The sequence below is a fragment of the Pseudomonas viridiflava genome (assembly GCF_001642795.1).
Taxonomy (GTDB): Bacteria; Pseudomonadota; Gammaproteobacteria; order Pseudomonadales; family Pseudomonadaceae; genus Aquipseudomonas; species Aquipseudomonas viridiflava.
The window spans coordinates 512,238-569,908 of record NZ_LKEH01000017.1 but is presented as its reverse complement, the minus strand read 5'-3'; the positions used below and the strand labels follow the sequence as shown (position 1 = coordinate 569,908).

The following is a 57,671-nucleotide window of genomic DNA, read 5'->3' as shown; positions in this document are numbered from 1 at the left end:
TTTCATCAAAAAAAGGCGGTTTTTTCGGAGACCGCCTTTTTTATGCGCCTCACGGCGCACCCACACGCAGTTTCATACAGTCTGTCAGAGGCGACCCGATGCCTTTGAATTTCCGAAAAAGAGCAATATGCAAAGCAGCAGCCACCTATTTCCCGTTGCCTTGATCAGTGCCGAGCGTCGTGGTGATCTGGTCGAGGATGTCTACCGCCTCAAACCTGCCAACAGTCCTGACCCGAGCGTCGAACTGGCCGTGACCCGCCTGGGTCTGGTCGATCAGGCTCATGGACGCGGTATCCCGGTCATTCTGGTACACGGCAGTTTTTCCAATCGCAGGTTCTGGTATTCGCCCAAGGGTATTGGTCTGGGACCGTTTCTGGCGCGTGCCGGTTATGACGTCTGGATTCCTGAAATGCGCGGACACGGGCTGTCGGCGCGCAATCAGAACTATCGCGGCAATTGCGTGGCCGATTACGCCCGCTATGACGTGCCAGCAATCGCTGCCTTCGTGGGCGAGCAAAGCGGACAAGTGCCACACTGGATCGGCCATTCGCTGGGCGGTACCACGCTGGCTGCAGCACTGGGTGGCGAATACCTTGGTGTCGAGAGCGCGGCGTCGGTGGCACTGTTCGGCAGCCAGATCAGTCGCAGCTACTGGCCGCTGAAGATTCCGCCGCTGCAATGGTCCAGTCGTCTTCTGCTCAAGCGTTTCGAGCATGTATCGGGTCCGCGTTTCAAGCGCGGCCCGGAAGACGAGCCTATGGGCATATTGCTTGAAAGCATGCGCTGGCATGGTCTGTTCGGGCGTTTCGGTGATCGTCACGGTGACTGGTGGGCAGGCTTGAAAGCCGTTCAGGTTCCGTTGTTGGCAGTGGCGGCAGTGGGCGATCACCAGGATCCGGTATGGGCCTGTCGAATGCTGTTCGATCAGGTGGGCAGCGAACTCAAGCAGTTTCTCTGCCTGGGCCGCGAGCATGGCTTCAACGAAGATTTCGGTCATGTGCAGATGCTGGTCAGCAAGGGCGCGCAGCAACAGGTATGGCCCCGAGTGATCGATTGGCTGCGCGAGCGGTCTGCTGAACAGACAGCTGAGCTTCAGGTGGCAGTAGGCAGTTAGCGGTTAAAGTCGCTATAAAGACACTGCACTGCGCAGCACGCTGATCTGCACCATTCTTGAGTCCATGCCTCAATGACAGGAGTTGACCTCATGCACTACCTCACCCCCGATCTGTGTGACGCTTATCCGGACCTGATACAGGTTGTCGAGCCGATGTTCAGCAATTTCGGTGGACGCGACTCGTTTGGCGGCCAGATCATCACCCTCAAGTGTTTCGAAGACAACTCACTGGTCAAGGAGCAGATTGCTCTGGACGGCAAGGGCAAGGTCCTGGTGGTTGACGGCGGCGGTTCGCTGCGTTGCGCAATGCTGGGCGATATGGTCGCCGAGCAGGCCTCGAAAAATGGCTGGGAAGGTCTGCTGATCTACGGCTGCGTGCGCGACGTGGACATGCTGGCCCAGACCGACCTGGGCGTGCAGGCGCTGGCCAGCCATCCGAAGAAAAGCGAGAAGCGCGGCATCGGTGAGCTGAACGTGCCGGTGACCTTCGGCGGTGTGACCTTCAAGCCGGGCGATTACCTGTACGCCGACAACAACGGCGTGATCATTTCTCCTTCCCCCCTGACCATGCCGGAATAAGCGACGACTCAATGTTCGATGAAGCAAATGCGCAGTGGGGGCTGGTTCATGCCCTCGTATTGGATGGTAAGGGTGGGGCGCGCTTCATCGCTCGGACCGAGCTTCAGGACCTTCAGATGCAGCCGCAGGAAAGCCTGTGGCTGCATTGGGATCGCAGTCATCCGCAGACCCAGACATGGTTGCGCACCGCCAGCGGCCTGAGCGAGTTCGCCTGCGATCTGCTGCTTGAAGAAAATACCCGGCCGCGTCTGCTGGCGTTGCCGGACGAGGAATTGCTGCTGTTTCTGCGCGGCGTGAACCTCAATCCCGGCGCCGAGCCGGAAGACATGGTTTCGGTGCGGATTTTCGCAGCGGCGCAGCGGGTCATCTCGTTGCGCCTGCGGCCCTTGCGCGCCACCGAAGAACTGATCGAGCTGCTTGGCCAGTCCAAAGGCCCCAAAACGGCGTCGGAACTGATTCTCTATCTGGCCCAGTACCTGACCGACAAGGTTCAGGATCTGGTGGGCGAGCTGACTGAGTCGGTCGATGAGGAAGAAGAAAAGACCGACGCCGACGAACGGTACAATCCCGAGCATGGCAAGTTGCTGCACATCCGCCGCCGTGCGGCAGGTCTCAGACGTTTTCTGGGGCCGCAGCGCGATATCTACGGCCAGCTTTCACGTATCAAACTGACCTGGTTCGACAATGAAGACGCCGACTACTGGAACGAGTTGAACAACAGCCTGACCCGTTACCTTGAAGAGCTTGAACTGACCCGAGAGCGAGTCGGGCTGCTGCTTGAGTCCGAAGACCGGCGTCTGCGCGAGCACATGAATCGCACCCTGTACCGCTTCGGCATCATCACCGGTATCTTCCTGCCCATGAGTTTTCTGACCGGCCTGCTGGGTATCAATGTCGGTGGCATTCCGGGGGCGGAAAATCCCTATGGTTTTCTGGTCGCGTGCGGCCTGATCGTCGCGCTGGCGGCAGGGCAGTGGTGGCTGTTCAGACGGTTGCGTTGGGTATAAGGCTTATACTTATATGTTTTTTCATGAAGCGTTTGTGACTCACCCGCAAAGCGTCACGTCTTTGACTTACATTGCGTGAGGTGCCTGATGCACGATCCGTTTGAAGAATCTTTACGTGACATGCTTAACTCGTCATCCTCCAGCCGGGACGACGATGCATGTCTGGGGCGAGTCCTGAAAACCGCCAACCGCCAGGTCGGTGCCGGTGTGTTGTTCGGGCTGCTGGGCCGTTGGTCCGAGGCGATGATGATCGCGCTCAACAATGGTTCTGCCCATGTCGCTCCCGTTTCCCGTCGCACCGGATCTGGTGCCCGTTCTACCGATAAGGCTGATTGAGCATGGAATTGAACCTCTGGACGCAGAGCCTTCTTGCTGCAATGACTGCATTGTGGACCAAAGTTGCAAACTTCATCCCCAACCTGTTTGGCGCGCTCGTCGTGGTGGTGCTCGGCTTTGCCGTAGCCAAGCTGCTTGATGCGCTGCTGTCCAAACTGCTTGCCAAGCTGGGGCTGGATCGTCTGGTCGGCGGCACAGGGCTGACCAAGATCATGGGGCGCGCCGGCGTCAAGGTGCCGATCTCTACACTGATCGGCAGGATCGTCTACTGGTTCGTGTTGCTGATTTTCCTGGTATCCGCTGCAGAGTCTCTGGGTCTGCAGCGCGTATCGGCCACGCTCGACATGCTGGCGCTGTATCTGCCTAAGGTGTTCGGCGCGGCACTGGTGTTGCTGGTCGGTGTACTGCTCGCACAACTGGTCAATGGGCTGGTGCGCGGTGCGGCTGAAGGCGTTGGCATCGATTACTCCGCCGGACTTGGGCGAATAGCCCAGGGGCTGGTCATTATCATCAGCATTTCTGTCGCGATCAGCCAGCTGGAGGTCAAAACCGACCTTCTGAACCATGTGATCGTGATTGCCTTGCTGACCGTTGGTCTGGCGGTCGCCCTGGCATTGGGCCTGGGAAGTCGCGAAATTGCAGGTCAGATCATCGCCGGAATTTATGTGCGTGAACTCTATCAGGTAGGCCAGCAGGTGCAGATAGGCGACACCGAGGGGCAGATAGAGGAAATCGGTACGGTCAAGACGACCCTGCTGACAGACGAAGGGGAGCTGGTTTCTTTTTCCAACCGCATCCTCCTCGATCAGAGAGTAAGCAGCCGTTAAGCGGCTAACCTGCTAATCTATGCCGCCAAGTTGCCGGAAAGGGCTGTGGCGGACATTGACCTGACTGTCGGCAAGATTCGTTTTGAATAAACCTCAACCGCTTTCAACGCGCTACGATCCACACGAGCTCTCGGATGAGGAGCTGGTGGCACGCGCCCACGTCGAGCTCTTTAACGTGACGCGGGCGTATGAAGAATTGATGCGTCGCTATCAGCGGACACTTTTTAACGTCTGTGCACGTTATTTAGGGAACGATCGCGATGCTGACGATGTCTGTCAGGAGGTGATGCTTAAGGTGTTGTATGGCTTGAAGAATTTCGAGGGTAAATCGAAATTCAAGACCTGGCTCTACAGCATCACGTACAACGAGTGCATCACTCAATACAGGAAGGAACGGCGTAAGCGTCGCTTGATGGACGCTTTGAGTCTGGATCCGCTTGAGGAAGCGTCGGAAGAAAAGACGCCCAAACCTGAAGAGCGGGGCGGTCTCGATCGCTGGCTTGTGCATGTGAACCCGATCGATCGGGAGATTCTGGTGCTGCGATTTGTCGCAGAACTGGAGTTCCAGGAGATCGCAGACATCATGCACATGGGCTTGAGCGCAACGAAAATGCGTTACAAGCGGGCGCTTGATAAACTACGTGAGAAATTTGCAGGTATCGTCGAAACTTAACGGCGAGCAAATATCTCTAACGAACTGGCAAGGTCTGGTAGACTTGCCGACGAGTTGTCCCCAGTTATGCGGGACTGCTTTACAATCATCAGATGGGGATTTAACGGATGAAACTGAAAAACACCTTGGGCTTGGCCATTGGTACTATTGTTGCCGCAACTTCTTTCGGCGCTCTGGCACAAGGCCAAGGCGCGGTCGAAATCGAAGGCTTCGCCAAGAAAGAATATTACGATAGCGATCGTAACTTCAAAAACGACGGCAACCTGTTCGGCGGCTCCGTTGGCTACTTCCTGACCGATGACGTTGAACTGCGTCTGGGCTACGACGAAGTTCACAACGTCCGTAGCGACAGCGGCAAGAACATCAAGGGCGCCAACACCGCTCTGGACGCTCTGTACCACTTCAACAACCCGGGCGACATGCTGCGTCCATACCTGTCTGCCGGTTTCTCTGACCAGAGCATTGGCCAGGACGCTCGTGGCGGCCGTGACGGCTCCACCTTCGCCAACATCGGCGGCGGCGCGAAGCTGTACTTCACTGACAACTTCTATGCCCGTGCAGGCGTTGAAGCTCAGTACAACATCGACCAAGGCAACACCGAGTGGGCGCCAAGCGTCGGTATCGGCGTTAACTTCGGTGGCGGCAGCAAGAAAGTTGAAGCAGCACCAGCTCCAGTAGCTGAAGTGTGCTCCGACAGCGACAACGATGGCGTTTGCGACAACGTTGACAAGTGCCCAGACACCCCAGCAAACGTAACCGTTGACGCTGATGGCTGCCCAGCCGTTGCTGAAGTGGTTCGTGTTGAGCTGGACGTGAAGTTCGATTTCGACAAATCCGTAGTCAAGCCTAGCAGCTACGGCGACATCAAGAACCTCGCTGACTTCATGCAGCAGTACCCACAGACTTCCACCACTGTTGAAGGTCACACTGACTCCGTCGGTCCTGACGCTTACAACCAGAAGCTGTCCGAGCGTCGTGCAAACGCCGTTAAGCAGGTCCTGGTCAACCAGTATGGCGTTGGTGCTAGCCGCGTAAACTCGGTTGGTTACGGCGAATCCCGTCCAGTTGCTGACAACGCAACTGAGTCTGGCCGCGCAGTTAACCGTCGCGTAGAAGCAGAAGTAGAAGCCCAAGCTAAGTAATTAGCCGCTTGTACTGAAAAGCCCGGCTCAGGCCGGGCTTTTCTTTGTCTGCGATTTGAGCGTGCAGCGCATGCTGGCGGGTAGGCAATAAAGCTGGAACTCAGCCAGCCTGCTGCTGAAGATCATTCAGCAATGTCTGATTCAAGACTTCTTGGTTGCCTGCGGCGACTGCGCCGATCACCAGAATGGCAGGGCTCTTCAATTCGAACGCAACGGCATCACGCTGCATGTCCGCAAGGGTGCTGCGGCATTCACGTTGCGATGGCAGGGACGCGTTCTCGATCATCGCCACCGGCATGTCCGGGCTCATTCCTCCCGCCAGCAGGTTCTCATGAATCTGTGGCAGCTTCGCCACGCCCATGTACACCACCATTGTCGTGCCGCTTTGCGCCAGAGCCTGCCAATTGAGGCTGCTGTCGTCCTGAGTATGGGCGGTGACCAGCGTCACACCACGGCTGATTCCACGTAGCGTCAGCGAGATACCGCATTGCGTTGCGCCCGCCAGGCCTGCGGTAATGCCGTTGACCAGCTCCACCGTCACGCCACGCTCCTGCAACCAATCCGCCTCCTCACCGCCACGGCCGAAGATGCACGGGTCACCGCCCTTGAGGCGCACCACGCATTTACCCTGTCGCACGTAGCGCAGCATCAGGCGATGGATGAAAGCCTGTGGCGTCGAGCGACAACCGCCGCGCTTGCCGACCGGGATAACCCGTGCAGCAGGACAATGCTCAAGCACAGCGGGGTTGACCAGATCATCGATCAACACCACATCCGCCTCATGCAAGGCCCGCACGGCCTTGAGCGTCAGCAATTCGGGATCACCCGGGCCTGCGCCCACCAGCCAGACTTTTGCGCTCATGCTGTGTTCCTCATTCAGTGACCATCACGGTGTTGATCAGTCTTTTTATTTCAGGGACGCAGGAACCGCACATCGTCCCGCAGCCCAATTGTTTCTTCAGTTGATTCAAGTCCAGGCCAGCTTCGATGCCTTTCAGCACGGCGCTCTGTTTGACGTTCATGCAGTTGCACAGGGTCTTGTCGCGTGGCCCGGAGCTGTCTTTGCCGGGTTCGCTGCTCAGTGGTGCGAGCAGCCAGCGGCGCAGCGGTGGATCGACGCGCTCCTCGAGCCACAGCGTCTGCAACCAATGCTGCGCCAGGGTTTCGCCGGCCAGGCGGATGGCGGTAATACGACCGTTGTCGATCCGCACCCGCTTGCCGATGGCGCGCTTGGGGTCGTCGTAGGCCAGTACCGGACCTTCATCGACGCTCAGCAACACATCGATCTGGTGCAGCAGGCTCGCGTCCGGCGCGACAGCGTTTGCAGCTCGAATCACCAAGGCAGGGCGTTCGCGACCGACGAGGCCGAGACTCAGGTAGGTGAACGATCCACACAATGAGCGCAAACGCTCCCATTGCTGCTGCACATCGCCTTCCACCAGCGCAAAGAACTGCCAGGGCAGATCGGCTTTTTCAATCCTGACGCCAGAATGTTTGAGTTCCGGCTGTTTTGAAATCGGGTCATATGCCGGCTGGGTCAGGACATTCACGCCACCCTTGAGGAAGCGATCGCCCCAGTGCATGGGCAGGAATGCCTGGCCGGGACGTACGCTGTCATCGCTGCTCACCGGCACATACAGTTCACCGCGACGGCTGACCAGTTTGATCAGATCGCCGGTCTGCAACGCATGCAGTTGCAAATCTTGCGGGTGCAGACCCAGGACCGCTTCGCTGACGTGGCCGAACAGGCGGGCGGCGGTCCCGGTGCGGCTCATGCCGTGCCATTGGTCACGCAGGCGACCGGTGTTGAGGGTCAGCGGGAATTGAGCATCGCGTAGTTCGCTGGCAGCCACGTACGCCTCGCTCAAGAACTGCGCACGGCCCGATGGAGACGGAAAAATGCCATCCGCATACAGGCGCGGCGTACCGACGCTGGCGCCCAACGGGAATGGCCATTGCTGCGGACCCTGCCGGTCGATTAGTGCGCGATCAATGCCGGACATGTCCAGGTCGCGCCCGGTGGTCAGGCCTTTGAATTCATCGAACAGGGCGGCCGGATTCCTGAAGTCGAACAGGGCGGGCGCTTCGGGCTGCAGCCGATGTTGCAGGCGCTGGGCGAAGTCCACGGTGATCGCCCAATCCGGACGTGCCTGGCCGGGAGCCTGAATCGCCTTTCGCACATTGGAAATCCGTCGCTCCGAGTTGGTTACCGTGCCTTCCTTTTCACCCCAACTGGCGGCGGGCAGCAACAGGTCGGCGAAGCGTGCCGTTTCAGTGGTCTTGAACGCTTCCTGAAGCACCACGAACGGGCAGGTCTGCAGCGCCTCTCTGATTCTGTTCTGGTCCGGCAGTGACTGCGCAGGGTTGGTACAGGCAATCCACAGCGCCTTGATCTTGCCGCTCTGCACCTGTTCGAACAGCTCTATGGCGGACAGACCGGGGTTGGCGGGCAACTGGTCGACGCCCCAGTATTCGGCCACTTCGGCGCGATGTTCCGGGTTGGCGGCTTCGCGATGGCCCGGCAGCAGGTTGGACAGGCTGCCGGTTTCACGGCCACCCATGGCATTTGGCTGGCCGGTGAGCGAGAAGGGGCCGGCGCCAACGCGGCCGATCTGGCCCGTTGCGAGGTGAAGATTGATCAGCGCGCTGTTCTTGGCGCTACCCGCCGTGGACTGGTTCAGCCCCATGCACCACAGTGACAGGAAGCTGGGTGTTTCGCCGATCCAGCGGGCGCAGGTCAGCAGTTGCTCGAGCGCAATGCCGCACAGCTGTGCAACATGCTCCGGCGGGTAATCGCGGACCAGCGTTTCGAGGTCTTCGTAGCCTTGGGTGTGTGCAGCGATGAACGCCTGATCGATCTGGCCTTCGCTCATCAGCACATGCAGGATGCCGTGAAACAGCGCCACGTCGGTGCCGGGCTGAATCGCCAAGTGCAGATCGGCCAGTTCGCACGTGTCGGTACGCCGAGGATCGATGACGATGAGTTTCATCGTGGGTCTGCGGCTCTTCGCTTCTTCCAGACGACGGAACAGAATCGGATGGGCGTAGGCCATGTTGCTGCCGACGATCATCACGCAATCGCTCAGCTCGATGTCTTCGTAGCTGCAGGGAGGGGCGTCGGCGCCGAGGCTGCGTTTATAGCCCGCCACGGCCGATGACATGCACAGCCGCGAGTTGCTGTCGATGTTGTTGGTGCCGATCAGGGCGCGGGCCAGTTTGTTGAACGCGTAGTAATCCTCGGTCAGCAACTGGCCGGAAATGTAGAACGCCACGCTGTCCGGGCCGTGCTCGCGGATGCTGTCGGCGAATACATTGGCAGCGTGGTCCAGCGCCGTATCCCAATCGGTGACGCTGCGGGCCAGATCCTTGCCCAGGCGCAGTTCCGGGAAAAGTGCGCGCGCGTCGATGTCGCCGGTCAGGTGCAGGCTTGAGCCTTTGCTGCACAATTTGCCGAAGTTGGCCGGGTGCTGCGGATCGCCACTGACGCCCAGAATGTTCTGTCCGTCGTGCTCGATCAGCACCCCGCAACCCACGCCGCAGTAGCAGCAGGTGGATGCCGTGATTTGAGTGGTCGGGATCGCCAGGCGGGTCATGCGCACGCCGCCTCGGTTGGAGCGGGTTCGCCGAACATCAGGTGGTTGCGAATGGCATCAATGCCCTGGCCGTCGCGAATCTGTTTCAAGTACCAACTGCCATCGGCGGTGTCGCCGTACAGGCACGCACCCACCAGCACGTCATTCTTGATGACCAGTTTTTTATAGATCCCGCTGATGGGGTCGGACAGGGTGATGCTTTCCGTGCCTTCGCCACCCAGAAAATCACCAGCGGAGAACAGGTCGATTCCCGTCACTTTCAGCTTGGTCGACGTCACTGAGCCCTGATAACGGGCGAAACCCAGCTGCGCAAGGTGATTCGCGCAGACCCTGGCCTGTTCGAACAGTGGTGCGACCAGGCCGTAGGCGATGCCTCGATGGCTGACGCATTCGCCGATGGCGTAGATACGCGGGTCGTAGGTCTGCAGCGTGTCGTTGACCAGAATGCCGCGGCTGCACGGCAGGCCAGCCTGTTCGGCCAGTTCGGTATTGGGACGAATTCCGGCTGCCATCACCACCAGATCAGCGGCGATGACATCGCCGTTCCTGAAGCGAACTGCTTGTACGCGACCGTGATCGTCGCCCAGCAAGGCCTCGGTCTGCTCGTTGAGACGAAAGCTCAGGCCACGCTGTTCAAGCGCGGCCTGAAGCATCAGTCCGCTGGTCTTGTCCAGTTGACGCTCCAGCAGAGTTTGTCCGTTATGGACCACCGTGACCTGCATACCGCGCATGCTCAAACCGTTGGCCGCTTCCAGACCCAACAGCCCGCCACCAATGACCACTGCGCGTTTGTGCGTGGCGGCAGTGTCGATCATTTCCCGGGTGTGGCCGATGTCGCGATAGCCGATCACGCCCTCCAGCGTGTTGCCGGGAATCGGCAGAATGAACGGGCTCGAACCGGTAGCGATCAGCAGGCGGTCGTAATGGGCCTGCGTGCCGTCGTCAGCGATCACCAGACGCTTGATGCGATCGATCCGAACCACGCGCCGGTTCAGCAGCAACTGGATGCCGTTGTTTTCGTACCAGGTCAGGTCGTTGAGCACGATCTCTTCGAACGTCTGTTCGCCTGCCAGCACTGGCGAGAGCAGAATCCGGTTGTAGTTGGGGTGTGGCTCGGCACCGAAGACTGTAATGTCGTACAAGTCTTCGCTCAATTTGAGCAACTCTTCGAGTGTGCGCACGCCGGCCATGCCGTTGCCAATCATCACCAGTTTGAGTTTTTTCATTGTGCCTCCGAGTCACCGTCAGGGTGTGCTCGACAAATTGCGCGCAAACAAAAAAGGCGTCCCGTCAGTTGCCTGACGAGGACGCCTTTGTCCGGTCCCGTTCTCTCGGGAAGCGCTGCCTTCATCGTTGAGGGCGGCGCGTTATGAAACTTCTGAGGGAGATCATGCAGCGGTTGTGCCAACTCTGATCAGACCGCGAATGCGAGGGTTCGGGTCAATGGCGGGCGAGTTGCCTGCACTGCGTTGAGGCGCGTTGCACAGAAGCGGGGCGATGTATGGCGGCTCAGCGCTTAATGGCGGCTCATCAGCCAGATCAGGCCGACCAGATTGATCAGCAGAGAAACCAGTGCCAGCGTACGCCATACCTTCAGCGGCTCGCGCTCCAGTAATGGCCTGGGTCGCGCGACCACTGGGCGTTGTTCGGCCTGTTCCAGTTCAAGCTGCCACTGCTCGGCGGTTTCATAACGCTGGGCGGGATTGGCCTGCACGGCCTTGTCCAGACTCTGGCTCAGCCAGAGCGGCAGGTCGGGGCGGTAGCGACTGGCCGGAATCGGTGTGCCGAAGCGGCGGTGCTGAAAAGCCTCGATTTCGCCATACGGATACTGACCGGTCAGCAAGTAATAAAGCGTGACGCCGACTGCGTACAGGTCCTGTTGCGGATTGGGTTCGGCACCGCTGAAGGCCTCAGGTGCAATGTAGCTCGGCGTACCTGGCAAATCATCTGTATTGGCGGCCGACAGACCGGGACAGAACGCCAGCCCGAAATCCAGCAGGCGCAGCTCGCCGTCGTCACCCAGCAGCAGGTTCTCCGGCTTGATGTCGCGATGGATGATGTTGCGTCGATGCAGAAGACCCGTGGCCCGCAGCAGTCGAGTGGCCAGATCCTGCCATTGCGCCAGCGGCAGGGGGCCGGACAGAGAGAAAAGATGGGCGAGCGTGCGCCCGGAGTATTCGCGCATGGCGTAATACAAATGCTGCCGCTCGGGCAGCGGATGGATTTCCGGAAAGAAGCGCCCGGCAACGCGGCGCAGGAACCATTCCTCCAACAGCAGGCCCTGACCGGCACCCGGTTCGTCATGCCGGGCAGACGGCAGCGTCTTGATCAGCCAGGGCAGCCCATGAGCATCGTGGGCGCGGTACAGAATGGATTGCCGCGACTGGGCGAGCACATTGCCGACGCTCCAGCCTTCGAACACCTGGCCGGGTTTGAGTGCTGGCGGTAACGGCCATTGCTGTAACTGCAACAGTGCATCCCCGAGATCATCCTCGCCCAGGCTGTCGACCTGAATGAGCAGGGCGCTGGCGTTGTCCTGACTGCCCGCCAGATGCGCCGCGCTGACCAGGGTTCTGACCGCTGCATCCAGATCGTCCTGTTCGGTCAGGATCGAGCGGATGCTGGCATCGCCCAGCGTCGCCCAGATGCCGTCGCTGACCAGTAGCAGGCGCTCGCCCTCACAGAGTTCGCCCTCCAGATAGTCCATGACCACGTACTGATCCAGCCCCAGCGCACGCTTGAGCACGTGCTGCATGTCGGCCTGTTCCCAGACATGGTCTTCACTGATGCGTTTGAGCTTGCCGCCTTGCCAGCGATAGGCACGGCAATCGCCGACATGGGCGAGGGTGAAGCGTCTGCCGCGCAGGACCAGCGCGCTGAGGGTGGTCAGCAGACCGTTGGCCAGCAGCCAGCGGTTCTGGGCCAGCAACAGACGATCCAGAGACTGGGCCACGCCCCAGGTCTCTGGTGTCGAGTAGTAGTCCAGCGCCAGCGCCTGCAGTGTTGACTGCGCAGCCAGCGCACCATCGGCACACTGACTGACCCCGTCGGCCAAGGCAAACAGATAACCCTTGCTGGCCGCCAATGCTGCGACCGGGGTCACCAGACGCAGGGCGTCCTGATTCTCCGGTCGCGGGCCGCTGGCGCTGAACTCGGCAAAGCGCAGTTGCAGCGTCATGGACCGGTCAGACCCGTGCTGCGGTTACTGCTGCCGAACCCCAGGTGGTTCTCCAGCGGCGCTTGACGTTCATCAGGCCGAACCAGGCGAGCACGGCCAGGCTTGCGAACAGCCACAGGCCCAGCTGATAGTCGCCGGTGTTCTGCTTGATACTGCCGAGGCCTGCGGCCAGCAGGAAGCCACCGATGCCGCCCGCCATGCCGATCAGGCCGGTCATGACGCCGATTTCCTTGCGGAAACGCTGCGGCACCAGTTGGAACACCGCGCCGTTACCAGCGCCCAGGCCCAGCATGGCGGCGACAAACAGCGCCAGTGCAGCCCACGAGCTTGGCAGGTTGAAACCCACTGCAGCGATGCCGATGGCTGCCACTGCATACATGGCGGTCAGCGTGCGGATGCCACCGAAGCGGTCGGCCAGCGCGCCACCCAGTGGACGCATCAGACTGCCGCCGAACACGCAGGCTGCGGTGTAGTAACCCGCGGTAATCGGGCTCAGGCCGTACTGGTCGTTGAAGTAGCCGGGCAGGGCGCTGGCCAGGCCGATGAAGCCGCCGAAGGTCACGCTGTAGAAAAACATGAACCACCAGCTGTCCCGGTCGCCGAGGGCCTTGAGGTAGTCGGCAGTGGATTTGGGCTTGCTGCGCTCAGGTGCGTTGCGCGCCATCAGCGTAAAAGCGATCAGGGTCAGCACCAGTGGGATCAGTGCCAGGCCGAACACATTGCCCCAACCGAAACTGGCGGCGAGAACCGGCGCGATCAGCGCGGCGAGCACGGTGCCCGAGTTGCCTGCCCCGGCGATGCCCATGGCCTTGCCCTGATGCTGTGGCGGATACCATTGTGACGCCAGCGGCAGCGCGACCGCGAACGACGCGCCTGCCATGCCGAGGAACACGCCCAGCAGCAGGACCTGTTCATAGCTGTGGATGCCCACTTGCCAGGCGGTCAGCAGGGCACCGATCACAATAACCTGACCGATGATGCCTGCGGTCTTGGGCGACAGCTGATCGGCCAGCAGGCCCATGAAGAAGCGCAGTATCGCCCCCGCCAGAATCGGCGTGGCGACCATCAGGCCGCGTTGTTGGGTGGTCAGCTGCAGGTCGGTGGCGATCTGTACCGCCATCGGGCCCAGCAGATACCAGACCATGAAACTCAGGTCGAAGTAGAGAAAGGCAGCGAACAGGGTCGGTCTGTGACCGGCCTTCCAGAAGCTTGTATCCATGGGCACACCTCATCATCTGCTAGTGGGTCAGTCGGGGTTCGTGCCCTCGACGTGGAGAATTTCAGACGTTTTGGCGGAGTGTTCCGAATGCCGGCGACTCCACCGGCCCCATCGCCGGGGCCAAACGCAAAAAACGTCGCCTCTCTGTCCGCGTGAGCGAAAGAGATGAGCGACGTCTTTGTCGTGAGTGGTGGCAACCGCCGTTGGCTACCTGAGGGTGCTAAAGCAAGAGGCGGGCCATATGCAGTTTTCTTCCTGGGCGATTGGCAGAGGCAGCATGGCAGCACGCTGTGACCTGAAACGCCGGGTGAGCAGGTGTGATGGCAGCCGAGTCCCGATGACCTTGAACCGGGCACCGATGGCATCGGCCGCCGCAAAAAAGTGCGAGGGGCCTCTCCCGACACAAGTCCGCCTCAACACTGATTGTGCCCATCGCTCTGCGCTCATCGTTCTACACAAGTCATCTGGCTATTCAGAGATACAACGCCACTGATGCGCTTTTGTACCGCGACGTCATGAACACCGCAGATCGCGACGTGGGTGAAGGCTGAGTCCTGGCGCTGATTCGGGGTGCAATCGGCATGGATGCCGATTGAGCTGCACTGGGCCATGTNAGCGCTCGGCTCACTGAATCCGCAATCTGTGCCATCTGTGACGCGGAGCGTCACGGGAGGCATGCCCACGCAGAGCGATGGGCACGATCATTTCTCCATAAGGACTTGTGTGTAACGATGAGCGCAGCGCACGGCTTTTGCAATAATAGCGTTGTGAAATATAAGCGTTGATCCAATAACAAACGCCACTATCAATACACTTTGATTAAAGCAGAATGACATTGTTTTGATGCCTTTGTATGACGAGGTCAATACTGAACGAAACCGAATATTAATATTGGTTCATGTTTTTTTTGAAAAACAGGCGGTTGCTTAACGGTAGGGAATATTTAATTTACTTTCGCATCGGTCTCTGAGAGGATCCTTTTCGTCGTGCAGAACACGACGCCTCTCGAGAGGGTGATTCATGTGCAATAGGCCAGCTTGCAATAAAGTGGCTTATTGAAATCAACCGGTGAGTGCCCAAGCGCCTCCCATCATTTTCTCTGTTATTTCGGCCTTCCATTAATTAATGAGTGCCGTGATTACAGGGTTTCAAAACGCACTTCAGCGATGTAATAAGTTTGCATGCTGCCTTGTCTTCATCTATGCGCCGGACGTGTCTGGCGTCAATAAAGGACATCAACATGAGTAACGTCACTTACAAGCCTACCGTGTGGACCCGGGCCGATGCGCTCAAGGTCAACGAAAACGACCCTACCACCACCCAGCCGCTGGTCAGTCCCGACTTTCCGGTGATGAGTGATACGGTCTTCATCTGGGACACCATGCCACTGCGCGAACTCGATGGCACGGTGGTGTCCGTCAACGGCTGGTCAGTGATCCTGACACTCACGGCTGACCGGCATCCGAACGATCCCCAGTATCTGGGACCCAACGGCCGCTATGACATCAAGCGTGATTGGGAAGATCGCCATGGTCGTGCCCGCATGTGCTACTGGTATTCCCGGACCGGCAAGGACTGGATCTTCGGTGGCCGCGTCATGGCCGAAGGCGTATCGCCGACGACCCGCGAATGGGCCGGTACGCCGATCCTGCTCAACGACAAGGGCGACATTGATCTGTATTACACCTGTGTGACGCCGGGCGCTGCCATTGCCAAAGTACGTGGCCGTGTCGTGACGTCTGACAGCGGTGTAATATTGACCGACTTTACTGAAGTCAAAACATTGTTCGAAGCCGACGGCACTTATTATCAAACCGAAGCCCAGAACGCTACGTGGAACTTTCGTGACCCCAGTCCGTTTATTGATCCCCATGATGGCAAGTTGTACATGGTGTTCGAAGGTAATGTGGCCGGCGAGCGCGGTTCACATACAGTAGGGCCGACAGAACTGGGGCATGTACCGCCGGGTCACGAGGATGTGGGCGGTGCCAGATTTCAGGTGGGCTGTATTGGCCTGGCGGTTGCAAAGGATCTCAATGGCGACGAGTGGGAAATCCTTCCGCCGCTTGTTACTGCGGTTGGTGTAAATGATCAAACCGAACGTCCGCACTATGTATTTCAGGATAATAAGTATTACTTGTTCACCATCAGTCATAAGTTTACCTATGCCGACGGCATAACCGGCCCTGATGGCGTTTACGGTTTTGTCAGTGAACAGCTGTTCGGCCCATACCGGCCCATGAATGCTTCAGGCCTGGTGCTGGGGAATCCGCCTTCGCAGCCTTTCCAGACCTATTCGCACTGCGTGATGCCCAACGGCCTGGTGACGTCGTTCATCGACAGCGTGCCGACCACCGGACAGGATTTCCGCATCGGCGGCACCGAGGCGCCTACCGTGAAGATCCTGTTGCAGGGCGACCGCTCGTTCGTGCAGGAATCGTATGACTATGGCTACATACCGCCGATGAAGAATGTAGTGCTGACTCAATAGTCAGACTCACGGCTGCTTTGGCGGCCTGCCACAGTCCCGGTCATAAACAGGACTGTGGGAGGCGCCACCACGTCGAAGACCTGGTGGCGCCTCCCACACGTGGTGTTTCGTCATTAACTCTCTCGATCTACCTGTTCAACCCAGCATTTCACTCATCGAGATGATCTGCTCGGCCACCTGAATCAGCTTCTGCTGGCGGCTCATTGCCTGACGCCGCATCAGGGTGTAGGCCTCTTCCTCGTTACAGTCCTTCATTTTCATCAACAGTCCTTTCGCCAGTTCGATGCGTTTGCGTTCGGCCAGTTGCTGGTCGCGGGCGTGGAGTTGCGCGCGCAGGGCCTGGTCGCTCTCGAAACGGGCCATGGCCACATCGAGAATGGGCTGCAGGCGTTGGGCCTGAATACCTTCGACGATGTAGGCGCTGACGCCGGACTTGATCGCCTGACGCATGACGCCAGGGTCGTGCTCATCGGTGAACATCACGATCGGGCGGGGCTGGTCGCGGCTGACCAGGACCACTTGCTCCATGACGTCACGACCTGGCGATTCGGTGTCGATGAGGATCACGTCGGGACGCACCGCGTCTACGCGTGCGGGCAGGTCGATGATGAAACCGGATTCGTCGATCACCTCGAAGCCTGCCTCGATCAGGGCGGTTCTCAGGCGACCGACTTTCTTTGGCGTGTCATTGATCAGCAGGATACGCAGCATGGTCACGTTCTCCTTCAACGACGGGCGGCGACGGGCACGTTATCGGCCCAGGCGTTGATCTTGAAACCGCGCGCATAGGCCGCCGGATCATTGCCGTCCCAGACCCTGCCATCGATCAACTGACTGCTGCGCAACGTAGCGCTCGGCACCTCAATGCCCAGTGCCTCGGCGGCCTGTCGATACAGTTCCAGGCGCTGGACACGCTCGGCAACGGCCAGATAATCCAGGTCTTCACGCAACAGCCCCCAGCGGCGGAACTGGGTCATGAACCACATCCCGTCCGACAGCCATGGGTAATTGACTTGTCCCTGACCATGGAAACTGACGGCGTGGTGGTCTTCCCAGTGATTGCCGAGGCCGTCGCTGTACTGGCCCAGCAGGCGCGGCTCAATGCAGTCCAGCGGTGTGTCCAGATACTCGGCACCGCTTAGCAGTTGTGCGGTGCTGCGTCGATTGTGCTCGCTCTCCTCGATGAAACGACTCGCTTCCAGCACGGCCATGACCAGCGCTCTGGCGGTGTTGGGGTTCTGCTCGGCGAATTCGCGGGTGCAACCCAAGACCTTGCCCGGATGGTCGGGCCAGATGGTCTGGCTGGTGGCCATGCTGAAGCCCAGTTGTTGACTGACTGCACTGGCGGCCCAGGGCTCTCCGACGCAGAAACCGTCGATACGGCCGGCCTGCAGATGCTGAACCATCTGCGGCGGCGGCACGACCACACTGTTCACGTCGTCCAGCGGATGAATGCCCTGGCTGGCGAGCCAGTAATAAAGCCACATGGCATGGTTGCCGGTGGGAAAGGTCTGGGCAAACGTCAGTTTCGGACCGCTTTGGTGCACGCGTTTGTCCAGTGCCTCAGGAGTGATCACGCCACTCTCCTGCAGGCCGCGCGACAGGTTGATGCACTGGCCGTTCTGGTTCAGCCCCATCAGAATTGCCATGTCCCTGGCCGGACCGCCGCTGATGCCCAGTTCGACGGCGTAGATCATCCCGTAGAGACTGTGTGCCGCCTGCAACTGGCCACTGACCAGCTTGTCTCGCAGGCCGGCCCAGGAGGTCTGGCGCTTGAGGTTGAGGGTCAGGCCGTAAGGCTGGGCAAAGCCCTGGGTCGCTGCAACCACCAGCGAGGCGCAGTCGGTCAGGGCCATGAAACCCACATCCAGGCTGTTCATCTCGGGCGCATCGCTGCCGTTGACCCAGTCCAGCGCATTGCTTGTTCGTACGTTCATGGCACTTGCTTCATAAAGGACATCCAGAAAAAAGGCGCCGCCCGGCACTTGCAAGGTGCAAGTGCCGGAGCGACGCCGTTGTCCGGGCAGCGCTCCGTCGTTGGAGCGCTTGCCGATAACGGTTTCAAGCAAGGCATATGCCAGCGCTCGGCGGTTCAAGGTAACAAGTTTTTTGCATGCCTCGCGTGCAGGGCCTTCACGCGGCTATAATCGCGCCCCTGAATTCAGCTTCTCACGAGCCTCGCCCGCCCATGTATAACCTGGCCCGCCAGTTACTGTTCAAGCTTTCCCCGGAAACCTCCCATGACCTGTCGCTGGACCTGATCGGTGCCGGTGGGCGTCTGGGTCTCAACGGCCTGTTGAGCAAGGCCCCGGCCAGAGTGCCGGTCACCGTCATGGGGCTGGAGTTTCCCAATCCTGTGGGTCTGGCGGCCGGTCTGGACAAGAACGGCGCGGCCATCGACGGCTTCGCGCAACTGGGCTTTGGCTTCGTCGAGATCGGTACCGTCACGCCGCGTCCGCAGCCGGGCAACCCCAAGCCACGGATTTTCCGTCTGCCCCACGCCGAAGCCATCATCAACCGCATGGGTTTCAACAACCTTGGGGTCGATAATCTGGTCAGCCGTGTGCAGGCCGCGAAGTACAAAGGCATTCTGGGCATCAACATCGGCAAGAATTTCGACACGCCGGTCGAGCGCGCCGTGGACGACTACCTGATCTGTCTGGACAAGGTCTACGCCCACGCCAGCTATGTGACCGTCAACGTCAGCTCGCCCAATACACCGGGACTGCGCAGCCTGCAATTCGGTGATTCGCTCAAGCAACTGCTCGAGGCCCTGAGTCTGCGACAGCAGGAACTCACGCAGCGTGATGGCAAGCGTGTGCCGCTGGCCATCAAGATCGCCCCGGACATGACCGACGAAGAAACCGTACTGGTCGCCGCCGCGCTGATCGAATCCGGAATGGACGCGGTCATCGCCACCAACACCACCCTCAGCCGCGAAGGCGTCGAAGGTCTGCCACATGCGGACGAGGCGGGTGGATTGTCGGGCGCACCGGTTCGCGAGAAGAGCACTCACACGGTGAAGATACTGGCAGGCGAGTTGGCGGGGCGCATGCCGATCATCGCTGCCGGTGGCATCACCGAAGGGCGTCACGCGGCCGAAAAAATGGCGGCAGGTGCGAGTCTGGTGCAGATCTACTCGGGCTTCATCTACAAGGGGCCGGCACTGATTCGCGAATCGGTGGATGCAATCGCGGCAATGCCGCGTCAGCAGGTCTGAATCGCAGGCAAAAAAAGGGGCTCTTGAAGAGCCCCTGGGCTTTTGGCCCGCCGCCCGGATAGGACGTGCATGGTATGGGTGTAGATGATCAGTCAATAAAGCTTTGATGGACTGGTCGGGGCCTGTGTCTCCAAAGGCGCGTTATCCGACCGCGTGAAGTTCGTTGAGTCTGTGGATTCCCGCAGTGCCGGTCATACCGTCCCAATTGTCGCCGCGTCCTTCTCGCCATCCATTGATCCATGCCTGGCGTACTGACGGTAGAGTAAAAGGGCAAAGCTCACGGGATTTACCATGAACGCCGTACTGATATCCGCGTAAAAATGCTCTTTCCAACGGATCACGCTTAAGTCTTCTCATAGGGTATTGCCCTCGTCTGTTGACTGTTATATCCCTGAGACCTCATGGTGAGGTCGGGCAGAAAGGTCTGCCGTTGGTGCCCGCTGCCGGCGTCGCGGGCCTTGGTGTCAGAACCGTTGCGGTAATGACCTGAGGTGATTTCTAACCAAAGCGCCGGACGCTGTGAATGACCGTTTTGTCATAAGCACGTCACATTTAGATCTGTCGGGCGATAAGGAAGGTCGGGTTTCAGCACCGTTTTTTGGCGCAAGCCTTTTGACGCGGGCGTTTCAGACCGGATTGAGAGCGCGTCTCAGACGCGGATGATGGCTGAATGCTTTAAGCGTCTATTCGACGAAGGGTCGAGATGTGACTTTTTGTTGCCCACTTCGTCGGGTTGAATAGCCGCTCTTCATATAGCAAAGCTATGTTGAGAGCGTGATTGATTGAAAACTGCCGCATTTACGCTGCCCTCATCTCAAGGCAGGTTTCATGCGGCGGATCGGCACATTCAACGTGCCACGCAGGCGTTCTCCAAGAAAGGCGCCTGTTTAAAATCTGGTCGGGCAATGCGTTGCCCACCGCTGACGGCTCAGGCCCTGGAATACACATGTCGGATCGCTACGAACTTTTCCTCACTTGCCCAAAAGGCCTCGAAGGACTGCTGGCCGAGGAGGCCACGGCCCTCGGTCTCGAGGATACCCGCGAACACACCTCGGCCATTCGCGGTTCGGCCGACATGGAAACCGCCTACCGGCTGTGCCTGTGGTCCCGTCTCGCTAACCGCGTGCTGCTGGTGCTCAAGCGCTTCCCGATGAAGGACGCCGAAGACCTGTATCACGGCGTGCTCGACGTTGAATGGCACGACCATCTCGAATCGGATGGCACCATCGCCGTTGAATTCAGCGGTCACGGGTCAGGCATCGACAACACCCACTTCGGCGCGCTTAAGGTCAAGGATGCAATCGTCGACAAATTGCGCACGCCGGACGGCGAGCGTCCTTCGGTAGACAAGATCAACCCCGACCTGCGCGTGCATCTGCGTCTGGATCGTGGCGAGGCGATTCTGTCCCTGGACCTGTCCGGTCACAGTCTGCACCAGCGTGGCTATCGCCTGCAGCAGGGTGCTGCGCCCCTGAAGGAAAACCTCGCCGCCGCCATCCTGGTGCGTGCCGGCTGGCCGCGTATCGCTGCCGAAGGTGGTGCGCTGGCTGACCCGATGTGCGGTGTGGGTACCTTCCTGGTCGAAGCCGGTCTGATTGCTGCCGACATTGCACCGAACATCAAGCGTGAGCGCTGGGGCTTTTCCGCCTGGCTGGGTCACGTGCCAGCCCTGTGGCGCAAGCTGCACGACGAGGCGCTGGCACGTGCCGAGGCAGGCCTTGCCAAACCGCCGCTGTGGATCCGCGGCTATGAAGCCGACCCACGTCTGATCCAGCCCGCGCGCAACAACATCGAGCGCGCAGGACTGAGCGACTGGATCAAGGTCTACCAGGGCGAAGTCGCCACGTTCGAGCCGCGTCCGGACCAGAACCAGAAAGGTCTGGTCATCTGCAACCCGCCGTACGGCGAGCGTCTGGGTGACGAAGCCAGCCTGCTGTATCTCTACCAGAACCTGGGTGAGCGCCTGCGCCAGTCGTGCCTGAACTGGGAAGCGGCGGTATTCACTGGCGCGCCTGATCTGGGCAAGCGCATGGGCATTCGCAGTCACAAGCAGTATTCGTTCTGGAACGGCGCGCTGCCCTGCAAGCTGTTGCTGATCAAGGTGTTGCCGGACCAGTTCGTCACCGGCGAGCGTCGTACCCCCGAACAACGTCAGATCGAGCGCGAAACGCCCGTCGAGACCGAAGTCGAAGTTGAAAGAAAATTCAACAAGAACGGCAATCCGATCAAGCCCGCTCCTGTGGTGGTCGAACAGCCACGCTTGAGCGAAGGCGGGCAGATGTTCGCCAACCGCCTGCAAAAGAACCTCAAGCTGATGGGCAAGTGGGTACGCCGTGAAGGCATCGATTGCTATCGCGTGTACGACGCCGACATGCCCGAGTATTCGATGGCCATCGACCTGTACCACGACTGGGTCCATGTGCAGGAATACGCCGCGCCCAAATCCATCGACCCGGAGAAGGCTTCGGCACGTCTGTTCGATGCGCTGGCGGCCATTCCGCAGGCGCTGAACATCGACAAGAGCCGCGTGGTGATCAAGCGTCGCGAGCGTCAGAGCGGCACCCGCCAGTACGAGCGTCAGAGTGCGCAGGGTCAGTTCCTGGAAGTGAACGAAGGTGGCGTCAAGCTGCTGGTCAACCTGACTGATTACCTGGACACCGGTCTGTTCCTCGATCATCGCCCGATGCGCATGCGTATCCAGCGTGAGGCGGCCGGCAAGCGCTTCCTCAACCTGTTTGCCTACACCGCAACCGCCAGCGTTCATGCGGCCAAGGGCGGTGCGCGCAGCACCACCAGCGTCGACCTGTCACGTACCTATCTGGACTGGGCACGCCGCAACCTGTCGCTGAACGGTTTCTCGGACAAGAACCGTCTGGAGCAGAGCGATGTCACGGTCTGGCTGCAGGCCTGCCGCGAAGAGTACGACCTGATCTTCATCGATCCGCCGACCTTCTCCAACTCCAAGCGCATGGAAGGGATATTCGACGTGCAGCGCGATCAGGTCGAGCTGATCGATCTGGCCATGGCGCGTCTGGCACCGGGCGGCGTGCTGTATTTCTCCAACAACTTCCGCAAGTTCGTGCTCGATGAAAACCTCGGTCAGCGCTATGCCGTCGAGGAAATTACCCAGCAGACCATCGACCAGGATTTTGCCCGCAACAGCAAGATTCACCGGGCCTGGAAGATCACCGCGCGCGCCTGAGGCCGGGGCTGATGAGCGAATCTGTGCGCGACTTGCGCAGGTTCGTTCATCATCCACTAGGCAAATTACTGGCGAATAGCTATAACCAATGCACAGCCAGCGTGGCGCAACACCCTGTTGGCGTCATGAGTTGTGTCTATGGCGGCGAAACGGTACAGGCTCAGAGTACTGGGCTTCATCAGTGAGCAGGTTTCAGCGTGGCTGGTGGCGATACTGACGTTTTTGGTCGGTGCCGCGCTGACGGTCATGCTGGCGCTGGCTGACCACGATGCCTATCAACATCAGTTGCGCCAGCGTTTCGATATTCTGGCCAGCGAGCGTTTCAGTCGCATTCAGGAACGTCTGGACCGTCAGGTCAGCAGGCTGGATACGGTTCGCCGCTTCTTTCTTTTTTCCCATGACATTACCCGCGAAGAATACGAAGGCTTCGTAGGTCCGTTGCTGATCGGCACCCAGGCTTATGGCTGGAACCCGAGAGTGACCCGGGCCGGGCGGGCTGCATTCGAGGCGGAGGTGCGCAAGGGTGGGCTCAAGGATTTTGCGATCCGCCAACTCGATGAGCACGGCAAACTGAGCGTGGCCGGCGTGCGCGACGAATATTTTCCTGTCCTCTATCTGAATTCGATCAGTGCGTTGCCGGTGCCTTTGGGCTTCGATATCTACTCTGAACCGATCCGTCATTTGGCCCTGGACAAGGCGCGGCTGCTGGACCGCATCACGGCGACGCCCCGGATACAGCTGTTGGGCCTGGACCCTGCCAACACACGTGGCGTGTTGTTGATGGCGCCCGTGTTCTCAAGCGCCACTGCGCCGGGTGAAACGCCCGAGTTGAGAGGTGTGCTCACGGCAGTCATCGGTCTCTCGCAACTGATGAGTGTGGGGGCGACAGAACGCGACACCCTGGCGGTCACACTCACTGATCTGAACGCGCAACCCGAACCTGATCCCGTGTATCTGTCTCCAGCTAAAGCGGCCACGAATGAGCTGTACCAAAGCACACTGCTGGGACTGGGGGATCGCGATTATCTGCTCGAGGTTCGTCCCACCGAGCTGTTTCAGTCAAATAATCGGGAAACGTCCAGTAATGTTCTTTGGTTTGGCGGGCTGTTGAGTCTGATGCTCAGTGCCTTGCTTTACAGCCTCATCAGCCAGCGCCAGCGTGCGCTTGCACGTGTCGAGCAGCGCACCCGAGAGTTGCGGGTGCGCGAGAAGCAATTGAACGTGGCCAACGGTCAGTTGCGCAACATTCTGAATGCGGCGACCGAAGTCGCAATTATTGCGACCGACCTCAATGGTGTGATCAACACGTTCAACGTCGGTGCGCAGCGCATGCTTGGTTATTCCGACGAGGAAGTTCTGGGGCGGTTCGGGCTCAAGGATTTCCAGCACTCTGAGCCATCAGATCCCAGTGACGTCAGCGAAGTCCGCATGTTGCAGGACATGCTTGGCGCTGCCATTCAGGAAGGCAGTCATCCGGCCCGCGAGTTGACCTTTCAGCGACGCGACGGCAGCACGCTAGTCGTCAACATGCTTGTCACGGCCGTGCGCGACGATCAGGGGCAGTGGATCGGCTGTCTGGCGGTGTGCACCGACATGACCGAACATCGGCGCGTGCATGATGCGCTGGAGGCTCAGGGGCAATTGCTCGAAAAGCTCGGCTCGCAGGTACCGGGAGGGATCTATCAGTACCAGCTGGATGCTGATGGCAGCTCACGGTTCAGGTATGTCAGCGTCGGCATGTGCGAGTTGTTCGAGCTCGATGAGGTGCACGTGCTGATCGATGCGGAGGTGCTGCTGCAACGCATTCATCCCATGGACCTGGCCCGAATCAGAAACTCGATCATTCCCAGTGCGCAGCAACTGACGCCGTGGCGTGAAGAGTACCGGGTTCAATTACCGAACAAGGGGCTGCGCTGGTTGCGCGCGGCTTCTACACCCGAACAGCTCGAGGACGGTGCGGTGTTATGGCATGGGTTCGTTTCGGACATCTCCGATCTGAAGCGGGTCGAGCAGGAGCTGCGTGAACTGTCGGTCACCGATGTGCTGACCGGTGCTTTCAACCGTCGCTACTTTCAGGATCGGCTGCAGGCCGAGCTCAAGCGTATCGACCGGCATGGCGGCCATCTGTCGATCATCATGCTCGACATCGACCACTTCAAGCGCATCAACGACCGGTTCGGCCACGGCGTCGGGGATCAGGTGCTCAAAGCCATCTCGCAACGCATCACGCATCGGCTGCGCACGGATGACGTGTTCTGTCGGCTGGGGGGGGAGGAATTCATGGTGCTGTGTCCCGGCACTCAGGGTGCCCAGGCTTATCAGTTGGCGCTTGGCCTTCGCGAAGAGCTGAACAGGGCGGGCATCGAAGGCGTGGGCCGGGTGACGGCCAGTTTCGGAATCGCCAGTTGGCGGGAAGGCGAGGGCGTCGACGCGATGCTGCTGCGCGCCGACTCGGGGGTTTATGCCGCCAAGCAGGCGGGGCGGGACAAGGTGGAGCCGGAGCAGGCCTGATCGGTTTCAGGGCCTGCTCGCTGTGGTGTGGCGCGGGATCAGGGCTGCTGGATGGATACCGTGGTATTGCTCAGCTTGGGCTGACGGTAAAGATCGACCAGTACTTCGTCGAGTACCGACGAGGCACCAAACGGACGCGGGTCATTCAGGATTGCCACGACCGCCCAGGTGTTGCCATTGCTGTCACGGCTGAAACCTGCAATGGCGCGTACGGTATTGAGGGTGCCGGTCTTGATGTGTGCTTCGCCCAACAGAGGCGTGCGTTTCAGGCGTTTGCGCATGGTGCCATCCATGCCCGCAAGTGGCATGGAGCTCATGAATTCGGCGGCATACGGGCTGCGCCAGGCGGCCTGAAGGATCACCGCCATTTCACGGGCGCTGACTCGTTCGGCGCGCGACAGGCCTGAACCGTTTTCCATCACCAGATGCGGTGCGGTGATGCCTTTTTTGGCCAGCCAGCCGCGAATCACCCGTTGTGCGGCCTTGGCGTCGTCGCCGTCGGCGTCACTGCGAAACTCCTCGCCAAGGCTGAGAAACAATTGCTGGGCCATGGTGTTGTTGCTGTATTTGTTGATGTCGCGAATCACTTCGACCAGATCCGGGGAAAACGCCTTGGCCAGCAGCTTGGCGCTGGAAGGCACGACGTCGACGCGGTTCTTGCCCAGAATGGTGCCGCCCAGTTCCTGCCAGATGGCGCGCACGGCACCGGCAGCGTAGGTCGGGTGGTCGAGCAGCGACAGGTAGGTCTGGGAGTTGCAGCCATTGCCCAGTTGCCCGGTCACCGTCACGTTGACGCTGCCATCGGGCTGGGTTACCGGGTTGTAGCGGACATCGCCCGTGCATTGTTTCGAGGCGACCGCCTTGACCTGATTGTCGATCCTGATGGTCGCGATGGGCGGCTCTACCGAGACCAGGATGCGGCCATCATCGTTGCGGGTGACAAAGCGCAACGCCTTCAGGTTGACCATCAGCGAATCAGGCTTGACCAGAAAGGGCTTGTTGTCGTCGTTGCCATCGTCGTTGAAAACCGGCAACTGCGGCTGCACGAAGTGGCTGCGGTCCAGCACCAGATCACCGGTGACCTGCTGGACGCCATTGGCGCGCAGGTCGCGCATCAGCAGCCAGAGCTTTTCCATGTTCAGCTTGGGGTCGCCGCCGCCCTTGAGGTACAGGTTGCCGCGCAGCAAGCCATTACTCAGGGTGCCGTCGGTGAAGAACTCGGTTTTCCATTGGTGGGTAGGGCCGAGAATTTCGAGTGCCGCATAGGTTGTGATCAGCTTCATGGTCGAGGCCGGGTTCACCGATACATCGGCATTGAATACAGTCGGTGTGCCGGGGCCGTTGAGCGGCAACATGACAAGCGATAATGCGTCATCGCCAAGTTTGCTGGCCTTGAGTGCCTGTTGGACCTTGGGAGAAAGTGTGGTGTTGATGACGGCCGCGTTTGCGGAGAGGGCCAGTGGCAAGAGCAATGAAGCGATCAGAAAAGGGCGAAACGACTTGATCATGAAGAAACCCTACTGCAGGAGGGGAAACAAAAAAGAGGGCATGGATGAATTCCCTCGGTCATTCTGAATATTTGAATAACAGCGGCTAACTGCGAACAACTATAGCGAACAGGTGAAGATTGACGCTTGAATGTGCAGGGTTTTCGTAATACTGAAGGTCCACGCCTGCAACCGGCGGCATTATGCCCCAAGCAGGGGTGCATGTGATGGGGCAGTGACCCTGAACCGCTATTTTTTTTCCAGCACGCCCCATCTGTCAGTCAACGCATCGAACATTGCTCCCAGCCTTCATTTGTCGGGCTTTTACCTGCCCGAACTGGTAAAGTGCCGCCCGATATTTACTGATGAGGATTGTCCCATGGCTACGAACCGTTCCCGCCGTCTACGCAAAAAACTCTGCGTTGATGAATTTCAGGAGCTGGGTTTTGAGCTGAACCTGGACTTCAAGCAAGAGCTGGATGACCAGGCAATCGACGCCTTCCTCGACGCTTTCCTGAAAGAAGCAATGGAAGCCAACGGTCTTGGCTATGTCGGCGGCGATGACTTCGGTCTGGTTTGCCTGAGCAAGCGTGGCTCGGTCAGCGAAGAGCAGCGCGCTGCCGTTGAAGCCTGGCTCAAGGGCCGCAGCGAACTGACAGAAGTGACTGTCAGCCCGCTGATCGACGTCTGGTACCCGGAAAACGAAATCAACCCGGTCGCCTGATGTATCAGGAAGCAGGCTCAGGCCTGCTTCCTTGTTTCATCCCCCGCTTCAATCGCTTCATCCCCCTTTCTGTGTCGCGCTTTCCCGTCCATTCTGCTTGTCGTCAGCTGTCTGCTTTTCCTGTCGTGCCGGGTTTCTCCTGCTGCGCGGACAATGCCCTTTCAAGTTCCAGCATGGCGCTGTCTACCACCTGATGACAGGCGCGAAGCCGGGCTTTACTCGTCCCGGGCTCGCATGCCTGTTCAAGTGCATTGCAGGCGTCCACCACGTGTGAAGCGCTGATGATGCGTGCGGCGCCCTTGATCCGGTGGGCCATGTCACGAATCTCGTCCGGGTGTCCTTCGAGCATATGGGTGGCGAGCAACTGGCGATCCTCCCGGTTGCTGCGCAGCAATTCGCTCAGCAGGCGCTTGACCATTTCAGGGCGATCACCCGTAAGTCGGCTGACGCTGCCCGGATTGAACGCAGGTGTCGAACACGTCAGCGGTGAAAGCAGGGCCAGCCTGTCGCTGAGCAGGCTGAGGCTGATGGGTTTGAACAGGCAGTCATCCATGCCCGCGTCCCGGCAGCGCTGGACTTCTTCCTGCTGGGCGTTGGCCGTGAATCCCCAGACCGTGCAGGGCTGGCTATCGCGAGACTGCTCCTGGGCCCTGATGGCCCGCGTCAGGTCGTAACCGTTCATGACCGGCATGTTGCAGTCCGCAACCACCAGATCAAAGCGATTCTGCAACCAGCACTCGAGCCCCAGCGCACCGTTTTCGGCGACTTCGCAGTGATGCCCCAGAAACCCGAGCTGCTCACAGAGCAGCAGCCGGTTGGCCGGATGATCATCGACAATCAGGATATGCAGGATGTGGTTGGGCGTCGGTGCAGCGTCCTGTTTAACCGGCACATGGGCTGCCGGGTCCAGTGAAGTGAGCACCAGATGCATGTTGATCTGCGTGCCTTGCCCCGGTTCGCTCTCCAGCGTCAGGGTGCCGCCCATCATTTCGCACAGGCTGCGACAGATCACCAGCCCAAGGCCCGCACCGGTACGCGCCATCTGGCCGTTGCTGTCCACCTGGGCGAAAGGTTCGAACAGGCGCTCCTGATCGGGCTGGCTGATGCCGATGCCGCTGTCCTGCACGGTCAGGTGCAGTTGCAGGCGCTGTGAATCGGTCAGATTCCCCGTTTGCAGGCTGATCCTGACGTGTCCCGTCTGCGTGAACTTGATGGCGTTGCTGACCAGATTGGACAGGATCTGCTTGAAGCGCAGCGGATCCACCAGTACATCGGCGTTGATGCGACTGTCCAGTTCCAGCGCCAGTGTCAGGTTTTTCTGTCGGGCCAGCCCGTCGAATACCCTGACCACCGACTCCACCAGCTGACGCAGGTTGGCTCGCTCGGGGTTGAGGGTCAGCCGGCCGGACTCGATGCGGGCGATGTCGAGGATATCGCCGATCAGGTCCAGCAGCTCCTTCGCCGAGCCGTAGGCGACTTCGATGGCCGATCGATCCAGCTCACCCTGATCGGCGCGTTTGAGTGCCAGTTCGAGCATGCCGATCACGGCATTCATCGGGGTCCTGATTTCGTGGCTCATGGTGGCCAGAAAGGTGCTCTTGGCCCGGTTGGCTGCGTCGGCCTGTTCCTTGGCGGTCTGCAGGTCTTCGATGAGCTGACGCCGCTCGCTGATATCGATCCAGCCGCCGATGATGCCCTGTACCTCACCCAGCGAATCCCGGAAGGGCAGGATCCAGTGGTAGATGGTCAGCCTTCGCTCACCGATATGCAGTGTGCGATCCTGGACCAGCGCGGTATTGGTGGCCATTACCCGCTGATAATCGGCCGCATATTCACGTGCTTCGAATTCGTTGCTCAGCACTCCGTCGGTGGCGCTCTTGTCGATGATGTCTTCGCGCTGTGCTGAAAACGAGGTGAGGTAGCTGTCGTTGCACATGCGCAGCAGGCCTTCACGGTCACGCACATAGATCGGGTGGGGTGTGCCGTCGACCAATGCCCTCATGAACTCGAACTGGTCGCCCAGCGCCCGCTCGGCAGCTTCACGCTGTTTGATCTGACGCCGCATGTAGGCATTCCATGCCAGCAGACCGATCAGCAGCAGGCCGGCACCGGTAATGATCTTGTAGATCAGGCGCTGGTAGTCGTGCCAGTTGGCACCCGCGGGTGCGTAGGAGCGCCATCGGTTGTTGATCACAGCCAGCTCCTGGGGCGCGATGCTGGCCAGCGCCTTGTCCAGAATCGAGCTCAGTTCGGTGGCGTTGCGTGAGGTGGCCATGGAGATCAGTGCCGGGTCTTCCCCGGTGGTGGCAGTGATCTGCAGGCGCTCGCCGAATATGCCTGAGGACAGAAAATAATTGGCGCTGAGCAGCGACGTCGCGGCAGCCTCGGTTCTGCCGATTGCCAGCATGTCCAGCGCCTGGAAAGGGTTGTCGACCTCGACTGTCACGATGTCCGGATGTTCGCGGTGCATCCAGCTCAGCAATGCGCTGCCCTGGGTGACCGCGAGGCGTTTCTTGCCGAGGTTTTCAAGGTGGGACGGCGAGCCGGCTTCCTTGCGTGTCACCAGCACGAACGAATTGTCGATGTAAGGACGGCTGAAGCTAAGCCGGTCCTCACGCTCGTCGCTGGCGTCCAGAGCACCGATCATGTCCGCCTGACCCTGGCTGACCTGGTTGATCATGTCGGCAAGGCTTGCCGAACGGGTGACTTCGAAGTTGATTCCGGTGCGCAGGCGCACCAGTTCCAGCAGCTCGGCCGTGATGCCGCGAAATGTACCGTTGGCGTCGAAGAAGGTCAGAGGCGCGTAGGCTTCGTTGACCAGTACCCGCACGGTCGGGTGCTGGGCGATCCAGCGCTCCTCCCGTTGGGTCAGTTGCAGCTTCTGGTCGGTCAGCAGCAGATCGCTGCCGGCGCTCCAGCGCTTGGAAATATCGATGCGCTCATCGACCGGAATGGCCTTGAGCGTCTGGTTGATGACGTCCAGTAGTTGCGGGTTGTCGTTGCTGATGGCGAAGCTGAATCCGTTGGCTTCATGCTTGCCGAAGTTGGCCATTTGCACATTGTTCAGGTAACCCCTGTTGATGATGTATTGGGTTGAAATGGTATCGCCGAGAAAGACGTCGGCCTGGTTGAAGGCCACGGCGTTGATCGCGTTCTGAAAGGACGGGTAGGTGTCGATGGTCGCGTCGGGATAGGTCGCCTTGACCTCGTCCAGCGGCAGGTAGTGATAGACCATGCTCAGACGCAGACCCTTGAGGCCCTCGGTCAGCGGGCGGGTTTCGCCAATGCGCGTGACCAGTACCGGCTGATCCACCGAGTAGGGGTGGGTCAGCATGATGTCGCGTTCCTTGGCTTCGAACCCGTTGGCGGTTCCCAGCAGATCGATTTGCCCGCTGACAAGCGCCTTCATGGCGTGGTCGCGGCTTTCAAAACGCTGAACCCTGACAGGCAGGTCCAGCGTTCGGGAAATAATGCCGGCGTAATCGGCGGTTATACCTTCGTAGTCGTTGCCGGAAATGGTGATGTCGAAGGGCGGGTAGTCGGGTGCAGAGGTGCCGAGGATCAACTCGCGTTTGCTGCGGACCCACTGCCATTGTTTGCTGTCCAGCTTCACATCCATGTGCGCCGGGCTCGAGCGGCCGAGCAGGGTGTAGTGGTCGGCGGCCTCAAGGCGGGCGAGCAGACCCCAGCTCAGGCAAAGGCTTGTGGCCAGTATCAGAAATTGTTTGAAGCGCGTGGACATCCGGTCTCTCACACTAGCGCGTTGCGTTTCGCCATCTCGATAAGTTCTACCAAGGTTCTTGTTTTCAGTTTTTGCATCAGCCGTGTCTTGTAGGTGCTGACAGTCTTGTTGCTGAGAAACATGCCCTTGGCGATTTCCTTGTTGGAGCGGCCCTGGGCAAACAGTTGCAAGACCATCAGTTCGCGATCATTGACCAACTTGAACAACTCGATTTCGCTCGGTTGACCATCTTCGCGAACAGCAGGCGTCAATGCCTGGCTGGGGAAGTAATTGTAGCCGGATAATACCGCTTTCACCGAACTGAGCAATTCACTGAGGTCTTCCTGTTTGCAGACGTAGCCTGCAGCACCGGATTGCATGCAGCGTATTGCGAACAGTTTCGGGGTCTGTGAAGTGAGGACCAGAATTTTCGAGGGCAGGCCCATGGTATTGAAGCGGGCCAGTACCTCCAGGCCGTCGAGCTTGGGAATGCTGATGTCCAGAATGATCAGGTCGGGCATGCATTCACGGACCATCTGCATGGCGTCAACGCCATTATCGGTTTCACCGACGACCTCGTAGTTTTCGTTCTCCAGCAGCATTCTCACGGCCAGTCGAACAACAGGGTGGTCGTCGATGATAAAAACTGAGTTCATATTTAAATCCATACAAGCAGCGAAGAAAGCGCGCACCTTAGCTCAGATGTTCGGGCAGGCCCATGAAGAGACGTGGTCGGCACGTATATATAGGAAAGTTCCTACAATAATTAGAGTCTCGGAGTACGTAAAAGCCTACTTTGAACGCTCCATGTTTAAAAATATTTCGCGCTTTACTCTGGGGGTTAGTTAGGTTTTCAGGGCGTGTTTATTGCGTTTGGGAATTAGCCGTCGCGTCTATCGTATTATTCCTACAATACGGATGTGCAGTAAGTCATAACGTCTGCGCGTTTATCCAAAGGTCGGTGCGACGACCTGTTGCACAATGTCATTGCGAACCTGAAACGCCGTTCAGCAGGTGGACAAGAACCGGGCCGTTCAGTGGCTTGCTCAGGCAGCCTAGCATTGGCAGACCCAACCGGATGGCAAGCTGTTCGAGGTCAAGCAGTTGCTGTGCCGCAAGCCCGCTGAGCAGCACGGCATGCCGGATCAGCCCGCGCTTCCAGGCCTTTTCGATCAGATCCAGACCATCGAGGTCGGGAAGCCTCTGGTCACACAGAATGAGGTCGTAGGGTTCTGGGCTGCGTTCCATGGCAGCCATGGCCTCGCTGGCGGTCAGAACGGGGGTCAGCAGAAAATATCCCTGGTTGTTGAGCAGTATCTGGGTGGCGATCAACTGAAAGGGATGATCCTCCACCAGCAGGATTCGCAGGTTGTGCTTGAACATGAGGTTACCGGCTGGGACGAGGCAGGGGTGGTTCGAGCCGGGTCGACAGGTATCGTGCGGTTCCCGAAGGTGCCGCAGGCAGCTGGATGGCTTACCGGTTCGGCCATGAAGTGCCGGATTATTGGGGTGTGTCGAAAACGCTGCGATAAGACGCGTCTGGCAGGTGTGTAGGACGTTTCTGAAGTTGAGGTGCGGTGAAGTTCCACGGCCGAGCGAGCGAGCACCGGTTTCAGGTGGCTCTGCTCGCCCTGTACCCGCCCTCAGAACTGCGCGGATCGGCCCGTCATTTCTCTGGCCATCTCGGTTGCGTAGCTGTCGGTCATGCCGGCAATGAAGTCGATCATGCGCAGAAACGAAGCATGCAGCGGCGCCTTCGGATCGGGCGCGCTATTGCCCATTAGATCGAGAATGCGTCGGTGCTTGAACGAGGGCGTACGGCCACCGAACTGCTCCACCGCAGCGCCGCAAAAAGCGTTGAGGAGAATTTCCAGCGTGGTGTAGGCGCCAATCTCGTGCAGGGTCTTGCGCTTGTCCTGAAAGATCTTCTTGCGGGCCATGTCCTTGGCGCTCAACACGCAGCGCTTGGCCGGACCATGCATGTGCTCCACCAGATCGCCCTGAAGCGTACCGGCCAGCAGGGCATCCTGCTGCTCGACAAACGCGCGGGCAGCGGCATTGGTCAGGTGCTCAATGGCCTTGCCGCGCAGGATTGCCAGCTTGCGTCGCCGCGAGTCCGACGGGCCCAGTTGACGGTAGGTTTCCGGCAGGTCATCGCCCACCAGCCCCAGCAGCAGGGCTTCCACTTCGGCGTAATCGAGCAGGTCCATTTCCAGACCGTCCTCAAGGTCGATCAGGGCGTAACAGATGTCATCGGCGGCTTCCATCAGGTAAACCAGCGGATGACGTGCCCAGCGCTGCTCTTCCAACTGCGGCAGGCCGAGCTTGTTGGCAATCTGCTCGAGAATCGGCAGTTCGCTCTGGTAGCAGCCGAACTTGTGCTTCTTGTAGCCCAGCGAGTCGGCATGCCGCGCGGTCCACGGGTACTTCAGGTAGGTACCCAGCGTGGCGTAGGTCAGCCGGGTGCCGCCGTCGAACTGGTGATACTCCAGCTGGGTGAGTACGCGAAAGCCCTGCGCATTGCCTTCGAAGTTGAGGAAGTCGTTGCGCTCGGTTTCGCTCATCGCATCGAGCCAGCCGCGGCCCGCTGCCTGGTTGAACCAGTTGCGGATTGCGTCTTCACCCGAATGCCCGAAGGGAGGATTGCCGATGTCGTGCGCCAGGCACGCTGACTGGATCACCATGCCGAGATCGCTGGGGTCGCACCAGTCGGGCAGGGCGCTGCGCAGGGTTTCACCGACCCGCATGCCCAGCGAGCGACCCACGCAACTGACTTCCAGCGAATGGGTCAGGCGGGTGTGGATATGGTCGTTGCTGGAGACCGGATGGACCTGGGTCTTGCGTCCCAGACGCCGGAAGGCACCTGAGAAGATGATGCGGTCATGGTCCTTGTGGAATGGGCTGCGCCCCAGTTCCTCAGGGCTGTGCAGGGTCTTGCCAAGTCGTTCGCGGTTAAGCAGGGTTTGCCAATCCAAGGCGGTCACTCCGTCAGTCGTATTGGCCTAGCTTCCCGGTTCGGCGCGCTGGCCGCAAGGCCTTCACATGCCGGCGGCATCGATATCGATCAGAAGCAGACGCGTGCCGTTGTCGAAGAACTGGCCTGCCGTCAGGCAATACTGGTTAGTGGTGGCGTCGCGGTAGGTGTTCGACAGAGTCAGACGGCGTTCGTGCCAGCCCTCGGCCAGAAGATGGTAGAAGTACGGACGCCACGACCAGTTGTGCCCCAGGTAGCGCGCATCGGCATGCCAGGCACCGTCTCGCCATTCCAGGTTGGGCGTCAACTGCGTGCCGTGGCGGTCGCACTGATAGAACCGCAGCAGCCAGGGATAATCGTGCAATTGCGGCAGTGCGCTGATCGGCGCCTGTGTCTGCGCCCAGCGCTGCAGACTGTCCATCAGAATGGCGAGACGCTGGCGCAGGTCCATCAGGCGTGCCCGTTCGGCCACTTTGCGCAACACATAGCGATCGCGCAGCTCGGCGAATCGGGCCACGAAGGCGTCGGCCGCGAAGAATTCCAGCTCGCCTTTCGCGAACAGGTAGCCCTGAACGTAACGTGCCCCGCACTCCAGAGCGAAGTGCAATTCGGCTTCGGTCTCGACACCTTCGGCAATGATCCAGCAGCCGGTCTTTTCCGCCATCAACGCGAGCGCCTTGACCACATCGCTGCTCGGACCGCCTTTGGCTGCGGCCTGAAACAGGCGCATGTCGAGTTTGAGGATATCCGGTTGCAACGCCAGAACCCGGTCCAGTTGCGAATAACCTGCGCCGAAGTCATCGATCGCGATGCGCGCGCCCGCTTGGCGATAGCGCTCTACAACCTCGCTCAGACGCTGAATGTCGCCGCCCAGTTCGGTGATTTCAAACACTACGCGTTCAGCAGGAACATGATGCTGCACCAGTTGCGCGAGGCTCGGCAGAGCCTGGCCGGGCCGCAGTCGGCTGATCCAGCGTGGGGAAATATTCAGGCTGAGAAACCAGTCCTCGGGAGCTTCATGCAGACGACTCAAGGCGTGGTCACGAATCAGGCGGTCAAGTCTCCGCAGTTCGGCGGCCGGCACCTGCGGGTCGTTGAACAGCGGTCCGACCGAATGCAGCCGTCCTTCGCTGTCGCACAGTCGGCCAAGCGCCTCGACGCCTGCTATGCGGCCAGTGGCGGTGTCAATGAACGGCTGGAAGCAGGCAAGGGGTTGCCCTGAAATCACGTGGCCTTCCTTAGTGAAGGTGGAATGAGCGTTAGGGAGGGAGGTAAACGCAAGCCGCCCGCTGTGAGTGTTCACAGCGGGCGAAATGTTACTTGGCAGGAGTTAGCAAGAATGCAGCCAACAGGCGTCTCAGCGTTTGCGTGCGCGACTCTGCAGAGCGACCTTGATCAGCGGTGTGAGCGTGATGCCCAGCTTGAGCAGCTTGCCAAGGAAGCTGGTGCGACCGGTCTTGGCCCGCTTGCCGCTGAGAAAGCCCAGCAGCGCGACCGAACCCACTCCCCACAGTGGCGCATGGCGAATGCCCAGCGCACTTTTCCAGTCGTGACGCAGGCCCCTGAAGCGTTGCAGGGGCTGCAGCAGCGTGGTGGATTCGTGGCGTATTTCCTGGCGATGCATTTCCATGCGCAGACGGATCAGCGCCTTGCGCAGTTCGCGACGGGTGTTGCCCTGATGGGATTTGGGTTCGCTCATGGCATCAGTCGCTCACGGTCGTTGGCCAGTTCTTCGAGAGTCGCATGGAACGGCGAGGATTCGTCGAAGATGGCAGCCTTCAAGCGAAGTCCACAGAACACCGCAGCCAGGAAGTAGAACGTGCACAGGCCGATGATGCCGGCCAGCCTGTAACTGTCCCACAACACGATCAGCAGCAGTGCCGACAGCCCGGTGAGCAGCAGCAGACCGAACACCAGTGCCAGACCCGCGAACAGCAAAAGACTGACAGTACGCGCCTTCTGCTCCTGCAACTCGATGCCGAACAGCTCGACATGGCTGTGCAGCAAGCCCAGAAAAGCGGCACCCAGGCGCCGCGGTGAAGAGCCGTGGTCCGCGTGGGGCGGACCTGATTCCGTTCCCAAAGTCATGGTATTAGCGCCTTGTGGCCAGCAGGCCGATCAGGAAACCGGCACCGGCGGCCAGGCCGACCGATTGCCATGGATTGTTCTGCACGTATTCTTCGGTTGCGACGATTGCTGCTTCGCCACGCTCGCGCAGGGATTCTTCAGTCTGCTTGAGCGTCTCTTTGGCACGCAGCAGGCTTACCTGAATCTGGGCACGCAGTTCATCTGCCTGATCACCAGCGAGGGTTGCCGTGTGTGCCAGCAGCTTCTCGGTGTCGGCGACCAGGACCTGAAAGTCTGCCATCAAGATTTCCTGAGCATTCTGTGCGGTTTGGCGAGGCATGGTTTTCTCCGTTTGGTGGCGTATGGATGTTTCGAGTACAGGGAATTGGCGAAGGTTCACTTCAATTGCTGCGTCGATGCACATCGCGTGGCGACGCGGCTTTCGCCTTGTGCTGGTGCGTGGCGTACAGACATTTGCGCCAGATCGGCGCATCGGCAGATTGCCGGTGGACAACCTTACTCCATAAGCGCAAGCCGCGAGAAAAAAACGGGAGGCTGGCGTAGGTGTTTCATAATGGCTGCGTTTGGCTATGCTCGTGGTGCAGAACGCAACGAACTGTGGGAGGCGCCACCACGTCTTCGACGTAGCGCTGTCGCGCAGCAAACACCGGACCTACAAGAAAAATGTGCGCATCCGCTTGCCCGTGCAGCGTCTGACAAGACCCGACTCGTTCGGGGTCGTTCTGGAAGTACCGGCGCAGCGTCGGTCAGTGATTGGAGAGGGGCATGGAGCGGTTGTACTCGCTGCAAGGATTGAGGGGCCTGGCCGTTCTGGGGGTGGTGCTGTTTCACATGATGCCGATCGAGGCGCGTTTTTCCGGTGGCGACACCTTGCTGCCGCCTTGGCTGGATTTCTTTCAGCTGGGGGTGGATCTTTTTTTCGTCATCAGCGGCTTCGTGATGGTGATCGTCAGTCGCGGCCGGTTCCAGAATGGGGTCGAGGCTCAGCGCTTTCTGTTCAACCGGGTGTCGCGGATCTATCCGACCTACTGGCTGTATTTCTTCATCACACTCGGGGTCTTTCTGGTGCAGCCGGGTCTGGTCAACAGCGGCCATGGCTCGTCGAACCTGCTGATGTCGTTCCTGTTGCTGCCCAACGACAAGGTGCTGCTGGTGATGGTCGCTTGGTCGCTGCTGTTCGAACTGTGGTTCTACCTGGTATTTACCGGCCTGTTGCTCTTCAAGGAGCGTCATTTGCCGTGGCTGATGGCGGGCTGGGCGTTGATCATCGTGGCGTTCAACCTCCTGCAGGACTGGCAGGATCAGTCATCGGCGTTGAAGATCATCCTGCATCCCTATTCACTGGAATTCATCATTGGCGTGGCGCTGGCGCTGTTTTTCTACAGTCGGCACAGTACACGTCTGCCGACGGCTGCCGTCTGGGGTTTGCTGGCTGTTGCGTTGCTGGCAGGCGTTCCGCTGATTGCGGCCTATCGGCTCTACGACAGTCAGGGTTTGCTGCGCATGCTGATGGTGGGCGGCACGTTCGGCCTGCTGGTGCTGACCCTCGCGCTGCTGGAGAGACGACAAAAGATCTCGGTCCCGACGCCGTTGGTGGTCGTGGGCGACATGTCCTACACCATCTACCTGTCTCATCTGCTGGTGCTGGGGGTGATCGGGCGCATCTGGAATGGGGTGGGCGCATGGCCCGAGAGCTATCTGGACAACCTGTTCTTCGCGGCCCTGATGGTGGCGGCCACCCTGTGCTACGGCTGGGTTGGTTATCGCTGTTTCGAGAAGCCGGTGCTGGATCGCGCCAACGCGTTTGGTAAACGGCGCTTTAGAACTGGCGCGGCGAAGGTGGGTGCATAGAAATTTTTACATGGCGCCCAGAGGCAGGGCTCTGCTGAGATACGTCGTTGAACGGACGGCCGGATCGAGGAGACTTGCGGATGGGCCCACAGCTGTTTACCCCTTACGGCGGGATCACGGTCATGCTGCCCGCAGCACTGGTGATCGCCGCCTGGTTATGGACCGCCCGCTCGAAGCGTTCCGCCTTGTTGTGGGTGGCAACGCTCTTTGTAGCCTACTCGATGGTGGTGATCAGCAAAGTGCTGTTCAAGGGTTGGGGGGTGGCGATCGAGAGTCTGGGGATCTATGTACTCAGCGGCCATGCCATGAATACCTGCCTGATTCTGACCGTCGCCCTGAGTCTTCTGGCGCGACAGTACGATCAGCGTCTTCGCTGGCCCGGTGCCGTGACCGGACTGCTGCTGGGCTGGTTGTACAGCGTCTTTTGCGTCGCGCCTTTCATTCATCCGCTCGCCGAGGCGGTGGCGGGGGCGCTGCTGGGTTCAACGGCGGCCTGCCTGTTTCTCCTTGGCCTGGAGCAGCATGCGACCAGAAGGATTCCTTCGTCCGCCGTTCTTGTCGGTCTGTTGTTCATCGCCATCAACAGCACGACCACCAAGTACAACGCCGAACGACTGCTGGACCGTATATCGGTCAAGATTTCCGGCTCCGAGCGCGCGTTCAAACAGCCGGACTGGCGGGCTCCAGCTGAACCGCTGTAGCACCGATACGGCTGTCGGTCGCCTCGACGCGATCCAGGACCGGGCCTAGAATGTTTCGGCAGGTCACGCTCTTTACGAGGAGGGTTCGATGCTTCCTGAATGCCAACTGTTCGGCACCCTGGGCTGTCATTTGTGCGATATCGCGCAAGCCGTGTTGCTGCCATTCGTGGATGAGTGCGGTTTGCTGGTTGAGCGACGCGACATCTGCGAGGATGAGTGGCTGTTCGAACGTTATGAGCTGAGGATACCGGTGCTGCGTCGCGTGGACACCGGCGAAGAGCTGGACTGGCCTTTCGATGCGCCGCAGGTGGCGTCCTTTCTGAGCACGTAACGGATCATCTTTCTCCCAGGGCAAGACACGCATTGAATATCGATACCCGAATCAAGTTTCGCCATCTGGTGTGCTTTCTCGAAGTGGCGCGCCAGGGCAGTCTGGCGCGGGCCTGCGATGTGTTGTCGATCAGCCAGCCAGCGCTTTCCAAGACGCTTAAGGAGCTGGAAACCCTGCTGGAAACGACGCTGTTCGTGCGCAGCAAGACCGGGGCGGCGCTGACCGAAGCCGGTGTGGCGTTCATGCGCTATGCGGGGCCGAGCGTTCAGGCCTTGCGCGAAGGCGTGAACAGCCTGCGCTCCGGCGAGCACGAAACGGTCACGGCGCGTCTGGGTGTGTTGTCGACGGCCGAGAGCCTGCTGGTTCCCGAAGTCGTCGGGCGTCTGCACGAGCAGCACCCGGCATTGATCATCAGCGTCATGACCGGCCCCAGTGCTTATCTGTTGTCGCAACTGCGCGTCGGAGAACTGGATCTGGTGATCGGGCGCATGACCGACAGTCCACAGATACTGGGGCTGACGTTCGAGCACCTGTACAACGAATCGATGACCCTGGTGGTGCGTACTGGTCACCCGTTGCTGGCGGCACCCCTCAAACCTGAAAGCCTGGCGAATTTCCCATTGGTACTGCCGCTGGCTGGCACCACCATCCGCAAGTTCGCCGACAGTCTGTTCGTGCAATGCGGCATACAGCCGCCGCGCCAGCGCCTTGAAACGCTGTCGCTGACGCTGAGCCGACGTTATGTCGAGCGCAGCGACGCGATCTGGATCGCGCCGCTGGATGCCGTTCTGCAGGAGTTGCACAACGGCACGCTGGTCGAGCTGGACATGGGCATCCGTGAGCCGGGCGGTTCGGTGGGGCTGTGCAGCAACCCGGCTGTTCCCCTGACCCGCGCTGCCCAGTGGTGCGTGGATGAGTTCAGAGTCGTTGGCGAAACCTACCGTCAAACGTCTTATACATAACCATTTGGTTATGGATGGCAGGCAATTATTCAGTGTTGGTGGATGCGTGAAGCGCGCGACACTTCGCCGCAGCCTGTAGCGCCAGTGCTTGACGCTCGCGCGCTCATAAAAAAGCCAACAATAAGGAGAACGCCATGTCTGTCGCGGACAACAGCCGCTTCGTCATTCGTGATCGCAACTGGCATCCCAAAGCCCTGACGCCTAATTACAAGACCTCCATCCTGCGCTCACCGCGCCAGGCACTGGTCAGCATCCCCCAGTCCATCTCCGAAGCCTCCGGGCCGGATTTCTCGCACCTGAAGTTCGGTCAGCACGACAACGACCTGTTGCTCAATTTCAACAACGGTGGGCTGCCGATCGGTGAGCGCATTCTGCTTGCCGGCCGTGTCTGCGATCAGTACGGCAAACCGATTCCCCATACGCTGGTGGAAATCTGGCAGGCCAACGCAGGCGGTCGCTATCGTCACAAGCGCGACGCGTACCTTGCGCCCATGGACCCCAATTTTGGCGGCGTGGGCCGGGCACTGACCGACAGCGAAGGCAACTACAGCTTCCGCACCGTCAAGCCCGGTCCGTACCCGTGGCGTAACGGCCCCAACGACTGGCGTCCGGCGCACATTCACGTGTCGATCAGTGGCCCGTCGATTGCCACGCGTTTGATCACCCAGCTGTATTTCGAGGGCGACCCGCTGATTCCGATCTGCCCGATCGTGAAATCCATCGCCAATCCCGATGCGGTGCAAAGCCTGATCGCCCGGCTTGATCTGGCCATGGGCAACCCGATGGATTGCCTGGCGTATCGCTTCGACATCGTTCTGCGCGGTCAGCGCAAGACTCACTTCGAAAACTGCTGAGGAGGCCCGACATGCCCGTTCAATTGCTGCAGGAAACCCCTTCGCAGACCGCAGGCCCCTATGTGCACATCGGTCTGGCACCGCAAGTGGCCGGCAACCCGCCCCGCGAGCTGGAAATCTGGAACGAGATGGCCAGGCCCGGCGCGCCGGGTGAGCACATCGTGTTGCTGGGCAACGTCTTCGATGGCAACGGTCACCTGATCCGCGACGCCTATCTGGAGTTCTGGCAGGCCGATCACGAAGGCGCGTATCACAGCGAATACAGCCCGGCGAACCCGTTCAACGGCTTCGGTCGCACTGCCACATCCGACGACGGCCAGTGGGTTCTCAAGACCATCAAGCCCGGTTCGATGCGTAACGCTGCCGGTGTGCCGATGGCCTCGCACATCAACGTGTCGCTGTTCGCCCGTGGTATCAATATTCACTTGCAGACCCGGCTGTATTTCGACGATGAAGCACAGGCCAATCTGGTCGACCCGGTGCTCAACCTGATCGAACAGCCACAACGCCGTGAAACGCTGATTGCGCGGCGCTGCGAGGTGGATGGAAAAACGGCCTATCGTTTTGATATCCGGGTGCAGGGCGAAGGCGAGACGGTGTTTTTCGATTTCTAAGTAATGCGCGTGCGCTACACGGCATCTGCAGGCGCAGATGACCTTATAAAAATAAAAGGAAATGTTCATGACACTATCCGCTCGCGGGCCTGCTACGGGCACGCTCGACGTTCAGGCTTTCATCAATGCCCAGCCGTTGTCGGGTTACCAGTGGCGCGTGGTTGCGCTGTGCTTTCTGATCGTCTTTCTCGACGGACTGGACACGGCGGCGATGGGCTTCATCGCGCCGGCCCTGAGCCAGGACTGGGGCATCGATCGCGCCAGTCTTGGGCCGGTGATGAGCGCCGCGCTGATCGGCATGGTGTTCGGTGCGCTGGGTTCCGGCCCGCTGGCCGACCGCTTCGGACGCAAGGTGGTGCTGGTGGTGGCGGTGTTTCTGTTCGGGCTGTTCAGCCTGGCGTCGGCGTACAGCAGCAATATCGATCAGTTGCTGGTGCTGCGTCTGCTCACCGGTCTTGGGCTGGGTGCGGCGATGCCCAACGCGACCACGCTGCTGTCCGAATACACGCCTGAGCGTCTGAAGTCGTTGCTGGTTACCAGCATGTTCTGCGGTTTCAACCTGGGGATGGCCTGCGGCGGTTTTGTGTCCGCCAAGCTCATCCCCAGCATGGGCTGGCACAGCTTGTTGATGCTCGGCGGCATCCTGCCGCTGATCCTGGCCGTGGTGCTGATGGTCTGGCTGCCGGAGTCTGCGCGGTTTCTGGTGGTGCGCAACCGGGGTGTCGAGCGGATTCGCAAGGTGCTGGCGCCGATTGCGCCGAAGGAAGTCGCGGGTGTAACGGCGTTCAGCGTTCCTGAACAGAAGACCGTCAGCAGCCGCAATGTCTTGAAAGTGATTTTCTCCGGCACGTACAGTGCGGGCACCCTGTTGCTGTGGCTGACCTACTTCATGGGGCTGGTGATCGTGTACTTGCTGACCAGCTGGCTGCCGACGTTGATGCGTGACAGCGGCGCGAGCATGGAGCAGTCGGCGTTCATCGGCGCGCTGTTCCAGTTCGGCGGCGTGCTCAGTGCCGTGGGCGTCGGCTGGGCCATGGACCGTTACAACCCGCACAAGGTGATCGGCGTGGCCTACGCACTGGCCGGCGTGTTTGCCTGGCTGGTCGGGCAGAGCCTCGGCAATGTGGCCGTCCTGGCGACACTGGTGCTGGTCGCGGGCATGTGCATCAACGGCGCACAGTCGGCGATGCCTTCGCTGGCGGCGCGCTTTTATCCGACTCAGGGCCGCGCCACGGGCGTGTCATGGATGCTGGGTATCGGCCGGTTCGGTGCGATTCTTGGCGCATGGGCCGGTGCGACCCTGCTGGGACTGGGCTGGTCGTTCGAGCAGGTGCTGACGGCGCTGGTGGTACCTGCTGCACTGGCCGCGCTGGCGATTCTGATCAAGGGCTGGGTCAGCCATTCGGACGCCACTTGAAACCTTTTTACTCTGGAGCGCTGATGTGAGCAGACCGGGCAATCAACTTTTCGACGTGTACTTCACGCACCCCGACATGCGCCGGATTTTCTCGGACGAGGGGCGGGTGCAGGGCATGCTCGATTTCGAGGCTGCGCTGGCGCGGGCCGAGGCCAGAGTCGGTCTGATTCCGCAAGATGTTGTGTCAGACATCACGCAAAGCTGCCGCGCCGAGCTGTTCGATTTCGACGCGCTGGCGATTGCCATCGGTAATTCAGGCAACTCGGCGATTCCCTTGGTCAAGGCGCTGGGCAAGCGCATCGCTGCACACAGCCCCGAGGCCGAACGCTATGTGCACATGGGGGCGACCAGTCAGGACGTGATGGACAGCGGTCTGATTCTGCAGGTTCGGAACGCTATCGATGTGCTGGAACGCGACCTCGGGCACTTGGGCGACGCCTTGGCGCAACAGGCGCAGGTTCACGCGGCGACGCCGCTGGCCGGCCGTACCTGGCTGCAACAGGCCACGCCCGTCACGCTAGGCATGAAGATCGCAGGCTGGCTGGGGGCGATTACGCGTCACCGCCAGCGCCTGAACGAAATCAAGCCTCGCGTGCTGTGCCTGCAGTTCGGCGGCGCTTCCGGCAGTCTGGCGGCGCTGGGTGATCAGGCGTTCAAGGTGGCCGAAGCACTGGCAGATGAACTGCAACTGCACTTGCCCGAGCAGCCGTGGCACACGCAGCGGGATCGGCTGGTGGAGTTCGCTTCGCTGCTCGGTCTGATCGCGGGCAGCCTTGGCAAGCTGGGCCGGGATGTCAGTCTGCTGATGCAGACCGAAGTGGGCGAAGTCTTCGAGCCCTCTGCGCCGGGCAAGGGCGGGTCCTCGACCATGCCGCACAAGCGCAATCCGGTGGGCGCTGCGGTCATGATCGGCGCGGCGACACGTGCGCCGGGTCTGGTCGCAACGATGTTCTCCGCCATGCCTCAGGAGCACGAACGCAGTCTGGGCCTGTGGCATGCCGAGTGGGAAACCTTGCCTGAACTGTGCTGCCTGGTGTCCGGGTCGTTGCAGCAGGCATTGCAGGTGGTGCCAGGCCTGCAGGTCGATGCCGAACGCATGCGGGTCAATCTGGAATCCACTCGGGGGCTGGTGCTGGCCGAAGCGGTCAGCATCGCCCTGGCGCAGCGCATCGGCCGCGATGCCGCGCACCACCTGATCGAACAGAGCTGTCGTCAGGCGGTGGAGCAGGGCGTGCACCTGCGTCAGGTGTTGGGGGAAAACCCTGAAGTCACCGCACAACTTTCTACCGACGAGCTGGATCGCTTGCTCGATCCAGCCCATTACCTTGGCCAGGCCCGACGCTGGGTCGAGCGCGCCGTGGCCGAACACACAAGGATCACGCAATGACCGAAGACGAACGTTATCAGGCGGGCATGCAGGTGCGCCGCGCGGTACTCGGCGATACGCATGTCGATAACAGCCTGAAAAAGCTGACGCCGTTCAACGAGGAATTTCAGGAAATGATCACCCGGCATGCCTGGGGTGACATCTGGACACGTCCGGGGTTGCCGCGTCATACCCGGAGCCTGATTACCATCGCCATGCTGATCGGCATGAACCGCGAAGGTGAGCTGCGTCTGCACCTCAAGGCCGCCAAAAACAATGGCGTGACCCGCGAAGAGATCAAGGAAGTGCTGATGCAGAGCGCGATCTATTGCGGCATTCCAGCGGCCAACGCGACCTTTCATCTGGCCGAGGAAGTGTGGGATGAAATGGGTGTGGAATCGCTGAACAAGGAGTAAATGCTTGAATTGAAGACGCCGCCGCAGTGCTGAACTGCGGCGGCGTTTTTGCTGGTGCCAGCGCTGTCAGAGCAGCGAGAGCGGGTAGCTGACGATCACACGGTTTTCGTCGAACTGGTTGGTGCTGTAGTCGCGCCGCATGGTCGAGTTGCGCCACTTGACTGACAGACTCTTGAGCGCGCCGCTCTGGAACACGTAGGCCAGCTCGGTTTCCCGTGCCCATTCCTCGCCGTCGGTGATTGTGCCGGTGTGCACGTTTTCGCCGCTGATGTAGCGATTCATCAGGGTCAGACCGGGCACGCCCAGACCCGCGAAATCGTAGTCGTGGCGCAGTTGCCAGGATTTTTCCCGGGCGTTGTCGAAGCTCGAGTTGTAGCTGTCGTTGGCCAGGGTGCCGCCGCTGGTGCCGTTGACCCGCATCCACGCGCTGTCGCCGCTGACCTTCTGCAAACCGACATAGAACGTATTGCTTCCGTGGCGCGCAGAGAGCAGGGCTGACCAGGTCTTGTTGTCCAGATCGCCTGCCAGCGACTGACCGTCGTCCTTGCCCTGGAAGTAGCCGAGGTTTGCACCCAGCGTCCAGCTGCCCAACGGCTGGCTGTGCAGCAGGTTGACGTATTGCTGGTGATAGATGTCTTCAAGCTCGGCATACCACAGGCCGACCTGGGTGCGTTTTTCGTTGAAGACGTACTCGCCGCCACCGAAGTTGAAACGATCCGAGGTAAAGGCGGCGCGGCCGTTCATGGACATGTCTTCCATGCTGGCGTCGTTGCGCGGGCTGTTGCCACGGAATTGGCCACCGTACAGCGTCAGACCGTCGATTTCCTTGGAGGTGATCTGACCGCCCTGGAAAGTCTGCGGCAGGGATCGTCCGTCATCGGAGCGCAGGATTGGCAGCACTGGCATCCATTCGCCGACCTTCAGTTCGGTCTTGGAGAAGCGTGCCTTGCCCGCGACTGCCAGACGCCCGAAATCGTCGGCCGGACGGCCATCGCTGTGAATCGGCAGCAATTGTGTGCCGCCGGTGCCTTTGCCGCCGTCCAGTTTGAGCGAATAGAGGCCCAGTACGTCGACGCCGAAACCCACGGTGCCTTGGGTGAAACCCGAGCGTGCGTCGAGGATGAAGTTCTGGGTCCATTCTTCGGCGTAGTTCTGGGGGTTGGCCGGGTCGACGAAGTTGCGGTTGATGTAGAAGTTGCGTAGGTTCAGATTCACCTTGGCATCTTCAACGAAACCGGCAGCCTCAGAGACGGCGGGTATCAGACTGGTTGCGATGGCCGCAGAGAGGCCGCAAACGACTTTGCAGGGACGAGATGAGCGCATGGAAGACCTTTTTTGTAATTATTCAGTCAGTGAAGCTGGGTCTGATAGTGAAAGGCCGGGGTCAGCTCTGCAATTGTGAAACCGTGGTTTTGGGCGATTACCGAACGTTAATGAACCGGTTCGAACATTTTATCCGGGACGATGCGAAGACAGCCTGCGATGCTCGTTGCCATGAACATTTTTCGCGCTTCAAGCCCCGACACTATTGAGTAAGGAAGCCTAATGAGCACTGCCAGTACGCCACTGTCCGGCGTCAATCAACCCCTCAAGGGAATCGGTTTCATTCTGCTGGCCACCTTTCTGTTTGCCAGCCACGACACACTCTCCAAGTACCTGTCCGGCTTCTATCCGATCATTCTGGTGGTGTGGGCGCGCTATCTGGTGCACACGCTGCTGATGGCCTGCATCTTCATGCCGTCGTCCGGTCTGCGGGTGCTGCGTACCAAGCGGCCCGGCCTGCAGGCGCTGCGTGCAACGGCCTTGCTGGGCACCAGTCTGCTGTTCACCAGCAGCCTGATGTTCATTCCGCAGGCTGAGGCCACGGCAGTCAACTTTCTTGCGCCGCTGCTGGTCACTGCGCTGTCGGTGCCGCTTTTGCATGAGCGGGTGACGCGCGGGCAATGGATTGCCGTGATCGTCGGCTTCATGGGGGTGATGATCATCATTCATCCGGGCGGCGAGTTGTTCACGCCCGCGATTCTGTTGCCGCTGTCTTCGGCGTTCTGTTTTGCGCTGTATCAGTTGCTGACCCGGCTGGTCAGCCCCTTCGACAGCCCGACCACCAGCAACTTCTTCGCCGGGCTGTTCAATACCCTGTTGATGAGCGTGCTGGTCCCCTTCTTCTGGGAGGTGCCTGAACTCAAACACCTGCCGTTCCTGCTCGCGCTGGGCGCCTGCGGCATGGCCGCGCACCTGCTGCTGACCCAGGCCTTCCGCTTCGCCGCACCTGCGATGCTGGCGCCGTTCAGTTACTGCCAGATCGTGTTTGCCGGTCTACTGGGTTTCATCGTATTCGACCACATGCCCTCGCCGACGGCGCAGGCCGGCATCGCAATCATCTGCCTGAGCGGGCTGGCGGCTGCGTGGCAGCAGCGGCGTAAAGGCGGGTAGTTGTCGCGGTCTCGCGCCCCACATAAACACCAGCGAGCCAGTAAGTTGAGTGCGACTTGATGAGGAATGCGACCCGATAAAAAAGGCCCGCTCACTCACGTGAACGGGCCTTTCTCATGTGCATCACCCCGTCATTCTTTGAGGTCAGGCACCTTGCGCGGAGCCATGAAGTACATCCAGATCAGTGCGATGAAATACATCGCCGGGATCATGGTGAACAGCACGTTGTAGTTGTTATTGGTGGCGGTCAGGACCGCGCCGACGATCTGGGTCATGAACATGCCGCCGATGGCTGCACACATACCGCCGAAGCCGAACACTGTGCTCATCATGTGCTTGGGGGTGTAGTCCATCACCAGGCTCCAGATGTTGGCGGTCCAGGCCTGGTGCGCACCGACGGCCAGCGAAATGGCCAGAACCGCTACCCACAGGCCGCTGGCGTTGGCGGCGAAGACCACGCTGCAGATGGTGATGGCGAAGATCAGCATCGACACCAGACGCGCCGTGGTGGCCCTCACGCCCCTGCCGATCAGCCAGGAGGACAGGATGCCGCCGCCGATGCTGCCGAAGTCTGCGGTCAGCCAGATCAGGATCAGCGGGATACCCATCTGGGTGACGCTGATGCCCAGGTTGTATTGCTGATTGAGGAACGGCGGCAGCCAGTAGAGGTAGAACCAGAACACCGGCGCAGTGATCGCATAGGCCAGAGCGAAGGCCCAGGTGCCGCGCATTTTCAGAATGGCCGAGAACGGCATTTTGACTGGCTCGGGCTCGACTTCCTGATTGATGTAGTCCAGTTCGCTCTTGCTGACGGTGGGGTGTTCTTCAGGGTTGTAGTACTTGAGGCGCCACATGATGACCCAGATCAGGCCGAGCGAACCCATTGCCACGAACGCGGCCTGCCAGCCCCATACAGTGAGAATCAGTGGCAGCAGGGCGGGGGTCAGCATGGCGCCGACGTTGGTTCCGGCGTTGAAGATGCCGGTGGCCACCGCACGTTCGCCCGCCGGGAACCACAGACGTGTTGTCTTCACGCAGGCCGGATAGTTGGCCGCCTCGGTCAGGCCCAGAATGAAGCGGCAGACCATGAAGCCGGCCGCCGAAGTGGCCAGACCGTGTGCGCCGGTCGCCAGGCTCCACAGCAGCACGGCCAGGAAGAACGCACGCTTGACGCCGACCCGGTCGATGAACCGGCCCTGCAGCACAAAGCCCACTGCGTAACCCACCTGGAACCAGAAGTTGATGTTGGCGTAGTCCATCGCCGTCCAGCTCATTTCCTTGGCAAGAATCGGCTGCATGACCCCGAGGGCTGCGCGGTCGATGTAGTTCAGCGTGGTGGCGAAGAACACCAGAGCGAGCATGCCCCAGCGAGTCTTGCCCACGGCGAGTGCGCCGCGAATCTTTTCGCCCATGCCCGCATGGGCGGCCTGGGCGACAGGGTTGGTCTGGGTATTGAGCATGATGTTCTAACCATCCGTTCCAAGACTGCGCTGCTGGCGACAGTCGGACTGTGAAGTCCACTCGATTCAGGCGTTATGCGTGTGCAGTGAAGCCGCTGCGATTCGAAAGCCATGGGGCATGGTCTTGCGAAACGTTTTCAGGGCCGACAATTTACAGGCTGTTGCTGACGAGTGCGCTGGATTGTTTCAGGAAACGAAGTGCCGGATCGGATGTGTGACCGGATGGGTTCTTCGATCCTGCAACCGTGGACGGCGAACGGAACTGACGAGCGGGGCGGTTGAGGTGCACATGAGCAATGTTCCTGTTGTTTGAATTGTTATGGTTTGCTACGGGTAACGGGTGTTCGAAACGTTCTTCTGCGCTGCAAGGTGAGGCTGATGGTGAGCATTGCGCCACGCATCGTCAATCAAGTAACTCGGCTTCTGTTCGATAATCGAACGTAAAACTAACCGGTTCGTACACTTTATGTTGCTGTAGTATTTTGACAGGCAAATACTTGAATGGCACCTCTGAATAAGGCCGGGAAAGGCCAGGAATGCGGTGCTGTCCAGTCACGATTCGTCAGGGTCGTGTTCATTCAGGAGCTAGAAGCATGCAGCGTTCAATTGCCACCGTATCCTTGAGCGGTACTCTGCCCGAAAAGCTTGAGGCCATCGCCGCAGCCGGCTTTGATGGCGTCGAGATTTTCGAAAACGACCTTCTTTACTACGACGGCAGCCCTCGCAACGTGCGGCAGATGTGTGCCGATCTGGGCATCGCCATTACCCTGTTCCAGCCGTTCCGCGACTTCGAAGGCTGCCGCCGTGACCGCCTGCAGCGCAACGTGGACCGTGCCGAGCGCAAATTCGATTTGATGCAGGAACTGGGCACCGATCTGGTGCTGGTCTGCAGTAACGCATCCGCCGATTCGGTGGGCGACGAAAACATCCTGCTCGATGACCTGAGTCTGCTGGCCGAGCACGCCGGTGCGCGGGGTCTGCGGGTCGGTTACGAAGCGCTCGCCTGGGGGCGTCATGTGAATACTTGGCAGCAGGTCTGGAATCTGGTGCGTCAGGTGGATCACCCGGCGCTGGGTGTCCTGCTCGACAGCTTCCACACGTTGTCGCTCAAGGGGGATCCGAGCGCGATTGCGCAGATTCCGGGCGACAAGATTTTCTTCGTGCAAATGGCGGATGCGCCGATTCTGGCCATGGACGTGCTGGAATGGAGCCGTCATTTCCGCTGCTTCCCCGGCCAGGGTGAGTTCGATCTGGCGGGCTTTCTTGCGCCAATCCTGCGCAGTGGCTACACCGGCCCGTTGTCGCTGGAAGTGTTCAACGACGGATTTCGCGCGGCACCGACCCGCGCCAATGCGGCTGACGGTCTGCGCTCGCTGCTGTATCTGGAAGAAAAGACTCGCCAGTTGCTGGCCCGCGAGGCCGAGGCAAAAATCCCCGACATCCTGTTCAGCCCGCCACCGGCCAGCACCTACAACGGCGTCGAATTCCTTGAGTTTGCCGTCGATGAAAGCCACGGCGCACGTCTGTCGGGCTGGCTGGAGCGACTGGGCTTCGCCAAGCTGGGCCAGCACCGCTCCAAGGCCGTCAGCCTGTTGGGGCAGGGCGATATCAAGATCGTCCTTAATGCCGAACCGTATTCATTTGCTCACAGCTTCTTCGAAGCCCACGGTCCGTCGCTGTGCGCGACCGCATTACGCGTCGATGACGGTCATCAGGCGCTGGAGCGTGCACGAGCCTTCAAAGGCCAGCCTTATCGCGGATTGGTCGGCCCCAACGAGCGCGAGATTCCATCGGTGCGCGCCCCGGATGGCAGCCTGATCTATCTGGTCGACAACGCCGCACCGGGCGATTCGATCTACGACAGTGACTTTGTCATCAACCCGCAGGTAGCCGGCAAGGGCGGGCTGCAGCGCATCGATCACATGGCCATGGCGCTGCCGGCCGACAGTCTCGACAGCTGGGTGCTGTTCTACAAGAGCATTCTGGACTTCGAGGCCGACGACGAAGTCGTGTTGCCGGACCCTTACGGGCTGGTCAAGAGTCGCGCCTTGCGCAGCCGCTGCAGCACCGTGCGCCTGCCGTTGAATATCTCCGAGAACCGCAATACGGCGATCTCCCACGCGCTGTCCAGTTATCGCGGTTCGGGCGTGCACCACATCGCATTTTCCTGCGAAGACATCTTTGCCGAAGTCAGCCGCGCCAAAGAGGCAGGCGTGCCGCTGCTGGACATCCCGCTCAACTATTACGATGACCTGGCGGCCCGCTTCGATTTCGATGACGAGTTCCTCAGCGAACTGGCGTACTACAACGTGTTGTACGACCGCGATGCCGACGGCGGCGAGCTGTTTCACGTCTACACCGATGCGTTCGACGGGCGCTTCTTCTTCGAGATCCTGCAGCGCAAGAACGGCTACGTCGGGTATGGCGCAGCCAACGTTGCAGTGCGTCTGGCCGCAATGGCCAAGGCGCGCAGTGTGGCAATACGTCAGGCGCGGTTGTGAGCGTTTGATCTGATCGAACCGGTCGCTGCAGGCACTCGGGTGCCTCGCAGCTTCCCTGCCTCGACGCTCGGCGGCATACTCCACGTACAACCCGTGGTCATGAGCCAACAATGAAAACAACCGACGACTCCGTTGCCCTCGAACCTGTCACGTTGCGGCCCTCGGGACGCAAGAACAATCCTGAAAAGACCCGCGAAGACATCCTTCAGGCTGCCGTGGCCGAATTCGTCGCCCACGGCCTTTCAGGCGCCCGCGTCGATGCGATAGCCGAGCGCACGAAGACTTCCAAGCGGATGATCTATTACTACTTCGGCAGCAAGGAACAGCTCTACGTCGAGGTTCTGGAAAAACTTTACGGCGATATCCGCAATACCGAAAGCGAGCTGAACCTGGGCGAGCTGGAGCCTGTCGAGGCAATCCATCGAGTGGTGGAGTTCACCTTCGATCACCACGACAACAACGTCGATTTCGTGCGCATCGTTTGCATCGAAAACATTCACAACGGCGAAAACGTCAAGCAGTCCGATACCATTCAGGCCAAGAGCCAGAACATCATTCGGGCGCTGGAAGGCATCCTTCGTCGCGGTGAGGAAAGCGGAGAGTTCCGCGCGGGCGTGCACCCGATCGACCTGCACCTGATGATCAGCTCGTTCTGCTTCTATCGCATTTCCAACCGCCACACGTTCAGCGAGATCTTCCAGATCGAGCTGTGGAGCGATGAGGTCAAACAGCGTCACAAGGCCATGATCTGCGACGCTGTGTTGCGTTACCTCAAGGCCTGAACACTAAAGGCTGTGGAAGTGCTGCATCATGCGCTCGGCATCCGCTGACCGGCCGCTGAACAGCTCGAAGGCTTTGACGGCCTGAAACACGGCCATGGTCGTGCCGTCCAGCGTGCGGCAGCCCAGCGCGCGAGCGTGCTTGAGCAGTTCGGTTTCCAGCGGAAAGTAGATGATTTCCGCGACCCATTGCTCGGCACGCAGCAGTTCCACCGGCAGCGGTGTACCGGGCAACTTGGCCATGCCGACCGGTGTGGTGTTGACCACGCCGTCGGCTTCGGCCATTGCCGCAGGCAGATTCAGACCAACCTGCGCACGGCCTGCGCCGAAATGAGCGGTGAGGTTGTCCACCAGACCCTGGGCCCGCTGCGGTTCGACCTCGAACACGCTCAAGCGCTCGACGCCTGCACTCAACAACGCATAAGCCACCGCAGCGCCCGCGCCGCCTGCACCCATTTGCACAACGTGCTGGCGTGGCGCCTTGTCCAGACCACGCTTGAAGCCTTCCGCGAACCCCAGACAATCGGTGTTGTGGCCGGTGCTCTTACCGTCCTTGAACACCACGGTATTGACTGCGCCGATGCCGCGCGCTTCTTCGGACAGTTCATTCAAAAGCGGAATGACCGCCTGCTTGCAGGGGAAGGTGATGTTCAGGCCGGTGAAGCCGCAGTCACGTGCACCTTCAATCAGACGGGGCAGGGCGCTGATGTCCAGTTTGAGCGCATCGATATCGATCAGGCGATACAGATAGCGGATGCCCTGCGCGTCACCTTCGTGTTCGTGCAGCGCCGGGGTGCGTGATGCCTGGATGCCTGAACCGATCAGGCCGGCGAGTACGGAGGTTGATTCAGCGTGGCTCATGACGATATGTCTCTTGTTTTTGTCGTGCCGCCCGATGGCGGGAAGGTTTCAAAAAATGTACCAGATGGTTAATGGTGACGCAGTGGCTGATCAATTGCCATGCGTTGATTCTGTGCGGTGATCGCCCCGATCAGGGATAATGCGCGGCCATAGCCGTTCAAGCCTTTCAAGAGATGACGAGTCCCCGCATGTCCGAATCCGTTTTTCGCGCCGCCCACCAGCAAGCCAGCACGCTGTACCTGCCAGCAGGCCCATGGACGACGGTGCTGGACTGCCTGTGCGCGAAGTTCTCCGCCATCAGCCGCGAAGAGTGGCTGGACCGTATCGCCCGGTCGCGGGTGCTGGATGCCAACGGCCAGGCCATCACGGCTGACCTGGCTTACCGCGAAGGTATGAAGATCCACTATTTCCGTGAAGTGCCGAACGAGACGCCGATTCCAGTCGTCGAGACCATTCTGTATGCCGACGAGCATCTGGTGGTCGCTGACAAGCCACACTTTCTGCCGGTCACGCCTGCCGGTGAATACGTCGAGCAGACCCTGCTGCGTCGTCTGATCCATCGTCTGGATAATCCGGATCTGGTGCCCTTGCACCGTATCGACCGCCATACCGCCGGGCTGGTGCTGTTTTCGGCCAACAGGCAGACCCGTTCGGCGTATCAGGCACTGTTTCCCACGCGGCGTATCGACAAGTTCTACGAGGCGATTGCGCCTGCGCTGCCTTCGATGGAGTTTCCACGGCTGCACGAGAGCCGTCTGGTGGATGGCGAGCCGTTCTTCCGCATGCAGGAAGCATCGGGGCCTGCGAATACGGAGACTCGCATTGAAGTGCTCGAACGCAATGAATCCCTGTGGCGCTATGGGCTGTACCCGGTGACGGGCAAGAAGCATCAGCTGCGCGTACACATGGCCGCGCTGGGCGCTGCCATTTGCAACGACCCTTTCTACCCGGAAGTGATCAGGGACGCAGTCGATGACTATCAGCAGCCGCTCAAGCTGCTGGCAAAGGCGCTGCGGTTCGACGATCCGTTCAATGGCGAGCCGCGTGAGTTTCACAGCCAACTGACACTCGACTGGTAGTCACCGAATGAGCAGGCAAAAAAAACCCGCACTCGGCGGGTTTTTCACATCAGTAACGTCACGCGAGGATCACAGATCCTTGACGGTACGTACCTGATCCTTGTTGATGCGGGTTTCTTTGCCATCAAGCTGCTTGAACTCGTAGAAGCCCGAGTCCTCATCATACTTCGGAGTGTCGACAGACTGGATTTCACGACCATCATTCAGAGTGATCACAGTCGGCGAAGCGCAGCCAGCCAAAGAGGCGATGCCCAATGCAAGCAGAAAGGCAGCGGGAAGGGTCCGTTGTTTCATTACTGTGTCTCCAGATGGATTCTTGATTAACTGACCGTAAGACGTATACACCCGCAGCAAGTTCAATGAACAGTCACTTGCGTCGGTTGTCATCTGATCCGGTCAGCAGACAGGGTGTGTTCAGGTTGGCCAGTCTCGGGTCACCTTCATCCAGTTGCAGAGCCACTGGACGCAGGGGGGCCAACGCCCGCCGTGGGCTGCGCTCGCCTGTCTGCCATGCGGCTTCCAGCGTCGCAGCGTGGGCGGTCGGGATGATACATAAAAGCGGCTGCCAATGTTCACCTTCACGCACCATGACCGGGTTGTCCGGGTGCCTGTCGGCTAATTGGCGCAACGCGTCCAGCAACGATTTATCGATCAGCGGCACGTCGCAGGGCAGCACCAGCAGCGCGTCATGCTGTGCCTGCGGCAGCGCGGCGAGGATTCCGGCCAGCGGACCGTTGAAGTCAGTGTCACTGTCCTGAACCAGTCGGTCAGCGAACGCGGCGTAGCGTTCGAGGTTGCGATTGCAGGAAATGATCAGGTCGTCGGTCAGCGGCCGGGTCAGGCGATGCAGGTGCTGGATCATCGGTTCGCCCTGCCACTCGATCAGCCCTTTGTCGCGTCCGCCCATGCGCTGGCCGCGACCTCCTGCGAGCAGCAGAATCGAGCAGGGCGGCAATGGGGCAGAGGCGTTCATCAGAGACTCGGCAGGCAGTGAAAAGGAGTGCTGTGATATAACACCGGCCTGTTTCCTTAACAACCGGATCGAGGCCATGAAAGCAAAGGCTGACACACCTTTTGTACCCCTGAACATCGCTGTACTGACCGTCAGCGACACCCGCACCCGCGAAACCGATACCTCGGGCCAGATGTTCGTCGATCGCCTGACCGAAGCCGGTCACGGCCTGATCGAGCGCGTCCTGCTCAAGGATGACCTCTACAAGATCCGCGCTCAGGTGGCGACCTGGATCGCCGATGAGCAGGTTCAGGTCGTACTGATCACTGGCGGCACCGGCTTCACTGGACGCGACAGCACGCCGGAAGCCGTGGCCTGTCTGCTGGACAAGCAGGTCGACGGATTCGGCGAGCTGTTTCGGCAGATATCGGTGCCGGACATCGGCACCTCGACCATTCAGTCGCGTGCGCTGGCCGGGCTGTCCAATGGCACACTGGTCTGCTGCCTGCCAGGCTCCACCAACGCAGTGCGTACCGCCTGGGACGGCATTCTGGCTGAACAGCTGGATTCACGTTTCCGTCCGTGCAATTTCGTTCCGCACCTCAAGCAGGCCGAGCCCTGCGCGACCCGTGGTTGAACGGTCATGAGCGCTGAGCCCAAGGCCTTGATGCCTGTCGAAAACGCCATCGCGCGTCTGCTGGAGATGGCTGAAGCCGCACCGATCACACAGCATGAGCGTGTGCTGCTGGCTGATGCCGAAGGTCGCGTGCTGGCGACCGATCTGGTGTCGACGCTGGACCTGCCGCCCTGGCCCAACAGCGCCATGGATGGCTACGCCCTGCGCGTGGCCGACTGGCGCGGAGAGCCTTTGCCCGTCAGCCAGCGTATTTTTGCGGGTCAGGCTCCCGAGCCTCTGGCGCCCGGAACCTGCGCACGCATCTTCACCGGCGCGCCGGTGCCTGAGGGTGCTGATTGCGTCGAGATGCAGGAAAACGCCGAGGTCCTCGATGATCAACGTGTGCGTTTCACCGAATCACTGAAACCTGAGCAGAACATTCGTCCTCAGGGCCAGGAGACCCGGATTGGCGACACGGTGCTGGCGGCCGGTACACGGCTGGGGCCGATCGAACTGGGGTTGGCTGCGTCGCTCGGTCTGGCCGAAGTGGACGTGGTCCGACGGGTGCGCGTGGCGGTGTTGTCCACTGGCGACGAACTGATCGAGCCGGGCCAGCCGCTCGGGCCGGGGCAGATCTATAACAGTAACCGCGTGTTGTTGTGCAGTTGGCTGAAGCGTTTGCAGTGCGAAGTCGTGGATGCGGGAATCCTGCCGGACGATCTGGCACAGACCCGCGCTGCATTGGCGAGCCTGCATGAGGTCGACCTGATTCTGTCCACCGGCGGTGTGTCGGTGGGCGAGGCGGATTTTCTGGGTCATGCCTTGCGCGAAGAAGGCGAGCTGTTGCTCTGGAAGCTTGCGATCAAGCCAGGCAAGCCGCTGACGTTCGGGCATTTTCGGGGTGTGCCGGTGATCGGCCTGCCGGGTAATCCGGCTTCTACGCTGGTGACTTTTGCCTTGCTGGCCCGCGCCTATCTGTTGCGCCGCCAGGGCGTACTCGATGTCACGCCCTTGAAGTTTGCCGTACCTGCGGGATTTGTCTGGACGCGTCCCGGCAATCGTCGCGAGTACCTGCGCGGGCGTCTTGAACAGGGCAGGGCGGTTCCCTATCGCAACCAGAGCTCCGGTGTGCTGCGTAGCGCGGCCTGGGCTGACGGGCTGATCGAAGTGCGTGAAGGCGCCACGGTTGCGGAAGGTGACTGGGTCAACTTCATTCCCTTGAGCGAGGTCATGGGCTGACGTCATGGCTGGCTGACCGGGCATGAGCTACCCTCAACAACGCTGACAAGTCGGGCATCCTGTTTTCGCCCCGGAGTATTGTTATGGCGTCATTGAGAGTGGCTTGTGTCATCCCGACCTACAACGGACGTAAGGACCTGGAGCGCCTGCTGGACTCTCTGGCCACGCAGACGGCGACGTTCGACACGCTGATCGTCGACTCCAGTTCGTCGGACGGCACGCTTGAGCTGGCGCGCGCGCGTTGCGCAAATGTGCTGTGCATCGACAGCAAGGACTTCAACCACGGCGGCACCCGGCAGATGATGGTCGATCTGCACCCCGAGTATGACGTTTACGTCTACATGACCCAGGACGCTTACGTCGAAGACGTTGATGCAATTGCCAACATCCTGCTGCCATTTGCCGACCCCAAAGTCGGTGCCGTGTGCGGGCGGCAATTGCCCCACAAGAACGCCAACCTGCTGGCCCAGCACGCGCGGCTGTTCAACTACCCGCCGACCTCACAGATCAAGACCCTGGCCGACGCTCCGGTGCTGGGCATCAAGACGCCGTTCATGTCCAATTCGTTTGCGGCCTATCGCGGCGAAGCCTTGCTGGCCATCGGCGGATTTCCCCGGCATGTGATCCTGTCCGAGGACATGTACGTCACGGCCAGGATGCTGATCGATGGCTGGAAAGTGGCCTACGAAGGCTCGGCGGTCTGTCGGCATTCGCACAACTACAGCTTGCGTGAGGAGTTTCGGCGCTACTTCGACATTGGTGTGTTCCAGTCGCGCGAAGCGTGGATCTACGAAACCTTTGGCGGCATCGCGGGCGAAGGCATGCGCTACGTGAAATCCGAACTCGCGTTCCTTGGCCCCAGACGTTTTCTCTGGTGGCCGATGTCCTTCGTTCGCAACGCCGTCAAGCTGCTGGCCTACAAACTCAGCAAGCAGGAAAAACGCCTGCCCCGAGGCGTGAAGAAAAGGCTCGGGATGTACAAGCGGTATTGGGACAGCCCGTATGCATGAGGTTGTCGTCGCGTCACGTTCCCGATCAGATCACCGCCTCGCTCACACTGATCGTGCCCATCGCTCCGCGGGGGTGTGCCTCCCGTGACGCTCCGCGTCACAAATGGCACAGACTGCGGACTCAGTGAGCCGAGCGCATGACA

50 protein-coding genes and 1 pseudogene are annotated in these 57,671 nt (G+C 60.0%); 29 read left to right on the top strand and 22 right to left on the bottom strand.

From position 1 onward, the window contains the following. Positions 1-127: 127 nt before the first annotated feature. From AO065_RS03705 to AO065_RS03675, 7 genes are all read left to right on the top strand, one after another. Positions 128-1,114 carry an alpha/beta fold hydrolase gene (locus AO065_RS03705; protein ID WP_004885704.1) on the top strand — a complete coding sequence of 329 codons (987 nt, stop codon included), beginning with the start codon at positions 128-130 and terminating at the stop codon, positions 1,112-1,114. Between the two features lie 90 nt (positions 1,115-1,204). Next, positions 1,205-1,693, top strand: coding sequence for a ribonuclease E activity regulator RraA (rraA, locus tag AO065_RS03700; RefSeq protein ID WP_004885701.1), 489 nt, complete (start codon positions 1,205-1,207; stop codon positions 1,691-1,693). 11 nt (positions 1,694-1,704) lie between these two features. Next, on the top strand, positions 1,705-2,700 hold the full coding sequence (locus AO065_RS03695; RefSeq protein WP_004885700.1) for a zinc transporter ZntB: 996 nt from the start codon (positions 1,705-1,707) through the stop codon (positions 2,698-2,700). 87 nt (positions 2,701-2,787) lie between these two features. Beyond that, the gene (locus AO065_RS03690; RefSeq protein WP_004885697.1) at positions 2,788-3,036 is read left to right on the top strand and encodes a hypothetical protein; all 249 of its coding nucleotides are present in this window, start codon (positions 2,788-2,790) and stop codon (positions 3,034-3,036) included. 2 nt (positions 3,037-3,038) lie between these two features. After that, positions 3,039-3,863 carry a mechanosensitive ion channel family protein gene (locus AO065_RS03685; protein ID WP_004885692.1) on the top strand — a complete coding sequence of 275 codons (825 nt, stop codon included), beginning with the start codon at positions 3,039-3,041 and terminating at the stop codon, positions 3,861-3,863. Positions 3,864-3,945: 82 nt separating this feature from the next. Continuing rightward, complete coding sequence (gene sigX, locus AO065_RS03680) at positions 3,946-4,536, top strand: RNA polymerase sigma factor SigX (protein WP_004885689.1); 591 nt, start codon at positions 3,946-3,948, stop codon at positions 4,534-4,536. A 107-nt stretch (positions 4,537-4,643) separates the two neighbouring features. Then, positions 4,644-5,678 carry an OmpA family protein gene (locus tag AO065_RS03675; RefSeq protein WP_004885687.1) on the top strand — a complete coding sequence of 345 codons (1,035 nt, stop codon included), beginning with the start codon at positions 4,644-4,646 and terminating at the stop codon, positions 5,676-5,678. Positions 5,679-5,778: 100 nt separating this feature from the next. Here the strand turns inward: AO065_RS03675 and cobA are convergent, their stop codons facing one another. From cobA to AO065_RS03650, 5 genes and pseudogenes are all read right to left on the bottom strand, one after another. Next, a complete protein-coding gene (gene cobA, locus AO065_RS03670) occupies positions 5,779-6,540 on the bottom strand; it encodes a uroporphyrinogen-III C-methyltransferase (protein WP_004885685.1) in 762 nt (253 codons plus the stop codon). 10 nt (positions 6,541-6,550) lie between these two features. Next, positions 6,551-9,271: a nitrate reductase gene (locus AO065_RS03665; protein ID WP_004885683.1), complete on the bottom strand. Its 2,721-nt coding sequence runs from the start codon at positions 9,269-9,271 to the stop codon at positions 6,551-6,553. Positions 9,272-9,291: 20 nt separating this feature from the next. Further along, positions 9,292-10,497: pseudogene (locus AO065_RS03660) on the bottom strand (NAD(P)/FAD-dependent oxidoreductase); the annotation flags it as partial. 290 nt (positions 10,498-10,787) lie between these two features. Continuing rightward, positions 10,788-12,449 (bottom strand): bifunctional protein-serine/threonine kinase/phosphatase, encoded by a 1,662-nt coding sequence (locus AO065_RS03655; RefSeq protein ID WP_004885677.1) that lies wholly within the window; start codon positions 12,447-12,449, stop codon positions 10,788-10,790. 7 nt (positions 12,450-12,456) lie between these two features. Further along, on the bottom strand, positions 12,457-13,668 hold the full coding sequence (locus AO065_RS03650) for a nitrate/nitrite transporter (protein ID WP_004885672.1): 1,212 nt from the start codon (positions 13,666-13,668) through the stop codon (positions 12,457-12,459). A 1,240-nt stretch (positions 13,669-14,908) separates the two neighbouring features. Here AO065_RS03650 and AO065_RS03645 point away from each other — a divergent pair. Then, positions 14,909-16,159, top strand: coding sequence for a glycoside hydrolase family 68 protein (locus AO065_RS03645; RefSeq protein WP_004885661.1), 1,251 nt, complete (start codon positions 14,909-14,911; stop codon positions 16,157-16,159). Between the two features lie 135 nt (positions 16,160-16,294). Here AO065_RS03645 and AO065_RS03640 read toward each other — a convergent pair whose 3' ends face one another. Both AO065_RS03640 and AO065_RS03635 read right to left on the bottom strand, forming a co-directional pair. Further along, complete coding sequence (locus tag AO065_RS03640; RefSeq protein ID WP_004885658.1) at positions 16,295-16,870, bottom strand: ANTAR domain-containing response regulator; 576 nt, start codon at positions 16,868-16,870, stop codon at positions 16,295-16,297. Positions 16,871-16,884: 14 nt separating this feature from the next. Next, on the bottom strand, positions 16,885-18,096 hold the full coding sequence (locus tag AO065_RS03635; RefSeq protein WP_032651945.1) for a CmpA/NrtA family ABC transporter substrate-binding protein: 1,212 nt from the start codon (positions 18,094-18,096) through the stop codon (positions 16,885-16,887). A gap of 251 nt (positions 18,097-18,347) precedes the next feature. On the opposite strand from AO065_RS03635, the gene AO065_RS03630 reads away from it, so the two are divergent. Then, complete coding sequence (locus AO065_RS03630) at positions 18,348-19,379, top strand: quinone-dependent dihydroorotate dehydrogenase (RefSeq protein WP_004885651.1); 1,032 nt, start codon at positions 18,348-18,350, stop codon at positions 19,377-19,379. 141 nt (positions 19,380-19,520) lie between these two features. Here the strand turns inward: AO065_RS03630 and rmf are convergent, their stop codons facing one another. Continuing rightward, positions 19,521-19,736, bottom strand: coding sequence for a ribosome modulation factor (gene rmf, locus AO065_RS26440; protein WP_002553055.1), 216 nt, complete (start codon positions 19,734-19,736; stop codon positions 19,521-19,523). A 589-nt stretch (positions 19,737-20,325) separates the two neighbouring features. Between rmf and rlmKL the strand changes: the two genes are divergently transcribed. The 3 genes from rlmKL to AO065_RS03620 all read left to right on the top strand — a co-directional run bounded on the left by rlmKL (position 20,326) and on the right by AO065_RS03620 (position 25,092). Next, positions 20,326-22,581: a bifunctional 23S rRNA (guanine(2069)-N(7))-methyltransferase RlmK/23S rRNA (guanine(2445)-N(2))-methyltransferase RlmL gene (rlmKL, locus tag AO065_RS03625; RefSeq protein WP_004885649.1), complete on the top strand. Its 2,256-nt coding sequence runs from the start codon at positions 20,326-20,328 to the stop codon at positions 22,579-22,581. Positions 22,582-22,669: 88 nt separating this feature from the next. Further along, positions 22,670-22,798 carry a peptidase inhibitor family I36 protein gene (locus AO065_RS27740; protein ID WP_412778586.1) on the top strand — a complete coding sequence of 43 codons (129 nt, stop codon included), beginning with the start codon at positions 22,670-22,672 and terminating at the stop codon, positions 22,796-22,798. After that, on the top strand, positions 22,786-25,092 hold the full coding sequence (locus tag AO065_RS03620) for a sensor domain-containing diguanylate cyclase (RefSeq protein ID WP_412778585.1): 2,307 nt from the start codon (positions 22,786-22,788) through the stop codon (positions 25,090-25,092). The genes AO065_RS27740 and AO065_RS03620 overlap by 13 nt, the downstream gene beginning before the upstream one ends. A gap of 38 nt (positions 25,093-25,130) precedes the next feature. Here AO065_RS03620 and dacB read toward each other — a convergent pair whose 3' ends face one another. Further along, entirely contained in the window at positions 25,131-26,600 is a 1,470-nt protein-coding gene (gene dacB, locus AO065_RS03615) for a D-alanyl-D-alanine carboxypeptidase/D-alanyl-D-alanine endopeptidase (protein WP_004885644.1), read from the bottom strand. A gap of 358 nt (positions 26,601-26,958) precedes the next feature. Here dacB and AO065_RS03610 point away from each other — a divergent pair, with 358 nt between their 5' ends. Then, positions 26,959-27,303, top strand: a complete 345-nt coding sequence (locus AO065_RS03610; protein WP_004885641.1) for a YggL family protein — start codon at positions 26,959-26,961, stop codon at positions 27,301-27,303. Positions 27,304-27,406: 103 nt separating this feature from the next. Here the strand turns inward: AO065_RS03610 and AO065_RS03605 are convergent, their stop codons facing one another. From AO065_RS03605 to AO065_RS03570, 8 genes are all read right to left on the bottom strand, one after another. Beyond that, complete coding sequence (locus AO065_RS03605) at positions 27,407-31,045, bottom strand: transporter substrate-binding domain-containing protein (protein ID WP_004885638.1); 3,639 nt, start codon at positions 31,043-31,045, stop codon at positions 27,407-27,409. Between the two features lie 8 nt (positions 31,046-31,053). Further along, entirely contained in the window at positions 31,054-31,680 is a 627-nt protein-coding gene (locus AO065_RS03600; RefSeq protein WP_004885634.1) for a response regulator transcription factor, read from the bottom strand. 328 nt (positions 31,681-32,008) lie between these two features. Then, complete coding sequence (locus tag AO065_RS03595) at positions 32,009-32,407, bottom strand: response regulator (RefSeq protein WP_004885632.1); 399 nt, start codon at positions 32,405-32,407, stop codon at positions 32,009-32,011. A 260-nt stretch (positions 32,408-32,667) separates the two neighbouring features. Further along, the gene (locus tag AO065_RS03590) at positions 32,668-33,999 is read right to left on the bottom strand and encodes a deoxyguanosinetriphosphate triphosphohydrolase (RefSeq protein WP_004885629.1); all 1,332 of its coding nucleotides are present in this window, start codon (positions 33,997-33,999) and stop codon (positions 32,668-32,670) included. A 63-nt stretch (positions 34,000-34,062) separates the two neighbouring features. Next, the gene (locus tag AO065_RS03585) at positions 34,063-35,226 is read right to left on the bottom strand and encodes an EAL domain-containing protein (RefSeq protein ID WP_004885625.1); all 1,164 of its coding nucleotides are present in this window, start codon (positions 35,224-35,226) and stop codon (positions 34,063-34,065) included. Between the two features lie 129 nt (positions 35,227-35,355). After that, positions 35,356-35,697: a hypothetical protein gene (locus AO065_RS03580; RefSeq protein ID WP_004885622.1), complete on the bottom strand. Its 342-nt coding sequence runs from the start codon at positions 35,695-35,697 to the stop codon at positions 35,356-35,358. After that, positions 35,694-36,086 (bottom strand): phage holin family protein, encoded by a 393-nt coding sequence (locus tag AO065_RS03575; RefSeq protein ID WP_004885620.1) that lies wholly within the window; start codon positions 36,084-36,086, stop codon positions 35,694-35,696. The genes AO065_RS03580 and AO065_RS03575 overlap by 4 nt, the downstream gene beginning before the upstream one ends. Positions 36,087-36,090: 4 nt before the next feature. Next, positions 36,091-36,405 carry an ElaB/YgaM/YqjD family protein gene (locus tag AO065_RS03570; protein WP_004885618.1) on the bottom strand — a complete coding sequence of 105 codons (315 nt, stop codon included), beginning with the start codon at positions 36,403-36,405 and terminating at the stop codon, positions 36,091-36,093. A 446-nt stretch (positions 36,406-36,851) separates the two neighbouring features. Here AO065_RS03570 and AO065_RS03565 point away from each other — a divergent pair, with 446 nt between their 5' ends. The 9 genes from AO065_RS03565 (at position 36,852) to pcaC (ending at position 44,598) form a co-directional block, all read left to right on the top strand. Continuing rightward, the gene (locus tag AO065_RS03565; RefSeq protein ID WP_004885615.1) at positions 36,852-37,937 is read left to right on the top strand and encodes an acyltransferase family protein; all 1,086 of its coding nucleotides are present in this window, start codon (positions 36,852-36,854) and stop codon (positions 37,935-37,937) included. 80 nt (positions 37,938-38,017) lie between these two features. Continuing rightward, on the top strand, positions 38,018-38,638 hold the full coding sequence (locus AO065_RS03560; protein ID WP_004885611.1) for a hypothetical protein: 621 nt from the start codon (positions 38,018-38,020) through the stop codon (positions 38,636-38,638). 88 nt (positions 38,639-38,726) lie between these two features. Next, entirely contained in the window at positions 38,727-38,969 is a 243-nt protein-coding gene (locus AO065_RS03555) for a glutaredoxin family protein (protein ID WP_004885604.1), read from the top strand. Between the two features lie 32 nt (positions 38,970-39,001). Next, positions 39,002-39,931, top strand: coding sequence for a pca operon transcription factor PcaQ (pcaQ, locus tag AO065_RS03550; protein ID WP_004885602.1), 930 nt, complete (start codon positions 39,002-39,004; stop codon positions 39,929-39,931). 134 nt (positions 39,932-40,065) lie between these two features. Beyond that, positions 40,066-40,785: a protocatechuate 3,4-dioxygenase subunit beta gene (pcaH, locus tag AO065_RS03545; RefSeq protein ID WP_004885600.1), complete on the top strand. Its 720-nt coding sequence runs from the start codon at positions 40,066-40,068 to the stop codon at positions 40,783-40,785. An 11-nt stretch (positions 40,786-40,796) separates the two neighbouring features. After that, positions 40,797-41,399, top strand: a complete 603-nt coding sequence (gene pcaG / locus AO065_RS03540; RefSeq protein ID WP_004885598.1) for a protocatechuate 3,4-dioxygenase subunit alpha — start codon at positions 40,797-40,799, stop codon at positions 41,397-41,399. 67 nt (positions 41,400-41,466) lie between these two features. Then, complete coding sequence (pcaK, locus tag AO065_RS03535; RefSeq protein ID WP_004885595.1) at positions 41,467-42,816, top strand: 4-hydroxybenzoate transporter PcaK; 1,350 nt, start codon at positions 41,467-41,469, stop codon at positions 42,814-42,816. A gap of 25 nt (positions 42,817-42,841) precedes the next feature. Beyond that, entirely contained in the window at positions 42,842-44,203 is a 1,362-nt protein-coding gene (locus AO065_RS03530) for a 3-carboxy-cis,cis-muconate cycloisomerase (protein ID WP_004885593.1), read from the top strand. Continuing rightward, on the top strand, positions 44,200-44,598 hold the full coding sequence (pcaC, locus tag AO065_RS03525; protein ID WP_004885592.1) for a 4-carboxymuconolactone decarboxylase: 399 nt from the start codon (positions 44,200-44,202) through the stop codon (positions 44,596-44,598). Before AO065_RS03530 ends, pcaC begins: the two co-directional genes overlap by 4 nt. Positions 44,599-44,664: 66 nt before the next feature. On the opposite strand, the gene AO065_RS03520 is transcribed toward pcaC, so the two are convergent. Then, complete coding sequence (locus tag AO065_RS03520; protein WP_004885590.1) at positions 44,665-45,921, bottom strand: OprD family porin; 1,257 nt, start codon at positions 45,919-45,921, stop codon at positions 44,665-44,667. Positions 45,922-46,143: 222 nt separating this feature from the next. Between AO065_RS03520 and AO065_RS03515 the strand changes: the two genes are divergently transcribed. Continuing rightward, on the top strand, positions 46,144-47,031 hold the full coding sequence (locus AO065_RS03515) for a DMT family transporter (protein ID WP_004885588.1): 888 nt from the start codon (positions 46,144-46,146) through the stop codon (positions 47,029-47,031). 131 nt (positions 47,032-47,162) lie between these two features. Here AO065_RS03515 and AO065_RS03510 read toward each other — a convergent pair whose 3' ends face one another. After that, entirely contained in the window at positions 47,163-48,491 is a 1,329-nt protein-coding gene (locus AO065_RS03510) for an MFS transporter (RefSeq protein ID WP_004885587.1), read from the bottom strand. Positions 48,492-49,084: 593 nt separating this feature from the next. Here AO065_RS03510 and quiC point away from each other — a divergent pair. Further along, a complete protein-coding gene (gene quiC / locus AO065_RS03505; RefSeq protein ID WP_004885586.1) occupies positions 49,085-50,992 on the top strand; it encodes a 3-dehydroshikimate dehydratase QuiC in 1,908 nt (635 codons plus the stop codon). Between the two features lie 110 nt (positions 50,993-51,102). Continuing rightward, the gene (locus tag AO065_RS03500) at positions 51,103-51,774 is read left to right on the top strand and encodes a TetR/AcrR family transcriptional regulator (protein ID WP_004885584.1); all 672 of its coding nucleotides are present in this window, start codon (positions 51,103-51,105) and stop codon (positions 51,772-51,774) included. A 3-nt stretch (positions 51,775-51,777) separates the two neighbouring features. On the opposite strand, the gene AO065_RS03495 is transcribed toward AO065_RS03500, so the two are convergent. Beyond that, the gene (locus AO065_RS03495) at positions 51,778-52,632 is read right to left on the bottom strand and encodes a shikimate dehydrogenase (RefSeq protein ID WP_004885583.1); all 855 of its coding nucleotides are present in this window, start codon (positions 52,630-52,632) and stop codon (positions 51,778-51,780) included. A 188-nt stretch (positions 52,633-52,820) separates the two neighbouring features. On the opposite strand from AO065_RS03495, the gene AO065_RS03490 reads away from it, so the two are divergent. Next, positions 52,821-53,711 carry a pseudouridine synthase gene (locus AO065_RS03490; protein WP_004885582.1) on the top strand — a complete coding sequence of 297 codons (891 nt, stop codon included), beginning with the start codon at positions 52,821-52,823 and terminating at the stop codon, positions 53,709-53,711. 69 nt (positions 53,712-53,780) lie between these two features. Here AO065_RS03490 and AO065_RS03485 read toward each other — a convergent pair whose 3' ends face one another. Both AO065_RS03485 and mobA read right to left on the bottom strand, forming a co-directional pair. Then, positions 53,781-54,005 carry a YgdI/YgdR family lipoprotein gene (locus AO065_RS03485; RefSeq protein WP_004885580.1) on the bottom strand — a complete coding sequence of 75 codons (225 nt, stop codon included), beginning with the start codon at positions 54,003-54,005 and terminating at the stop codon, positions 53,781-53,783. 73 nt (positions 54,006-54,078) lie between these two features. Beyond that, entirely contained in the window at positions 54,079-54,684 is a 606-nt protein-coding gene (gene mobA / locus AO065_RS03480) for a molybdenum cofactor guanylyltransferase MobA (RefSeq protein ID WP_032651931.1), read from the bottom strand. A 76-nt stretch (positions 54,685-54,760) separates the two neighbouring features. On the opposite strand from mobA, the gene moaB reads away from it, so the two are divergent. The 3 genes from moaB (at position 54,761) to AO065_RS03465 (ending at position 57,528) form a co-directional block, all read left to right on the top strand. After that, positions 54,761-55,300: a molybdenum cofactor biosynthesis protein B gene (moaB, locus tag AO065_RS03475; protein ID WP_004885577.1), complete on the top strand. Its 540-nt coding sequence runs from the start codon at positions 54,761-54,763 to the stop codon at positions 55,298-55,300. Positions 55,301-55,306: 6 nt separating this feature from the next. After that, positions 55,307-56,518 (top strand): molybdopterin molybdotransferase MoeA, encoded by a 1,212-nt coding sequence (locus AO065_RS03470; protein WP_004885575.1) that lies wholly within the window; start codon positions 55,307-55,309, stop codon positions 56,516-56,518. An 83-nt stretch (positions 56,519-56,601) separates the two neighbouring features. Then, positions 56,602-57,528, top strand: coding sequence for a glycosyltransferase family 2 protein (locus AO065_RS03465; RefSeq protein ID WP_004885573.1), 927 nt, complete (start codon positions 56,602-56,604; stop codon positions 57,526-57,528). Positions 57,529-57,671: the final 143 nt, after the last annotated feature.

Coding starts and splice junctions, on each gene's coding strand:
- rraA (WP_004885701.1), top strand. CDS start 1,205: ATGCACTACCTCACCCCCGATCTGTGTGACGCTTATCCGGACCTGATA.
- AO065_RS03595 (WP_004885632.1), bottom strand. CDS start 32,407: ATGTTCAAGCACAACCTGCGAATCCTGCTGGTGGAGGATCATCCCTTT.
- AO065_RS03490 (WP_004885582.1), top strand. CDS start 52,821: ATGTCCGAATCCGTTTTTCGCGCCGCCCACCAGCAAGCCAGCACGCTG.
- AO065_RS03675 (WP_004885687.1), top strand. CDS start 4,644: ATGAAACTGAAAAACACCTTGGGCTTGGCCATTGGTACTATTGTTGCC.
- rlmKL (WP_004885649.1), top strand. CDS start 20,326: ATGTCGGATCGCTACGAACTTTTCCTCACTTGCCCAAAAGGCCTCGAA.
- AO065_RS03685 (WP_004885692.1), top strand. CDS start 3,039: ATGGAATTGAACCTCTGGACGCAGAGCCTTCTTGCTGCAATGACTGCA.
- AO065_RS03575 (WP_004885620.1), bottom strand. CDS start 36,086: ATGACTTTGGGAACGGAATCAGGTCCGCCCCACGCGGACCACGGCTCT.
- pcaG (WP_004885598.1), top strand. CDS start 40,797: ATGCCCGTTCAATTGCTGCAGGAAACCCCTTCGCAGACCGCAGGCCCC.
- AO065_RS03580 (WP_004885622.1), bottom strand. CDS start 35,697: ATGAGCGAACCCAAATCCCATCAGGGCAACACCCGTCGCGAACTGCGC.
- AO065_RS03555 (WP_004885604.1), top strand. CDS start 38,727: ATGCTTCCTGAATGCCAACTGTTCGGCACCCTGGGCTGTCATTTGTGC.
- AO065_RS27740 (WP_412778586.1), top strand. CDS start 22,670: ATGCACAGCCAGCGTGGCGCAACACCCTGTTGGCGTCATGAGTTGTGT.
- AO065_RS03640 (WP_004885658.1), bottom strand. CDS start 16,870: ATGCTGCGTATCCTGCTGATCAATGACACGCCAAAGAAAGTCGGTCGC.
- AO065_RS03695 (WP_004885700.1), top strand. CDS start 1,705: ATGTTCGATGAAGCAAATGCGCAGTGGGGGCTGGTTCATGCCCTCGTA.
- AO065_RS03470 (WP_004885575.1), top strand. CDS start 55,307: ATGAGCGCTGAGCCCAAGGCCTTGATGCCTGTCGAAAACGCCATCGCG.
- AO065_RS03570 (WP_004885618.1), bottom strand. CDS start 36,405: ATGCCTCGCCAAACCGCACAGAATGCTCAGGAAATCTTGATGGCAGAC.
- AO065_RS03495 (WP_004885583.1), bottom strand. CDS start 52,632: ATGAGCCACGCTGAATCAACCTCCGTACTCGCCGGCCTGATCGGTTCA.
- AO065_RS03465 (WP_004885573.1), top strand. CDS start 56,602: ATGGCGTCATTGAGAGTGGCTTGTGTCATCCCGACCTACAACGGACGT.
- AO065_RS03565 (WP_004885615.1), top strand. CDS start 36,852: ATGGAGCGGTTGTACTCGCTGCAAGGATTGAGGGGCCTGGCCGTTCTG.
- pcaC (WP_004885592.1), top strand. CDS start 44,200: ATGACCGAAGACGAACGTTATCAGGCGGGCATGCAGGTGCGCCGCGCG.
- rmf (WP_002553055.1), bottom strand. CDS start 19,736: ATGAGAAGACTTAAGCGTGATCCGTTGGAAAGAGCATTTTTACGCGGA.
- moaB (WP_004885577.1), top strand. CDS start 54,761: ATGAAAGCAAAGGCTGACACACCTTTTGTACCCCTGAACATCGCTGTA.
- pcaK (WP_004885595.1), top strand. CDS start 41,467: ATGACACTATCCGCTCGCGGGCCTGCTACGGGCACGCTCGACGTTCAG.
- dacB (WP_004885644.1), bottom strand. CDS start 26,600: ATGATCAAGTCGTTTCGCCCTTTTCTGATCGCTTCATTGCTCTTGCCA.
- AO065_RS03510 (WP_004885587.1), bottom strand. CDS start 48,491: ATGCTCAATACCCAGACCAACCCTGTCGCCCAGGCCGCCCATGCGGGC.
- AO065_RS03515 (WP_004885588.1), top strand. CDS start 46,144: ATGAGCACTGCCAGTACGCCACTGTCCGGCGTCAATCAACCCCTCAAG.
- AO065_RS03610 (WP_004885641.1), top strand. CDS start 26,959: ATGGCTACGAACCGTTCCCGCCGTCTACGCAAAAAACTCTGCGTTGAT.
- AO065_RS03560 (WP_004885611.1), top strand. CDS start 38,018: ATGGGCCCACAGCTGTTTACCCCTTACGGCGGGATCACGGTCATGCTG.
- AO065_RS03605 (WP_004885638.1), bottom strand. CDS start 31,045: ATGTCCACGCGCTTCAAACAATTTCTGATACTGGCCACAAGCCTTTGC.
- AO065_RS03690 (WP_004885697.1), top strand. CDS start 2,788: ATGCACGATCCGTTTGAAGAATCTTTACGTGACATGCTTAACTCGTCA.
- AO065_RS03655 (WP_004885677.1), bottom strand. CDS start 12,449: ATGACGCTGCAACTGCGCTTTGCCGAGTTCAGCGCCAGCGGCCCGCGA.
- AO065_RS03645 (WP_004885661.1), top strand. CDS start 14,909: ATGAGTAACGTCACTTACAAGCCTACCGTGTGGACCCGGGCCGATGCG.
- cobA (WP_004885685.1), bottom strand. CDS start 6,540: ATGAGCGCAAAAGTCTGGCTGGTGGGCGCAGGCCCGGGTGATCCCGAA.
- AO065_RS03630 (WP_004885651.1), top strand. CDS start 18,348: ATGTATAACCTGGCCCGCCAGTTACTGTTCAAGCTTTCCCCGGAAACC.
- AO065_RS03520 (WP_004885590.1), bottom strand. CDS start 45,921: ATGCGCTCATCTCGTCCCTGCAAAGTCGTTTGCGGCCTCTCTGCGGCC.
- mobA (WP_032651931.1), bottom strand. CDS start 54,684: ATGAACGCCTCTGCCCCATTGCCGCCCTGCTCGATTCTGCTGCTCGCA.
- pcaH (WP_004885600.1), top strand. CDS start 40,066: ATGTCTGTCGCGGACAACAGCCGCTTCGTCATTCGTGATCGCAACTGG.
- AO065_RS03635 (WP_032651945.1), bottom strand. CDS start 18,096: ATGAACGTACGAACAAGCAATGCGCTGGACTGGGTCAACGGCAGCGAT.
- quiC (WP_004885586.1), top strand. CDS start 49,085: ATGCAGCGTTCAATTGCCACCGTATCCTTGAGCGGTACTCTGCCCGAA.
- AO065_RS03650 (WP_004885672.1), bottom strand. CDS start 13,668: ATGGATACAAGCTTCTGGAAGGCCGGTCACAGACCGACCCTGTTCGCT.
- AO065_RS03600 (WP_004885634.1), bottom strand. CDS start 31,680: ATGAACTCAGTTTTTATCATCGACGACCACCCTGTTGTTCGACTGGCC.
- AO065_RS03500 (WP_004885584.1), top strand. CDS start 51,103: ATGAAAACAACCGACGACTCCGTTGCCCTCGAACCTGTCACGTTGCGG.
- AO065_RS03665 (WP_004885683.1), bottom strand. CDS start 9,271: ATGACCCGCCTGGCGATCCCGACCACTCAAATCACGGCATCCACCTGC.
- AO065_RS03705 (WP_004885704.1), top strand. CDS start 128: ATGCAAAGCAGCAGCCACCTATTTCCCGTTGCCTTGATCAGTGCCGAG.
- AO065_RS03485 (WP_004885580.1), bottom strand. CDS start 54,005: ATGAAACAACGGACCCTTCCCGCTGCCTTTCTGCTTGCATTGGGCATC.